Origin of the sequence: Mesorhizobium prunaredense, assembly GCF_900156895.1 — a bacterium.
Taxonomy (GTDB): Bacteria; Pseudomonadota; Alphaproteobacteria; order Rhizobiales; family Rhizobiaceae; genus Mesorhizobium; species Mesorhizobium prunaredense.
In genome coordinates this window covers 1-56,472 of the sequence record NZ_FTPD01000078.1, presented here as the reverse complement: position 1 = coordinate 56,472, position 56,472 = coordinate 1, and the positions used below count along the sequence as shown (strand labels likewise).

General features: G+C 62.6%; 48 protein-coding genes, 1 tRNA gene, 3 pseudogenes and 1 riboswitch (1 of these 53 only partly in view). Of the genes and pseudogenes, 22 read left to right on the top strand and 30 right to left on the bottom strand.

Annotated features, from left to right (window positions below; translation table 11 throughout):
* On the top strand, positions 1 to 97 hold the final stretch of the coding sequence (locus tag BQ8794_RS32265; protein ID WP_425293609.1) for a GlxA family transcriptional regulator. Its footprint begins 842 nt before the window's first position; 97 of the gene's 939 nt are visible here — the last part of the coding sequence; its start codon lies beyond the left edge, outside the window; its stop codon occupies positions 95 to 97.
* A gap of 48 nt (positions 98 to 145) precedes the next feature.
* On the opposite strand, the gene BQ8794_RS32260 is transcribed toward BQ8794_RS32265, so the two are convergent.
* The 4 genes and pseudogenes from BQ8794_RS32260 to BQ8794_RS32245 all read right to left on the bottom strand — a co-directional run bounded on the left by BQ8794_RS32260 (position 146) and on the right by BQ8794_RS32245 (position 5,033).
* A complete protein-coding gene (locus BQ8794_RS32260; protein ID WP_077383669.1) occupies positions 146 to 994 on the bottom strand; it encodes a DUF1194 domain-containing protein in 849 nt (282 codons plus the stop codon).
* A 213-nt stretch (positions 995 to 1,207) separates the two neighbouring features.
* A complete protein-coding gene (locus tag BQ8794_RS32255; RefSeq protein WP_077383667.1) occupies positions 1,208 to 3,769 on the bottom strand; it encodes a GcvT family protein in 2,562 nt (853 codons plus the stop codon).
* Between the two features lie 235 nt (positions 3,770 to 4,004).
* Positions 4,005 to 4,703 (bottom strand): annotated as a pseudogene (locus BQ8794_RS32250) (hypothetical protein); the annotation flags it as partial.
* Positions 4,704 to 4,769: 66 nt separating this feature from the next.
* Positions 4,770 to 5,033 carry a hypothetical protein gene (locus BQ8794_RS32245; RefSeq protein WP_023798910.1) on the bottom strand — a complete coding sequence of 88 codons (264 nt, stop codon included), beginning with the start codon at positions 5,031 to 5,033 and terminating at the stop codon, positions 4,770 to 4,772.
* A 184-nt stretch (positions 5,034 to 5,217) separates the two neighbouring features.
* Here BQ8794_RS32245 and BQ8794_RS32240 point away from each other — a divergent pair, with 184 nt between their 5' ends.
* Complete coding sequence (locus BQ8794_RS32240) at positions 5,218 to 5,649, top strand: hypothetical protein (RefSeq protein WP_077383665.1); 432 nt, start codon at positions 5,218 to 5,220, stop codon at positions 5,647 to 5,649.
* 39 nt (positions 5,650 to 5,688) lie between these two features.
* Here the strand turns inward: BQ8794_RS32240 and BQ8794_RS32235 are convergent, their stop codons facing one another.
* Positions 5,689 to 8,178, bottom strand: a complete 2,490-nt coding sequence (locus tag BQ8794_RS32235; protein WP_077383663.1) for a mechanosensitive ion channel family protein — start codon at positions 8,176 to 8,178, stop codon at positions 5,689 to 5,691.
* A 219-nt stretch (positions 8,179 to 8,397) separates the two neighbouring features.
* Between BQ8794_RS32235 and BQ8794_RS32230 the strand changes: the two genes are divergently transcribed.
* The 4 genes from BQ8794_RS32230 (at position 8,398) to BQ8794_RS32215 (ending at position 13,641) form a co-directional block, all read left to right on the top strand.
* The gene (locus tag BQ8794_RS32230; RefSeq protein WP_077383661.1) at positions 8,398 to 9,657 is read left to right on the top strand and encodes a sarcosine oxidase subunit beta; all 1,260 of its coding nucleotides are present in this window, start codon (positions 8,398 to 8,400) and stop codon (positions 9,655 to 9,657) included.
* A gap of 87 nt (positions 9,658 to 9,744) precedes the next feature.
* Complete coding sequence (locus BQ8794_RS32225; protein WP_077383659.1) at positions 9,745 to 10,041, top strand: sarcosine oxidase subunit delta; 297 nt, start codon at positions 9,745 to 9,747, stop codon at positions 10,039 to 10,041.
* A complete protein-coding gene (locus BQ8794_RS32220; RefSeq protein WP_077383657.1) occupies positions 10,038 to 13,061 on the top strand; it encodes a sarcosine oxidase subunit alpha in 3,024 nt (1,007 codons plus the stop codon). The genes BQ8794_RS32225 and BQ8794_RS32220 overlap by 4 nt, the downstream gene beginning before the upstream one ends.
* Positions 13,054 to 13,641 carry a sarcosine oxidase subunit gamma gene (locus BQ8794_RS32215; protein WP_077383655.1) on the top strand — a complete coding sequence of 196 codons (588 nt, stop codon included), beginning with the start codon at positions 13,054 to 13,056 and terminating at the stop codon, positions 13,639 to 13,641. The genes BQ8794_RS32220 and BQ8794_RS32215 overlap by 8 nt, the downstream gene beginning before the upstream one ends.
* 36 nt (positions 13,642 to 13,677) lie before the next feature.
* Here BQ8794_RS32215 and BQ8794_RS32210 read toward each other — a convergent pair whose 3' ends face one another.
* Entirely contained in the window at positions 13,678 to 14,382 is a 705-nt protein-coding gene (locus tag BQ8794_RS32210; protein ID WP_143744807.1) for a nitroreductase, read from the bottom strand.
* 311 nt (positions 14,383 to 14,693) lie between these two features.
* On the opposite strand from BQ8794_RS32210, the gene BQ8794_RS32205 reads away from it, so the two are divergent.
* Genes BQ8794_RS32205 through BQ8794_RS32185 form a run of 5 tightly spaced genes read left to right on the top strand, consistent with a single transcriptional unit; the run spans position 14,694 to position 22,284 of the window.
* Positions 14,694 to 15,281, top strand: coding sequence for a helix-turn-helix domain-containing protein (locus BQ8794_RS32205; RefSeq protein ID WP_077383652.1), 588 nt, complete (start codon positions 14,694 to 14,696; stop codon positions 15,279 to 15,281).
* A 16-nt stretch (positions 15,282 to 15,297) separates the two neighbouring features.
* Positions 15,298 to 17,751, top strand: coding sequence for a GcvT family protein (locus BQ8794_RS32200; protein WP_077383650.1), 2,454 nt, complete (start codon positions 15,298 to 15,300; stop codon positions 17,749 to 17,751).
* The gene (locus BQ8794_RS32195; RefSeq protein WP_077383648.1) at positions 17,748 to 18,647 is read left to right on the top strand and encodes a homocysteine S-methyltransferase family protein; all 900 of its coding nucleotides are present in this window, start codon (positions 17,748 to 17,750) and stop codon (positions 18,645 to 18,647) included. The genes BQ8794_RS32200 and BQ8794_RS32195 overlap by 4 nt, the downstream gene beginning before the upstream one ends.
* Entirely contained in the window at positions 18,647 to 19,828 is a 1,182-nt protein-coding gene (locus BQ8794_RS32190) for a pyridoxal phosphate-dependent aminotransferase (protein ID WP_077383646.1), read from the top strand. The genes BQ8794_RS32195 and BQ8794_RS32190 overlap by 1 nt, the downstream gene beginning before the upstream one ends.
* The gene (locus BQ8794_RS32185; protein WP_077383644.1) at positions 19,825 to 22,284 is read left to right on the top strand and encodes a GcvT family protein; all 2,460 of its coding nucleotides are present in this window, start codon (positions 19,825 to 19,827) and stop codon (positions 22,282 to 22,284) included. The genes BQ8794_RS32190 and BQ8794_RS32185 overlap by 4 nt, the downstream gene beginning before the upstream one ends.
* A 1-nt stretch (position 22,285) precedes the next feature.
* Here the strand turns inward: BQ8794_RS32185 and BQ8794_RS32180 are convergent, their stop codons facing one another.
* The 7 genes from BQ8794_RS32180 to BQ8794_RS32150 all read right to left on the bottom strand — a co-directional run bounded on the left by BQ8794_RS32180 (position 22,286) and on the right by BQ8794_RS32150 (position 29,121).
* Positions 22,286 to 22,873: an NAD(P)H-dependent oxidoreductase gene (locus tag BQ8794_RS32180; RefSeq protein WP_077383642.1), complete on the bottom strand. Its 588-nt coding sequence runs from the start codon at positions 22,871 to 22,873 to the stop codon at positions 22,286 to 22,288.
* On the bottom strand, positions 22,873 to 23,454 hold the full coding sequence (locus BQ8794_RS32175) for an NAD(P)H-dependent oxidoreductase (RefSeq protein WP_077383641.1): 582 nt from the start codon (positions 23,452 to 23,454) through the stop codon (positions 22,873 to 22,875). The genes BQ8794_RS32180 and BQ8794_RS32175 overlap by 1 nt, the downstream gene beginning before the upstream one ends.
* 47 nt (positions 23,455 to 23,501) lie before the next feature.
* On the bottom strand, positions 23,502 to 24,902 hold the full coding sequence (locus BQ8794_RS32170; RefSeq protein WP_425293604.1) for an FAD-binding oxidoreductase: 1,401 nt from the start codon (positions 24,900 to 24,902) through the stop codon (positions 23,502 to 23,504).
* Positions 24,899 to 26,212 (bottom strand): cytosine deaminase, encoded by a 1,314-nt coding sequence (locus BQ8794_RS32165; protein WP_425293603.1) that lies wholly within the window; start codon positions 26,210 to 26,212, stop codon positions 24,899 to 24,901. Before BQ8794_RS32165 ends, BQ8794_RS32170 begins: the two co-directional genes overlap by 4 nt.
* A 226-nt stretch (positions 26,213 to 26,438) precedes the next feature.
* Positions 26,439 to 27,290 (bottom strand): ABC transporter permease, encoded by an 852-nt coding sequence (locus BQ8794_RS32160; protein WP_077383639.1) that lies wholly within the window; start codon positions 27,288 to 27,290, stop codon positions 26,439 to 26,441.
* Positions 27,277 to 28,107, bottom strand: coding sequence for an ABC transporter ATP-binding protein (locus BQ8794_RS32155; protein WP_077383637.1), 831 nt, complete (start codon positions 28,105 to 28,107; stop codon positions 27,277 to 27,279). The genes BQ8794_RS32160 and BQ8794_RS32155 overlap by 14 nt, the downstream gene beginning before the upstream one ends.
* 9 nt (positions 28,108 to 28,116) lie before the next feature.
* Entirely contained in the window at positions 28,117 to 29,121 is a 1,005-nt protein-coding gene (locus BQ8794_RS32150) for an ABC transporter substrate-binding protein (protein ID WP_077383635.1), read from the bottom strand.
* Positions 29,122 to 29,375: 254 nt separating this feature from the next.
* On the opposite strand from BQ8794_RS32150, the gene BQ8794_RS32145 reads away from it, so the two are divergent.
* Together BQ8794_RS32145 and BQ8794_RS32140 are read left to right on the top strand one after the other, a co-directional pair.
* Entirely contained in the window at positions 29,376 to 29,759 is a 384-nt protein-coding gene (locus BQ8794_RS32145) for a RidA family protein (protein WP_077383633.1), read from the top strand.
* Between the two features lie 211 nt (positions 29,760 to 29,970).
* Complete coding sequence (locus tag BQ8794_RS32140) at positions 29,971 to 30,774, top strand: creatininase family protein (protein WP_077383631.1); 804 nt, start codon at positions 29,971 to 29,973, stop codon at positions 30,772 to 30,774.
* Positions 30,775 to 30,939: 165 nt separating this feature from the next.
* Here BQ8794_RS32140 and BQ8794_RS32135 read toward each other — a convergent pair whose 3' ends face one another.
* The 3 genes from BQ8794_RS32135 to cobD form a co-directional block, all read right to left on the bottom strand.
* The gene (locus BQ8794_RS32135) at positions 30,940 to 32,154 is read right to left on the bottom strand and encodes a serine hydrolase domain-containing protein (protein WP_077383629.1); all 1,215 of its coding nucleotides are present in this window, start codon (positions 32,152 to 32,154) and stop codon (positions 30,940 to 30,942) included.
* 61 nt (positions 32,155 to 32,215) lie between these two features.
* Positions 32,216 to 32,719, bottom strand: a complete 504-nt coding sequence (locus tag BQ8794_RS32130) for a tyrosine phosphatase family protein (RefSeq protein ID WP_077383627.1) — start codon at positions 32,717 to 32,719, stop codon at positions 32,216 to 32,218.
* The gene (gene cobD / locus BQ8794_RS32125; RefSeq protein WP_077383625.1) at positions 32,716 to 33,771 is read right to left on the bottom strand and encodes a threonine-phosphate decarboxylase CobD; all 1,056 of its coding nucleotides are present in this window, start codon (positions 33,769 to 33,771) and stop codon (positions 32,716 to 32,718) included. The genes BQ8794_RS32130 and cobD overlap by 4 nt, the downstream gene beginning before the upstream one ends.
* On the opposite strand from cobD, the gene cbiB reads away from it, so the two are divergent.
* Positions 33,770 to 34,738 (top strand): adenosylcobinamide-phosphate synthase CbiB, encoded by a 969-nt coding sequence (gene cbiB, locus BQ8794_RS32120; protein ID WP_077383622.1) that lies wholly within the window; start codon positions 33,770 to 33,772, stop codon positions 34,736 to 34,738. The two genes, cobD and cbiB, sit on opposite strands and share 2 nt — an antisense overlap.
* Before the next feature lie 394 nt (positions 34,739 to 35,132).
* Here the strand turns inward: cbiB and cobO are convergent, their stop codons facing one another.
* The 5 genes from cobO to BQ8794_RS32095 form a co-directional block, all read right to left on the bottom strand.
* The gene (cobO, locus tag BQ8794_RS32115; RefSeq protein WP_077383620.1) at positions 35,133 to 35,747 is read right to left on the bottom strand and encodes a cob(I)yrinic acid a,c-diamide adenosyltransferase; all 615 of its coding nucleotides are present in this window, start codon (positions 35,745 to 35,747) and stop codon (positions 35,133 to 35,135) included.
* Position 35,748: 1 nt separating this feature from the next.
* On the bottom strand, positions 35,749 to 36,246 hold the full coding sequence (cobU, locus tag BQ8794_RS32110) for a bifunctional adenosylcobinamide kinase/adenosylcobinamide-phosphate guanylyltransferase (protein WP_143744815.1): 498 nt from the start codon (positions 36,244 to 36,246) through the stop codon (positions 35,749 to 35,751).
* Between the two features lie 22 nt (positions 36,247 to 36,268).
* Positions 36,269 to 37,033, bottom strand: a complete 765-nt coding sequence (locus BQ8794_RS32105) for a CbtA family protein (RefSeq protein WP_077383616.1) — start codon at positions 37,031 to 37,033, stop codon at positions 36,269 to 36,271.
* Positions 37,034 to 37,048: 15 nt separating this feature from the next.
* Positions 37,049 to 37,228, bottom strand: a complete 180-nt coding sequence (locus BQ8794_RS32100) for a CbtB domain-containing protein (protein ID WP_077383614.1) — start codon at positions 37,226 to 37,228, stop codon at positions 37,049 to 37,051.
* 37 nt (positions 37,229 to 37,265) lie between these two features.
* A riboswitch (cobalamin riboswitch) is annotated at positions 37,266 to 37,458 on the bottom strand.
* Positions 37,459 to 37,523: 65 nt separating this feature from the next.
* Positions 37,524 to 38,216 carry a gamma-glutamylcyclotransferase gene (locus BQ8794_RS32095; protein WP_077383612.1) on the bottom strand — a complete coding sequence of 231 codons (693 nt, stop codon included), beginning with the start codon at positions 38,214 to 38,216 and terminating at the stop codon, positions 37,524 to 37,526.
* A gap of 118 nt (positions 38,217 to 38,334) precedes the next feature.
* Here BQ8794_RS32095 and BQ8794_RS32090 point away from each other — a divergent pair, with 118 nt between their 5' ends.
* From BQ8794_RS32090 to BQ8794_RS32080, 3 genes are all read left to right on the top strand, one after another.
* Positions 38,335 to 39,516 (top strand): aromatic ring-hydroxylating oxygenase subunit alpha, encoded by a 1,182-nt coding sequence (locus BQ8794_RS32090; RefSeq protein WP_077383611.1) that lies wholly within the window; start codon positions 38,335 to 38,337, stop codon positions 39,514 to 39,516.
* 95 nt (positions 39,517 to 39,611) lie between these two features.
* Entirely contained in the window at positions 39,612 to 40,604 is a 993-nt protein-coding gene (locus BQ8794_RS32085; protein ID WP_077383610.1) for an acetyltransferase domain-containing protein, read from the top strand.
* The gene (locus BQ8794_RS32080; RefSeq protein WP_077383608.1) at positions 40,601 to 41,122 is read left to right on the top strand and encodes a methyltransferase family protein; all 522 of its coding nucleotides are present in this window, start codon (positions 40,601 to 40,603) and stop codon (positions 41,120 to 41,122) included. Before BQ8794_RS32085 ends, BQ8794_RS32080 begins: the two co-directional genes overlap by 4 nt.
* A gap of 44 nt (positions 41,123 to 41,166) precedes the next feature.
* Here BQ8794_RS32080 and BQ8794_RS32075 read toward each other — a convergent pair whose 3' ends face one another.
* A complete protein-coding gene (locus BQ8794_RS32075; RefSeq protein ID WP_023685221.1) occupies positions 41,167 to 41,553 on the bottom strand; it encodes a MerR family transcriptional regulator in 387 nt (128 codons plus the stop codon).
* A 148-nt stretch (positions 41,554 to 41,701) separates the two neighbouring features.
* The gene (gene mgtE, locus BQ8794_RS32070; protein WP_077383606.1) at positions 41,702 to 43,129 is read right to left on the bottom strand and encodes a magnesium transporter; all 1,428 of its coding nucleotides are present in this window, start codon (positions 43,127 to 43,129) and stop codon (positions 41,702 to 41,704) included.
* Between the two features lie 397 nt (positions 43,130 to 43,526).
* Between mgtE and BQ8794_RS32065 the strand changes: the two genes are divergently transcribed.
* Positions 43,527 to 44,858 (top strand): glycosyltransferase family 4 protein, encoded by a 1,332-nt coding sequence (locus tag BQ8794_RS32065; protein WP_077383850.1) that lies wholly within the window; start codon positions 43,527 to 43,529, stop codon positions 44,856 to 44,858.
* Positions 44,855 to 45,610: an HAD-IIB family hydrolase gene (locus BQ8794_RS32060; protein WP_077383604.1), complete on the top strand. Its 756-nt coding sequence runs from the start codon at positions 44,855 to 44,857 to the stop codon at positions 45,608 to 45,610. The genes BQ8794_RS32065 and BQ8794_RS32060 overlap by 4 nt, the downstream gene beginning before the upstream one ends.
* Before the next feature lie 59 nt (positions 45,611 to 45,669).
* Here the strand turns inward: BQ8794_RS32060 and BQ8794_RS32055 are convergent, their stop codons facing one another.
* Positions 45,670 to 47,382 (bottom strand): GH32 C-terminal domain-containing protein, encoded by a 1,713-nt coding sequence (locus tag BQ8794_RS32055; RefSeq protein WP_077383602.1) that lies wholly within the window; start codon positions 47,380 to 47,382, stop codon positions 45,670 to 45,672.
* A 356-nt stretch (positions 47,383 to 47,738) separates the two neighbouring features.
* Entirely contained in the window at positions 47,739 to 48,758 is a 1,020-nt protein-coding gene (locus tag BQ8794_RS32050) for a phosphatase PAP2 family protein (protein WP_077383600.1), read from the bottom strand.
* 115 nt (positions 48,759 to 48,873) lie between these two features.
* Here BQ8794_RS32050 and BQ8794_RS37530 point away from each other — a divergent pair.
* Together BQ8794_RS37530 and BQ8794_RS32040 are read left to right on the top strand one after the other, a co-directional pair.
* Positions 48,874 to 48,966, top strand: a pseudogene (locus BQ8794_RS37530) (cupin domain-containing protein); the annotation flags it as partial.
* Between the two features lie 152 nt (positions 48,967 to 49,118).
* On the top strand, positions 49,119 to 50,057 hold the full coding sequence (locus BQ8794_RS32040) for a dihydrodipicolinate synthase family protein (RefSeq protein WP_077383596.1): 939 nt from the start codon (positions 49,119 to 49,121) through the stop codon (positions 50,055 to 50,057).
* 281 nt (positions 50,058 to 50,338) lie between these two features.
* Here BQ8794_RS32040 and BQ8794_RS32035 read toward each other — a convergent pair.
* Positions 50,339 to 50,423 (bottom strand) — tRNA-Leu (locus BQ8794_RS32035).
* Between the two features lie 304 nt (positions 50,424 to 50,727).
* On the opposite strand from BQ8794_RS32035, the gene lipB reads away from it, so the two are divergent.
* Positions 50,728 to 51,471 (top strand): lipoyl(octanoyl) transferase LipB, encoded by a 744-nt coding sequence (gene lipB, locus BQ8794_RS32030; RefSeq protein WP_077383594.1) that lies wholly within the window; start codon positions 50,728 to 50,730, stop codon positions 51,469 to 51,471.
* 115 nt (positions 51,472 to 51,586) lie between these two features.
* Here the strand turns inward: lipB and BQ8794_RS32025 are convergent.
* The 4 genes and pseudogenes from BQ8794_RS32025 to proS form a co-directional block, all read right to left on the bottom strand.
* Positions 51,587 to 52,002 (bottom strand): annotated as a pseudogene (locus BQ8794_RS32025) (endonuclease domain-containing protein).
* A gap of 606 nt (positions 52,003 to 52,608) precedes the next feature.
* Positions 52,609 to 53,292, bottom strand: coding sequence for an ABC transporter ATP-binding protein (locus BQ8794_RS32020; RefSeq protein WP_174654574.1), 684 nt, complete (start codon positions 53,290 to 53,292; stop codon positions 52,609 to 52,611).
* Complete coding sequence (locus BQ8794_RS32015) at positions 53,289 to 54,575, bottom strand: lipoprotein-releasing ABC transporter permease subunit (RefSeq protein WP_077383592.1); 1,287 nt, start codon at positions 54,573 to 54,575, stop codon at positions 53,289 to 53,291. The genes BQ8794_RS32020 and BQ8794_RS32015 overlap by 4 nt, the downstream gene beginning before the upstream one ends.
* Positions 54,572 to 55,900, bottom strand: coding sequence for a proline--tRNA ligase (gene proS, locus BQ8794_RS32010; RefSeq protein ID WP_077383846.1), 1,329 nt, complete (start codon positions 55,898 to 55,900; stop codon positions 54,572 to 54,574). The genes BQ8794_RS32015 and proS overlap by 4 nt, the downstream gene beginning before the upstream one ends.
* Between the last annotated feature and the right edge of the window lie 572 nt (positions 55,901 to 56,472).

Below are 56,472 nucleotides of genomic sequence, written 5' to 3'. Positions count from 1 at the left end.
CGTCTCCGCCTCGCATTTCTCCAAATGCTACCGCGAGCTCTATGCGCGCTCGCCGCAGCAGGAGCGCGTCGATCGCAAGCAGTTGCTGGCCGCGTAAACAAGGCAACATCTAGCACGCATACCTCTGGCGGGGAGCGCTTGAAATCTAGCGGCTGTCGAACATCCAGCTTCGGTCGCGCCACATTTTCTCGCCGACCTGGCAGTCTGTTGCCGGCTTGTCTTGCGCCAGCACCACCGGCGGATGTGCCGCTTCTTCCACCGCCCATTGCGGTGACGCAGGCCCGGCAAGCTCAAGCACCAGCTTGCGGCGGATCGCTTCGGGAAACTGCGTCCACTCATTGACCGGGATCATGAACGCGCCGGGCCCGCCGATGACGCAGTCGGTGTAATAGCGGTCGAGATAGTTGACGTCGTAGACGCTGGTGAAGCCGCCCCGGGTCATCAGCGGCAGGCCGTTGATGGTGATGCCTTGCCTGACCAGTTCGTCACGGATGACATCGACGGGGGCACCTTGATTGTTGGGGCCATCGCCTGAAATGTCGATGACGCGCTTGACGCCCTGAAAGCCGCTTTCGGCGAAGAGATCGCTGCTGAATTGCAAGGCTCCGGAAATCGAGGTGCGCCGTGCGCTGTTGGGCGCATGGGCGGAGAGCTGTTCGACCACCCGCTCGGCGTCGCCACGATTGGCAATCACCGTCCACGGCACGATGACGTGCTGCCATGTCGTGCCGGCCCATTCGACATAGGTGACGGCAATCTTGCCGTAGGCGCCGTCGGCGATGGCCTGCAGTACCGTGTCATGCATCAGCGCCGCGACATAGCCGCGACGCTGGATTTCAAGTTCGGCCGGCGACATCGACAGCGAAACGTCGACGGCAAGCACCAGTTCAACATCGACCGGTTCGGCGGCGCGGGATTCCGGCGCCTGGACGAACGTCAGCGCCAGCACGGCGGCGCATGAGAGGAGATGTCCTGCGCGGGGAAAAGCAGACATGCCGCAAGGTAAGCGAAAATCGTCGCCCCACAAAGCGAAAAGCCCGGCGCCGGACTAATGCATGTCGCCCAAAGGCGCAGCGGGGTTGGGTAACGACACGCATAGAAACAAGAACTTAAAGCGCGTCGCATGACTCCCGTCAGGCGCGACTCGCTTTAAGTCCTTGCATTCACGTTTTTGCGAGCCCGCCGTTCACCCTCTATAGTGGGAGGCTCAGCTGCGTGGATTGAGGTTCTCCGGGTCGTAGAGCGGCCTGTAGCCGACGGCGGCCACTTCGACCGGGTATGTCTCGCCGAAATATTCGACATCCAGCTTGCGGCCCTCCTGGCAATACGCCCACGGCAGATAGGCGAGCGCAATGTTCTTGCCGATGGTCGGGCCGTAGGCGACCGAGGTCGTGAAGGATCGGCGGCCGAGTTCGTCGACCAGCGTCTCGCCCGTTTGCGGGTCCATCACCGGCATCGCGCCGACGGGATAACGGGCAACGCCGTTGGAATCGACATTATCCGTCATGACAAGCGTGCAAAGCATGGCCGGCTGATGCGCGCGGGCGCGATAGTCCAGATGCCTTGCCTTGCCGCTGAAATCGGCCTCCTTGACCTTTGGGCGGGCGAGATCGGCCTCCAGCAAATTGTACTCGGTCAAAAGATCCGCATTCTGCAGGCGCAGGCTCTTCTCCATGCGGCGGCTGTTGGCATAGGTCTCGACGCCAAAAGCCATCACGCCGGTCGAACGCAAAGCATCCCATACGGCCAGGCCGTCTTCGTATCGCATATGCAGTTCCCAGCCCTGCTCGCCGACATAGGAGATGCGGAAAGCGGTCACGTCCTTGCCGGCGATCCTGACAGGCTTGATTGCGGCAAAGGGGAAATTCTCCGGCTTCAGGCCGTCCGGGTCTTCCACGACCTTGCTCAATGTTGCCCGGGCGTTTGGGCCCCAGATGCCGACGGTCACGTAGTTATCGGTCACATCGGTGATGGCGACATCGAACCCTTTGTCTTCTGCCGTCCGCCGCATGTAGTGGAAGTCGCGCGGGCCGGCATCGGCGCCGTCGATGACGCGGCAGCGGTCGGCCATGCGGATGACGGTCAGGTCCGCCCGCACCATGCCCTCATCGTCGAGGAAGTGGGTATAAATGCCTTTGCCGATATTGCCGTCGCCGCCGATCCTGGCCGCGCACAGCCATTCCATCAGCGCGACATGATCCGGGCCTTCCACGTCATACATCGCGAAATGCGACAGGTTGACGATGCCGCAATCCTCGCTCATGGCGAGATGCTCGGCATTGGAGACGCGCCAGAAATGGCGGTTGTCCCACTCGTTTTCGCGCACCGGCACCCGGTTGCCGTATTTCTCGAGCAGGTGCTCGTTGGCGGCATAGCCATGGGCGCGCTCCCAGCCGCCGAGTTCCATGAAATAGCCACCGAGTTCCTTCTCACGCTCCCAGAAGGGCGAGCGGCGCACGTCGCGAGCCTTGGAGAACGGCTCGCGCGGATGGACGGCCGGATTGTAGACCTTCATCGCGGTTTCGGTGCAGCGGTCCCAGATGAACTGCTCTTGCGTCTGGTGCGGATAGAAGCGCGAATAGTCGATGGCGTGGTGGTCGATCGACGTCCTGCCGTCCGTCATCCAGTCGGCGATGAGCTTGCCCATGCCGGGGCCGTCCTTGACCCAGATCGCGACGGCATACCAGAGGCCCCGCACCTTTTGGCTCTCGCCCATGGAGGGGCCGCCGTCTGCCGTCACCTGCAGAAGCCCGTTGAAGGAATGGCTCTCATTGTAGCCCAGTTCGCCCAGGATCGGCGTCAACTCCATGGCGCGCTCGAGCGGGGCCAGGATCTGTTCCATGTCGAGGTCGCGCTGCGAGGGCGAAAGACGGGCCTGGTCCTTCTCCAGAAGGTCGCGCGGATGGCAAAGGCGCGGATTGGTCTCTTCGTAATAGCCCCACTCGATCTGCCCGCCTTCGGCGGTCTTGGGATCGCCGGTGTCGCGCATGTAAGCCGAGTTGCCCTGATCACGCAGCAGCGGCCAGCCGATCTCCTTGCCGGTGCCGGCGAACTCGGTATAGGGCCCGAAGAAGGTGAGCGGATGATCGATCGGCATGACCGGCAAGTCCTCGCCCACCATCTCCGCGATCAACCGGCCCCAGATACCTGCGCAAACGATCACATAGTCGGCTTCGATGGTGCCGCGATCGGTCACCACGCCCTTGATGCGACCGTTCTCGACGATAAGCGACCTGGCCGGCGTGTTGGCGAAGGATTTAAGTTTTCCGGAGGCTTCCGCCTGGTCGACCAGCTTGCCGGCGACCGTTTGCGAGCGCGGGATGACGAGACCGGCATCGGGATCCCACAGGCCGCCCTGCACCATCTCTTCTTCGATCAGCGGGAATCTCTGCTTGATCTCGGCCGGTTCGATCAGGCGGGCACGCGTGCCGAAAGCCTTTGCCGAGGCGATCTTGCGCTTGATCTCCGCCATGCGGGCGTCATCGCCGACGCGGGCAACCTCAAGGCCGCCGATGCGGGCGTAATGACCCATCTTTTCGTAGAAATCGATGGAGTAGAGCGTCGTCCAGCAGGACAGGAAATCATGGCTGGTGGTGTAGCAGAAGTCGGAAGCATGCGCTGTCGAGCCGATATCGGTCGGGATCCCTGACTTGTCGATGCCGACGATGTCGTCCCATCCGCGCTCGATCAGGTGATGGGCGACCGATGCGCCGACAATACCGCCCAGCCCGACGATGACGACCTTCGCCTTTTCCGGAAACCCTGCCATTGCCCGCGACTCCAAAAGTGCTGCTGCCGGCGCCAGGCGCCCGCTTGATCGGCGCACAATATGCAGCCGACGGCCATCGTGCTACCGCCTGTTTGCGACACACTGCAGGTGCGGCGCGACCCCGGCGCATGACCCCGAAAAATCGGAACCGATTTTCGCTAGGATCATGCGCAGAAACTGGTCTGAGACCAGCTGCCTCAAGGGAAAATGATGCGCGCCAGGCTGGAGACGGAACTTATGGTTTATCTCCTGGAACGAAGTGCAACACTGCGGGGCGACGCCCTTTGATGCTCGCCCACAGCGCCATGAACGGGCCGGCGAGCAGCAGGTACGGCGGGATCAGATTGGGAAAATAGATGCGGGTGTCGCGGATCGGGAAGACGGTAAACTTCGCCAGCACGCCGAACACCAATGCCGCAAACAGGATGCCGGCACGGCGGTCGAGCTTGAAGCCGGCGCGGCTGGCCGCATACCACCCGCCAGCGCCAGCACCGAAATGCCCACCCAGCTGTTCAGGCTGACGGCGCGGACCAGGAAGACGGCAAAAGCCCGGAGATAGGCGGCAGCCGAGAACGGCGGATCGAAGCCGTCCATATTGTGGTGCTGCTCGACGCTGGAGAACCACAGATGCGGCCACCAGCCCGGGATGCTGCGCCCAGTGCGAGCTGGCGAAATAGGCGACCAAGGAAGCGGCAAAGCCGGCCAGCGCGCCCCACGCCTTCTGCCGGTAGCCGACCAGCAGCACGGCGAAGATGGCGAGGAAGACGATGCTGTCGGGCCGCGCCATGAAGGCGAGAAAGAGCAGGATCGCCGCCGCCACCTCGCGACCGCGCACATACGCAAAAAGCCCGCCGAGGAACAGCACCGAGCACAGCAGATCCGGCGTCGCGGCCCGCGTCGCGTCGCCGAATTCGGCCACCATCAGCACCGCGCCGGCGAACCATAAAAGGCCGGGCATTTGCCCGGCCTTCGAAAAACAGTCGTTAACGTTTTGACGCGGTTACTTGATACGGGCGACGCCGCCTGAGATTTCGATCGTTTCCGAACCGGTCAGCGCCTCGAGGTCGCCATTCGGCATGGTAACGAAACAGCCGGTCGGGCAGAATTCCGCGGTTTCGCCGGCGGCCAGCGCCAGCTCCGTCTTGCCACCGCCTTCGGTCACGACGAGTGTGCGGGTCTCGGCGTCCTTGTTGGTCGCGCTGGCGGCGAAGGCTGAACCGCCCACGGCAAGAAAAGCGATGGCGGCGACGAGAGACTTCCACATTTGCAGTATCGGTGTTTCCACCGCCTCTGTTGCATTTCGCAAGGCATTCTCGCCCTTTGCACGTGAGCTTATATGAGATGCCAGCTGAACGGCAACTGAATGCCGCATTCATGCCGCAATTGGTTTTCGGAACGTTCAGCCGAAGCGCCGTGTCGTTCCACAGCAGTGTTGGGAATTGAAATAGATGAATGGCAAAAAGCCTTATCCATACCCGCCGCACACCAACCGTGAACTGGAGATGATGCTTGCGGGGGCCAAGCCCTTTGCGATGTTCGCCCACGAGCGCGTGGACGGCTTTGAAAAATCCGATGCATTGGCCAATCAGGACTTCGCGACCCATGTTGCAAATGGAACGCTGTCCGAGCATCTCCGAACTTTCGAAGCAAAAGGACCGGGAGGAACCCGGCTCAACATCGACTATTATTTCTACGCCCACGAGGGCGAAGCATGGAGAGTGGAAGCCTTTTCGCTGCTTCTCGAGCTTCTACACCGCGGCGCCTGGTGCCCGCAGTTGGAATGGCTATCGGGAAAGCTCCTCGGATACACTGACGAGCAGAACCGGCATCACCTCTCAAGAACCTATCCGTCAGATCAACTCGATCACATAAACTTCTAGGGTGATCCGCCTTCCACGCTCTTGCTTGGATCTCAGCCTTCAATCGGGATCCGGCTTGCGGGTCTTGCGCCCGGATCTAGCCAGGCGTTTCGTCTCGGCCGCGGCTTCAGCCGCCGCGCGCTCCTGCTCGGCGAAATCGACTTCGATCTTGTCGTCATCGATCGGCCACGCCTCATGCTTCTTGGTCTCGACGACGGCGCGCGGCGCCGATGGAATTTCGATATGCTGATCGGCGAACTCATCGAGGACGGCAAACCGGATGTCGTTCTGCACGATGTTGCCGTTCATCACGTCGGCCAGGAACACGCGGATTTCGAATTCGAGAGCGGCCGGCCCGAAATTGGTGAACAGCACGAAGGGTTCCGGATTTTTCAGCACCAGCGGATGGCCGCGCGCAATCTCCAAAAGGACAGCATGGGCCTGCTTGACGTCGCTGCCGTAGGCGACGCCGACCTTAATGTCGATGCGACCGAGCTTGTTGCGGTGCGTCCAGTTGCCGACGGCATTGTTGATCAGGTTTGAATTGGGCAGGATCACCGACTGCCGCTGGAACGTCTCGATCTCGGTAGCGCGCACGCTGATCTTCTTGACCGTGCCGCTGATCTCACCGGCGACGATCCAGTCGCCGACCTTGAACGGCCGCTCGGCCAAAAGGATCAGACCGGAGACGAAGTTGGAGACGACATTTTGCAGGCCAAAGCCGATACCGAGCGACAGGGCGCCCGCGACAAGCGCCAGATTGGAGAGATCGATCCCCGCCGCCGAGACGCCGACGAGTGCTGCGAGCGCCACGCCGGCATAGCCGACCGCCAGCCGGATCGAGTTGCGCACGCCGGTATCGACCTTGCCGCGCGCCATCACCGAGCCGTCGAGCCAGCCCTGGAACCAGCGCGTCAGGAAATAGCCGATAATGAAGACAATGATGCCGGTCAGGATGCCGGTCACCGAGATCGTCACCGAGCCGATGGTGAGGTCCGTCGCCAGCTTGTAGCCCCAGGCCTGGATGTCGCCAGGCTGGAAGCCCCACATCAACAGAATCAGCGGCAGGAACACCAGCACGATCATCAGGTTGATGGCGACGCTGACGACCAGGCCGAGTTGGTCGAGCGCCGACTCCTCATAACTGGAATTGGTCGATAGCCAGCGCCCGATCGATGTGTTGGCAAAACCGCCTTCCTCGCTGATCGCCCGCGCCGACAGGAAGCCGATATAGGCAGTGACCAGAATGGTGCCGGTGACCACGACTTGCAGCGAGACGAAGATGGCAAGGCCGATATAGCCGAGCAGCGCAGTGGCAATGGTGAAAAGGCCGATCGCGACTGCCGTGTAGCGCAGCCACGCCGGCCAGGGGCGCCAGCTTCCGTCGGTGGCCTTGAACGGCTTCAGCAGCCCCATCAGGATCAGGATGACGCCGACGATGATGGTGGCGACAAAACTTCTGGCGATGGTCAGCGACAGCGGCGAGCCCATCTTGTCGTTGACGACCGACAGGAAATTGTTGACGCCGATCACCACAGCCATGGCGGTCGTCAGCCGCACCAGCCAGCGCGCCGGACCCGATTCAACGGGGATGAGCCGCCAGTTCGGCAGCCGCGGCTCCAGCGCCGCATTGGCCAGTCGGTTGACACAGAACACCACCGCGATGACCCCAACCAGCGCATTCAGGAAAACGCCAATGTCACCGCGCAACACGTTGTAATAGTTGAAAAAGAACACGGTCGAGACCAGGAAGACGCCGACCGCCAGCGTCGGCAGCAACGTCGACCAGAACGCCACCGACAACCGGCTGAGATAGGACGGATCTTCGACCGAAGGGTCCGCTTCGAAGACACGCCCGAACAGACGCCGCCCACCGACAAAAAGCACCGCCGCCAGGGAGAGCGCCGTCAAGGTCGCGGCCAGCACGGCCTGGAACTTGAACTTGAAGACGAAGGCCAGCCACGATGACACCGCCTTGTAGAAGCCGGTAAATTCACCGTTGGCGTCGGAAATGACCTCGGGGCTCAACGCGTCGGACAGCACGTAGCGCTTGGTGAGCAGGTTGCGAAACAGCTCGCTGCGCATATTGCCGATTTTGGCAATGAGGCCGCTGATGCGGATCGACAGGTTTTGCGCCGCGGCGATGACAGCATTGATCTCAGCCTTTTCGGACGCCAGCACCTGGCGTTCGCTGGTCACGATCTCGGGTTCGGGCGGCTGGCCCGCGGCCGGCGGCGCCCCGATCTGATCGAGCCTTGCGTTGATCTCCGAAAGGCGCGGGCGGAAGGCAAGCGCGCTGTTCAGCGCACCTCGCGACATTTCCTCGAGCTGCAGGCGGATATCGACAAGACTGGCGTCGTCGTCGCCGTCCTCCTGGATTTTCTTTTCGAGATTGTCGGTCCTTGTCGTCAGGTCCTGCAGGATTTTCTGCTGGTCGGCGACCACTCCAGAGGCAGCCTGCTCAAGCCCCTGCGCCGCAGCATCAAGCGACAGCGGCGCCGAGGCGACGATCGCCAGGACCAGAACGAAGCGGAGTAGTCGGAAAAGCATGATCGTTTGGCGACTCACAGGTGGTAAGGCGTTCTAAAGCTCGCCCTTGATAAAGACGCTCATACCGGGGAGCAAGCCGTCCCGCCCCTGCCCGCCGATTTCGGAGTCGGCCAGTCGAAAAGCGATGGCGCAATATTGGCTTTGCGGCAGCGGCCTGCTCTATAATGTGCCGCATCGCCCAAAACGGCTGACGAAAAGCCAGAACGGACAACAAAAAGAATGGCGGAATATTCGGCCTTCTCGCTTCTCAAAAATGCGCTGACCGGCAACAAGGACTGGAAACCGGCCTGGCGCAAGCCGGACCCGAAGGCGTCCTACGACGTGATCGTCATCGGCGGCGGCGGCCATGGCCTGTCGACCGCCTATTATCTCGCCAAGGAGCACGGCATCACCAACGTCGCGGTGCTGGAAAAGGGCTGGCTCGGCTCCGGCAATGTCGGCCGCAACACGACGGCCGTGCGCTCCAACTACCTGCTGCCTGCCAACACGCGCTTCTACGAACATTCGATGAAGCTGTGGGAGAACCTGTCGCACGATCTCAACTACAACGTCATGTTCTCGCAGCGCGGCTGCCTCAACCTCGCGCACACGCCCGCCCAGCTCGACGATTTTGCCCGCCGCGGCAACGCCATGCGCCATCTCGACGTCGACGCCGAGTTGATGACCACGGCCGAGATCGCGCGCCTGGTGCCGGCGCTGGACGTCTCCGCCACGGCGCGCTTCCCAATCGTCGGCGGCCTGATGCAGCGGCGCGCCGGCACCGCCCGCCACGATGCCGTCGCCTGGGGCTATGCGCGCGGCGCCGACCGTCGCGGCGTCGACATCATCGAGAATTGCGAGGTCACCGGCTTCCTGCGCGACGGCGACCGCATATCAGGCGTCTCGACGTCGCGCGGAGAGATCCGCGCCAGGAAGGTGGCGGTCGCGGTGGCCGGCAGCACCGGGCAAGTCATGCGGCTCGCCGGCATCGATACGATGCCGATCGAGAGCCACGTGCTGCAGGCCTTCGTGACGGAATCGCTGAAGCCGTTCATCAACACGGTCCTGACTTTCGGCATGGGCCATTTCTACATGTCGCAGTCGGACAAGGGCGGCCTTGTCTATGGCGGCGATCTCGACGGCTACAACAGCTACGCCCAGCGCGGCAGTTTGCCTGTTGTCGACGAGGTGATGAGCGAGATGCTGGCGCTTTTTCCCGGTCTCGCCCGCGTTCGTATGCTGCGCTCCTGGGGCGGCGTCTGCGACATGTCGATGGACGGTTCTCCCATCATCACCACCGGCCCGCTGCCGGGCATGTATCTCAACTGCGGCTGGTGCTACGGCGGCTTCAAGGCGACGCCGGCCTCCGGCTGGTGCTTTGCCTGGACCATCGCCAAGGATGAACCGCATGACATCAACGCGCCCTTCACGCTGGATCGCTTCCATCGCGGCCTGGTGATCGACGACAAGGGCCAGGGCGCAACGCCGCGGCTGCATTAGACCATGATCCCGAACCGTAGGCCGGCGTAACAAAGAGTGGAACCGGTTTTCGGCCAAAATCATGGTCAAACGAGAAGATACAATCGCATGCTGATTACCTGCCCCTATTGCGGCCCGCGCGACGTCATCGAGTTCACCTATCAGGGCGACGGCAACCGCGAGCGCCCTCAGCCTGCCTCGCAGGACCTCGATGCCTGGAACGCCTATGTCTATGACCGGTTGAACCTGGCGGGTGACCACAACGAGATCTGGCAGCATTCCGGCGGCTGCCGCGCCCATCTCAGGGTCGTGCGCAACACGCTGACACACGAGATCTCCAGCGTCGCGTTCACGCGCGGCGACCACAAAGTCGCTGCTCGGCACAAGGCGGAGGGCAAGATATGAGCCCGCGCCGCACCGATGCCGGTGGCCGGATCGACCGGCTGCGAACCATCCGGTTCACCTTCGACGGCGCGCCTTGCACCGGCCATGCCGGCGACACGCTTGCCTCAGCGCTGCTGGCCAATGGCGTCACCCTGTTCGGGCGCTCGTTCAAGTACCACCGTCCCCGCGGCGTGCTGACATCAGGCGTCGAGGAACCGAACGCCCTGGTGACGGTGTTGCGGGGCGAGGTTCGCGAGCCGAACATCGCCGCGACCATGGTCGAGATCTATGATGGGCTGACCGCCGTCAGCCAGAACCGCTTTCCATCCCTGGCCTGGGACGTCAGCGCCGCCAACCAGCTCGGCGGCAAGCTTCTGTCCGCCGGCTTCTATTACAAGACCTTCATGGGACCCGCGATCGGCCCGCTAAAGAGCACGCGTTTCTGGATGCTGTGCGAGCATTTCATCCGCCGCGCCGCCGGTCTCGGCCGCGCCGGGATCGCTGCCGACACGGCGCGTTACGAGCGCATGAACGCCTTCTGCGATGTGCTGGTGGTCGGTTCCGGTCCGGCCGGGCTGATGGCCGCCAGGGCAGCAGCCGATCAGGGCGCGCGTGTCATCCTCAGCGAGCTCGAACCGCATCTCGGCGGCTCGGCCAACTGGTCGGGCGAGACGATCGACGGCATGCCCGGGGCCGACTGGGCAGCGCGAGCCGCCGGCCAGCTCGAAGGCTATGACAATGTCCGCCTGCTGCCGCGCACCACGGTCTGGGGCTATTACGACGGCAACGTGCTTGCCGCGCTCGAACGGGTTACCGACCACAAGGAGAAACCCGGCAAGGGCGAACCGCGGCATCGCTACTGGACCATTCGCGCCAAGTCGGTGGTGCTGGCCACCGGCTCGTTGGAGCGGCCCCTGGTGTTTCCAGGCAACGATCGGCCGGGTGTGATGCTGGCCCATGCCGCCGAGCGCTACGCCAACGAGTACGGCGTGCTGCCGGGCCACAGGATCGCGCTGTTCACCAACAATGACAGCGCGTATCGCTCCGCCCTGGCGCTGAAGAAGGCCGGTGCGGCGATTGTCGCCATCGTCGACGTGCGGCCGGAGCTTTCGAGCGAGATGCGCGAGCTCGGCGATGAAGCGGAAGCCAAGATCCTTTTCGGTCACGCCGTGGTCGCCACCGAAGGCGGCAAGGCGCTGTCCGGCATCAAGGTGCAGCGCTTCGACATGGTCAACGGCGCGCTTGCCGGCGAGGCGCGCAGCATTCAAGCCGACTGCCTGCTGATGTCGGGAGGCTGGTCGCCGACCATCCATCTGGCCAGCCAGGCCGGCGCCAAGGCGGAATGGAATGCCGCCAGACAGGCCTTCCTGCCACCGAAGCCAACCCAGCAATCGCCAACCCAGCGATGGCCAACCCAGCGATGGATTGGCGCCGGCGCTTTCACCGGCAGCTTTTCCACCGCCGAGGCAATCGCCGAAGGCCGCGCCGCCGGCCTTTCCGCGGCGGGTGGAACGGGTACGCCAGCGGCCCTGCCAGTCGTCGAAGCCGCACCCGGCGATCCCGATCCGGCGCCGGTGTTCGAGATCAGGGCTGATGGAAAAAGCTTCGTCGATTTCCAGCACGACGTAACGGCGGAGGATGTGCGGCTTGCGCATCGCGAAGGCTTCGTCTCGGTCGAGCACCTGAAGCGCTACACCACGCTCGGCATGGCGACCGACCAGGGCAAGAGCTCCAACATACCCGGCCTCGCCATCATGGCAGAGGCGCTGGGCAAGCCGATTCCCGAAGTCGGCACGACACGCTTTCGCCCACCTTTTTCGGCCGTGTCGATCGGCTCACTCGCCGCGGAGCGTTTCGGCGACCTGAGGCCCGAACGGCTGACGCCGATGCATGACTGGCATGTCGCCAACGGCGCGACCATGTATTCAGCCGGCCTCTGGTATCGCCCGATGATCTATGGCCATCCCGGCGAGACGATCGAGCAGGCCTATGTGCGCGAAGCCAGGGCGACGCGCGAGAGCGCCGGCATCGTCGATGTCTCGACGCTGGGCAAGATCGCCGTGCAGGGCCCGGACGCGGCGGAATTCCTCGACCGGGTTTACACCAACATGTTCTCGACATTGGCCGTCGGCAAGGCCCGCTACGGGCTGATGCTGCGCGAGGACGGCCTCGCCTTCGACGACGGCACGACGTGGCGGCTCGGCGAACAGGACTTCCTGATGACCACCACCACCGCCAATGCCGGCAAGGTGATGCAGCATCTGGAGTATTTCCTCGACGTCATCTGGCCGGAGCTGAAGGTCCATGTCACCTCGGTGACCGACGAATGGGCGGGTGCGGCGATCGGCGGGCCAAAGGCGCGAGCCATTCTTGCTGCTTGCGTCACCGGTACCGCCGTCGACAACGCAACCCTGCCTTTCATGGGCATCGTGCACGGCAAGATATCAGGCGTGCCGGTGATGATCTGCCGGCTTTCCTTCTCCGGCGAAATGGCCTTCGAAGTCTACTCCGGCGCAGGCTACGCCGCCCATGTCTGGGAAGCCTTGATCGAAGCCGGCAAGCCGTTCGGACTGGTGACTTACGGGCTTGAGGCGCTTGGCACGTTGCGCATCGAGAAAGGCCACGTCACCGGCGCCGAGATCGACGGCCGCACCACCGCACGAGACCTGCATCTCGACTGGATGCTGTCCAGGAAGAAGCCCTTCATCGGCTCGGCGATGATGGACCGCGAGGGCCCGATCGCGCCCGGCCGGCTGGAACTCGTCGGCCTGGTTTCGCTGGACAACCAGCCGCTCAACGGCGGTGCGCACATCGTCGAAGCGCTTGACGAAGCCAATCCGCACGATTCCATCGGCCACATCACCGCTTGCTGTTATTCGCCGGCGCTCGGCAGGTATATCGCGCTCGCTTTGGTCAAGGATGGCAAGGCACGGCGCGGCACGCGCGCCCATATCTCCGATCCCCTGCGCAACCGGTTCGGCCCGGTCGAGATCGTCTCCAACCACTTCTTTGATCCGGACGGGAGCCGCATGCATGGTTGAGCGCCAATCACCGCTTGAACTGGAGCTGCGCGCCGGCTCGCATGGCGATTTCGAACACGGCATCGAAGTCATCCTCTCCGAAACCAGGCCGGGATCGATCCTGCAACTCGCTGCCTGGCCGGGCCAGGAGAAGGCGTTGATAGCAGGCATTCGCGCCGTTACCGGCCTTGCTTTGCCCGATGGCGCCGGCGCCGGCAGCACCGGCGGTGTGAGGTCGGTGTTCGGTTTTGCGCCGGGCAAATTCACCGTGGTCGACGAGGCCGAGGGCCTGGCATCGGCCTTTGCCAATGTCGTCACCCCGGCGATCGGCACGGTGACCGACCTGTCGCACGGCCGCACCGCGATCCGCATCGCCGGACCGAAGGCCGAATGGGTGCTGGCAAAGTTCTTCGCCATCGACTTCGCGCTGCCGGCCTTCCCGGTCGGTGCCGGCCGCTCGACCATGCATCATGACGTCTTCGCCCAGATCCAGCGCACCGGCGCCGACCAGTTCGACATCTATGTATTCCGCTCGTTTGCGCGCTCGTTCTGGAAGGCGCTCTGTCACGCCAGCGAGGAAGTCGGCTACGAAGTGCAATAGACCGACGCCGCGCGTCGTCACCTCATTGGGCGCCCCTCATTTGGCGAACGTCACCCACTCTTCCAGCGGCGCGCGATCGGTGCGGAACGCGTTTTCGGGCTTGGATGTATCCTCACGGCCGAGTGCCATGCCGCAGACGACGATCTCCTCGTCGGGAATGTTGAGCACCGGCCTGATCTGCTTGTGATAGGGTGCAAAGGCCGCCTGCGGGCAGGTGTGCAGGCCCCTGCCCCGCGCCGCCACCATGATGTTCTGCAGGAACATGCCGTAATCGATCCACGACCCCTTGTTCAGCCGCCGGTCGACGGTGAAGATCATGCCGACCGGCGCGTCGAAGAAGACGAAGTTGCGGTCGTGCTGCGCGCGCATCCTGTCGACCTCACGCCGGCCGATGCCGAGCACGCTGTAGAGGCCGAAGCCGTTGGCCCGCCGCCGGGTCAGATAGGGTTCGAAGAACTGGTCGGGATAGTAGCGATACTCGTCCCACTCGGCCTTTTCGGCACGGATACCGGAGCTGAGGATGGCGTCGCTGATTCGTTGCTTGACCTCGCCCTTGGTCACGTAGACCCGCCAGGGCTGCATGTTGGTGCCCGAAGGCGCCCGCGCGGCAACGGCGAGGATGGCGCGGATCGTCTCATCGTCGACCATGTCGGGCAGAAAGGCCCGCACCGAACGGCGCGACGTGATCGCCTCGTCGACGATCGCCGCGCCATCCGTAATCTTAGTCCTGTTTTCCAGCATGGGCGTCCCTTTGCGCGTGACCCGAAAACCGGAATCGATTCCGGAAAGGATCATACGCCGTCTAGAAATGAGAGAGCACCATTGCGGTCCAATTTGACGCGTGGCGCTCTAACGCAGCCTCGACCGGGCGCCCTCACTCGCCGTTCGTGGCCGAGCCTTTGCCTGAACCGTCAAAATGGCGCAAGCAAATCTTGTGGCCTCATGAAAATTCTCTTGATTTTTTCACAAACCTGACCCCTGATGAAATTTGCCCTCAGTTTTTCACCAAGGGGGATTTTTCACCCAGAGAGATTTTCACCGAGAAAAAAGCTTTGTCCTCAACCGCTGTCAGATCGGATCAGGAAAATCTCGAACGGCTGCTGGCCGGCGACATCAGGGCGCTGCGCAGGGCGCGCGGGCTGACGCTTGCCGAGACCGGCCTGAAGCTCGGCCGCTCGGTCGGCTGGGTCAGTCAGGTCGAGCGCGGCCTGTCGATACCATCGCTTAGCGATCTCAGGGCCTTCGCGGAATTGTTCGGCGTGCCGGTCAGCCTGTTCTTCAGTCACGACGTGCCCGTCGAGAACGAGCGCGGCGTGGTCGTGCGCGCCGGCAGCCGCCGCACGCTTGGCACAAGCGATTCCGGCCTGGTGGAGGAGCTTCTTTCGCCCGATCTCGGCGGTAGCTTCGAGATGCTGCGTTCGGTCTTCGCGCCGGGTGCTGAACTGAAGACCGAAGCCCGCCGGCCGACGGAGGAAGCCGGATATGTCGCTTCCGGCAGCTTCGACATCGAGATATCAGGCGTCTGGCACCGGCTTGGCGAAGGCGACTCCTTTCGCTTCGACGGCAAGCCGTTCCGCTGGCGCAATCCCGGTGCGGAGCCGGCGGTGGTCATCTGGGTGGTTTCGCCACCTGTCTATTGAAGATCTGGAGAAGACTATGGCCGGTTTGCCGACCACGGCACGTGTGGTGATCATCGGAGGCGGTGTCGTCGGCGCCTCCTCGCTCTACCATCTCGCCAAGGCGGGCTGGACCGACTGCGTCCTCCTGGAAAAGAACGAGCTCACCTCCGGCTCGACCTGGCATGCGGCCGGCAACGTGCCGACCTTCTCCTCGTCATGGTCGCTGATGAACATGCAGCGCTATTCGACCGAGCTCTATCGCGGGCTGGCCGACGCGGTCGGCTACCCCATGAACTACCACGTCACCGGCTCGCTCAGGCTGGCCCATTCGGCCGAGCGCATGCAGGAGTTCCAGCGCGCCAAGGGCATGGGCCGCTACCAGGGCATGGACATCGATGTGGTCGGGCTCGACGAGATCAAGCGCCGTTATCCGTTCATCGAAACGCATGAGCTGAAGGGCGCCCTTTACGATCCGAGCGACGGCGACATCGACCCGGCGCAGCTGACCCAGGCCCTGGCCAAGGGCGCCCGCGACCTGGGTGCGAAGATCATTCGCTTCTGTCCGGTCACCGGCGTGCGCCGCGACAAGGACGAGTGGCTGGTCGAGACCGCGCAGGGCGAGATCCACTGCGAGATCGTCGTCAACGCCGCCGGCTACCGTGCAGCAGAAGTCGGCAGGATGTTCGGCCGCGACGTGCCGATGATGGTGATGAGCCATCAATATATCCTGTTCGAGGAAATCCCCGAACTGGCCGCGTGGTCGAAGGAGCAAGGCAAGAAACTGCCGCTGCTGCGCGACGTCGACACCTCCTACTATCTGCGCCAGGAAAAGAACGGCATGAATCTCGGCCCCTATGAGCGCAATTGCCGTGCCCATTGGGTCGGCCACAACGATCCGATGCCAGACGATTTTTCGTTCCAGCTGCTCCCCGACGATCTCGACCGGCTCGAGGACTATCTGGCCGATGCCGTCGCCCGCGTGCCGATTCTCGGCACCGCCGGCCTGTCCAAGGTCATCAACGGTCCGATCCCCTACGCGCCGGATGGCAACCCGCTGATCGGCCCGATGCCCGGCGTGCCGAACGCTTTCGAGGCCTGCGTCTTCACTTTCGGCATCGCCCAGGGCGGCGGCGCCGGCAAGGTGCTGGCCGAATGGGTGACTGAGGGCCAGACCGAATGGGACATGTGGTCCTGCGATCCGCGCCGTTTCACCAGCTTTGCCTCGGCCGCGGATTACTGCGTCGCCAAGGGCATGGAGATCTACGGCAACGAATATGCCATCCAGTTCCCGCGTCATGCCTGGCCGGCTGGGCGCGACCGCAAACTGTCGCCGATCCATGATCGCATCAAGGCGCTCGGCGCTTGCTTCGACGCCTATAATGGCTGGGAGCGCGCCACCTGGTACGCGCAAGCCGGCGACGATGTTTCGGAAGCCGCGACGCTGACCTTCCGCCGCGACGGGCCCTGGCAGCATCGCGTCCGCGAAGAATGCCTCGCCGTGCGCGACGCCGCAGGCATTTTGGATCTGCCCGGTTTTTCCCGCTTCAATCTCAATGGCCCTGGTGCTGCCGAATGGCTGAGCCAACAAGTCACCGGCCTGGTGCCGAAACCCGGCCGCATCGGCCTCGTCTATTTTGCCGACGACAAGGGCCGCATCGTCACCGAAATGTCTGTCGTTCGCCACGATGAGGATTTGATGACGCTGATCACCGCCGCGGTGGCGCAATGGCACGATTTCGAATGGCTGAAATGGCGCATGCCGAAGGACGCCTCGTTCAAGCTGGTCGACCGGACCGAAGAATTCTCAACGCAGATCCTCGCCGGGCCCAATTCGCGAAAAATCCTCGCCGATGTCTGCGCCGCCGACCTTGCTCTGCCCTGGCTGACGCACCAGGAGACGACAATTGCCGGCCGTTGGGCAAAGTTGGTGCGTGTGTCCTTCGCCGGCGAACTCGGCTGGGAAATCCACAGCAAGATCGACGACACCGCCGCCATCTTCGACGCCGTCTGGGCGGCCGGGCAAAAGCATGGCCTGAAGCCGTTCGGCATGTACGCGCTGGATTCACTGCGGCTTGAAAAATCCTATCGCGCCTGGAAAGGCGACCTGTCGACCGACTATTCGATCCTGCAGGGTGGGCTGGAGCGTTTCGTGAAATGGGACAAGCCGGATTTCCGTGGCAAGGCGGCGCTGCAAAACGAGAAGCAGCAGGGCGTCAAGAAGCGCTTTGTCACGCTGGTCGTCGAAAACCCCGGCGACTGCGACGCGCCAACCATGTCGACGCTGTGGCATGACGGCCGGATCGTCGGCGAGACGACGTCCGGCGGCTGGGGTCATCGCGTCGACAAGTCGATCGCGCTCGGCATGCTGCGCGCCGACCTGACTGAGCCGGGAACTGCGGTCGAGGTCGAGATCTTCGGCGAGCGCTTCAAGGCGGTCGTGCAGAAGGACGAACCGCTATGGGATCCCAACAACGAGAGGTTGCGCGCATGAATTCAGTCATTCTCACCGACGGCGGCATGGGCCAGGAACTGGTCCGCCGCAGCAGCTCCGATCCCACCCCGCTATGGTCGGCCAGGGTGCTGATCGACGAACCGGACCTGGTGCGCGACCTGCACGCGGAATTCATTCGGGCCGGCGCCCGTGTCATCACCATCAACACCTACTCCGCAACCCCCGAGCGGCTGGCGCGCGAAGGCGCGGAAGAGCTGTTCAAGCCGCTGCAGAAGCGCGGCATAGAACTGGCAAGGCAAGCTCGCGACCAGGCCGGCGACGCGGCGATCGCCGGCTGCCTGTCGCCCCTGTTCGGCAGCTACGCACCGGCACTGACGATATCCTTCGAGGATACGCTCGACATCTACCGCCGCATCGTTGCCGAGCAGGCCGACGGCGTCGATCTGTTCCTGTGCGAGACCATGGCGTCGGCCGAGGAAGCGCGCGCGGCGGTCACCGCCGCGTCGGAAAGCGGTAAGCCGGTGTGGGTGTCGTGGACGCTCGCCGATCACCGCGCACCACGGCTGCGCAGCGGCGAAACCATAGCGGCGGCGTCGAGCGCTCTCGACGGCCTGCCGGTCGCAGCCAGGCTGATCAATTGCTGCCGGCCCGAAGCGATCGCTGCAGCGCTGCCCGAAATGATCGCTCTCGGCGGGCCGGTTGGCGCCTATGCCAACGGCTTCACCTCGGTCGAGGCGCTCAAGCATGGCGGCACAGTGGAAGTGCTGCACGCCCGCCACGACCTCGATCCGGATGCCTATGCCGACCAGGCGGTCGGCTGGGTCGAGGCCGGCGCTGACATCGTCGGCGGCTGCTGCGAAGTCGGGCCGCCCCATATCGCCGCCCTGCGCGACCGGCTCGAACAGGCCGGCTACACAATTTCGGGAGTAGCATAATGCCCAGACCGTCATCGCGCATTTCCGGCATCGTGCCTTCCGGCAAGGACGGCTGGGAGGTCCATTTCGCCGCCTGGACGCGCAAGCAGGCTGGCGAGGACATCATCATGCTGTCGGTCGGCGACCATGATTTCGACACGCCGGCGCAGACGATCGAAGCCTGCGTCGCGGCGGTTCGCGCCAGCAATCACCACTATACCCCGCTTGCCGGCATTCCGCGCCTGCGCCAGGCCATGGCGGCGGCCTCGACCGCCTGCACCGGCGTTAGGACCAACCCCGACCAGGTCATCGCCACGGCGGGCGGCCAGGCAGCGCTGTATGCGGCGGTGCAGGCCGTTCTCGACCAGGGCGACCATGCCATCGTGGTCGCGCCCTATTACGCGACCTACCCCAACACCTTCAGTGCAGCGGGCGCCGATTTCACCGTGGTCGAGACACCGGCCGAGGATGGTTTTCAGCCGCGCGCCGCCGACATTCGCGCAGCACTTCGGCCGAACACCCGCGCCATCCTCATCAACACGCCGAACAACCCGACGGGTGCTGTCTATTCGCGCCAGCGGCTGGAAGAGCTGGCGCAGATCTGCCGGGAACATGACCTCTGGCTGCTGTCGGACGAGGTCTATTGGACGCTGGGCGGCGGCGAGCACGTCTCGCCGCGTTCGCTGCCCGGCATGGCGGAACGCACGCTGGTCATCAATTCCATGTCGAAGAGCCACGGCATGACCGGCTGGCGCATGGGCTGGCTGACCGGGCCCGGACAGATGATCTCGCTGCTGACCAACCTCAATCTGGTGACCACCTACGGCCTGCCGGCGTTCATCAGCCTCGCTTGCGCCGAGGCGCTCGAAAACGGCTACGGCGTCAAGCAGATCGCCGAACGCTATGCGGCACGGCGCAGCGTTGTCCTCGATGCCATGCGCGGCATGAACAACGTCACCGTGCGCGGCTCCGAAGGCGGCATGTATGTCATGCTAGACATCTCGGCTCTCGAGCCCGACGACGAGAAATTCGCCTGGGCTCTGCTCGACAAGGAAAAGGTCGGCGTGATGCCCGGCTCGAGCTTCGGCGAGGCCGCCGCCGGCCATATTCGCGTCAGCCTCTGCCAGCCAGAGGCGGTGCTTCTGGAAGCAACCCTTCGGCTGCGCCGCTTCGCGTCCAGCTACCGCCGCGTGGCCGCATGACCGCCCCGTCTCCCAAAACCATTCCTCCCAAGGCAAGGGCCGTTATCATCGGCGGCGGTGTTTCAGGCTGCTCGGTCGCTTACCATCTGGCCAAGCTCGGCTGGACCGACATCGTGCTGCTCGAGCGCAAGCAGCTGACATCGGGCACGACATGGCATGCCGCCGGTCTGATCGGCCAGTTGCGCGGTTCGCAGAACATGACACGGCTGGCGAAATATTCGGCCGACCTCTACGTCAAGCTGGAGGCCGAGACCGATGTCGGGACCGGCATGCGCCAGGTCGGTTCGATCACCGTGGCGCTGACCGAGGAACGCAAGCACGAGATTTATAGGCAGGCGTCGCTCGCCCGCGCGCTCGATATCGACGTGCGCGAGATTTCGCCAAACGAAGTCAAGCAGATGTACCCGCATCTTAATGTTTCCGATGTGGTCGGCGCCGTGCATCTGCCGCTCGACGGCCAATGCGACCCGGCCAATATCGCCATGGCGCTGGCCAAGGGTGCGCGCCAGCGCGGTGCGACGATCGTCGAGAATGCAAAGGTCACCAAGGTTCACACCAGGGATGGCCGCGTCACCGGCGTTTCCTGGGCGCAGGGCGACGAGCAAGGCATGATCGAGGCCGATGTCGTCGTCAATTGCGCCGGCATGTGGGCACGCGAGTTTGGCGCCCAGAACGGCGTCAGCATCCCGCTACATGCCTGCGAGCATTTTTATCTCGTCACCGAACCGATCCCCGGCCTGACCCGGCTGCCGGTGCTGCGCGTGCCGGACGAGTGCGCCTACTATAAGGAAGATGCGGGCAAGATGATGCTCGGCGCCTTCGAGCCGGTGGCCAAGCCGTGGGGGATGGACGGCATAAGCGAAGATTTCTGCTTCGACCAGTTGCCCGAGGATTTCGAACATTTCGAGCCGATCCTCGAAATGGGCGTCAACCGCATGCCAATGCTGGCCAGCGCCGGCATCCACACCTTCTTCAACGGCCCCGAGAGTTTTACGCCTGATGACCGCTACTATCTCGGCGAGGCGCCGGAGCTGTCCGGCTACTGGATGGCGACCGGCTATAACTCCATCGGCATCGTCTCCTCAGGCGGCGCCGGCATGGCCCTGGCGCAATGGATCAATGATGGCGAAGCACCCTTCGATCTTTGGGAGGTCGACATCCGCCGCGCCCAGCCGTTCCAAAAGAACCGCCGCTATCTCAGAGAGCGCGTCTCCGAGACGCTCGGCCTGCTCTATGCCGACCATTTTCCCTACCGGCAGATGGCGACCTCTCGGAACATCAGGCGCTCCCCGCTCCATGAACATCTGAAGGCACGCGGCGCGGTGTTCGGCGAGGTTGCCGGCTGGGAGCGGGCCAACTGGTTCGCGCGTGAGGACCAGGAGCGCGAGTATCGCTATTCCTGGAAACGGCAGAACTGGTTCGACAACCAGCGCGATGAACATCTGGCGGTCCGCAACGGCGTAGGCCTGTTCGACATGACCTCGTTCGGCAAGATCCGTGTCGAGGGCCGCGATGCCTGCGCCTTCCTGCAGAGGCTTTGCGCCAACGACATGGACGTGGCGCCGGGCAAGATCGTCTACACCCAGATGCTCAACCGGCGCGGTGGCATCGAGAGCGACCTTACCGTCTCGCGGCTGTCTGAAACCACCTTTTTCCTCGTCGTACCGGGCGCCACGCTGCAGCGTGATCTCGCCTGGTTAAGAAAACACCTCGCCGATGAATTCGTCGTCATCACCGAGGTGACCGCTACTGAGGCCGTGCTCTGCCTGATGGGCCCGGATTCGAGGAAGCTCATTCAAAAGCTGAGCCCGAACGATTTCTCCAACGCAACCAATCCGTTCGGGACGTTTCAGGAGATTGAAATCGGCATGGGGCTGGCCCGCGCCCATCGCGTCACCTATGTCGGCGAACTGGGCTGGGAGCTTTATGTCTCGTCCGACCAGGCCGCACACGTGTTCGAGGCGATCGAGGATGCCGGCGCCGATGTCGGCCTGAAGCTTTGCGGCCTGCACACGCTGGATTCCTGCCGCATCGAAAAGGCCTTCCGGCATTTCGGCCACGACATCACCGACGAGGACAATGTGCTGGAGGCAGGCCTGGGCTTCGCAGTAAAGACTGCCAAGGGCGATTTCCTTGGCCGCGATGCCGTGCTGAGAAAAAAAGAAACCGGATTGAACCGGCGGCTGGTGCAGTTCCGCCTGAAAGACACGCAACCTCTGCTCTTCCACAATGAGGCGGTCCTGCGCGACGGCAAGATTGTCGGCCCGATCACCTCGGGCAATTACGGCCATCATCTCGGCGGCGCCGTCGGCCTCGGCTATGTGCCTTGCCAAGGCGAGAGCGAGGCGGATGTGCTGTCGTCTTCCTACGAGATCGAGATCGCCGGCGAGCGCTTCGCCGCGGAAGTGTCGCTGAAGCCGATGTATGATCCGAAGGCGGAACGGGTGCGGATGTAGCTCAAAACCGCTCCAGCTTCGTTCGCACTTTCTCCAGAAACGCCGCCCTCGTCTTCGCTGTCGACGCATCCATCAGGTAGTGCGCCAGAAAGAACGTCCTGCAGCGGGTGGCGCAAAGCGCCCGCATGCCGCGCAGGATCGTCTTGCGTCCCGGCTGGCCGACGACAACGCTCCACCAGGTCGGTGCGCCGCATGTCGTGATCACCCCGATCTTCGTCACATGCCTCACCAGCGACTGGATCCGGCCGTTGCCCACCGGTAGCCGGAAGGCGACATCGGTCGCCCAGACCCGGTCGAGCCAGCCCTTCAGCATCGCCGGCAGCCCATACCACCATGTCGGATAGATGAAGAGGATTGCCTGGGCCCAGTTGAGATTTTCGATATGCGACTTGAGCGCCGGATCCTGCGGGGCGTGCTCATTGTAGGAGCGTCGCTCGTCGCAGCCCATGACCGGATCGAAATTCTCCGCATAGAGGTCGAGCAGCCGCACCTCCCAGCCTCTCGCCTTCAGCACCTCGGTGGCACTATCGCGGATCGCGGCGCAAAAGCTTTCCGGGACCGGATGGCAATAAACCACCAGGACCCGCATCAGAAGGCATCCATGCTGGCGGCGACTTTCGCCGAAAATCTCTTCCGCGTTTCATCGGTCGACAGGTTCATCGAATAATGCGCGAGATAGGACACGGAGGCACCTGGCTTGACCGTAGCGCGCAACACACGCTTGACCAGCTTGCGCGGCGGGTCGCCCATCAGCATGGCGTGGAGCCGGCTGCCGCCATAGGTGGTGACCGCCGCCAGCTTGCGGATGTTGTGCAGCGACGGCTGCACCTTGCCATTGACCAGCTTGAACGAGACGCCGGGCAGGAAGACGCGGTCGAAAAAGCCTTTCAGGATCGCCGGATAGCCGTAGTTCCACACCGGAAACGACAGCACCAGCGCCTCTACCCGCAGCAGGCGCTCGACATAGGGCGCTGCCGGATCACCGGCGCCGCGCTCGTCGTGATAACCGAGCCGCTCGGTCCGTGTCAGCCGCGGGTCGAAATCCTCGGCATAGAGATCGCAGTCGTCGACGGCGTGACCGGCGGCCGTCAGCCGCTCGACGATCGTCCGGTGCAAACCGGCGTTGAAGCTGGTTTCGACCGGGTGAGCGTAGAGCACGAGGATGTTCACCGAAGTCCTCGCAGGTCAGCGCGACAGCACCGTACGCTCGTCATCGTTCATTCCGCCTTCTGCAACCCCTTGAACAGGAACGACTTGCCAGAGCGATAGTCGTACTCAGGGTTTTCCCAGGCGATCATCTTGCCGGGATTGAGCAGCCCTTGCGGATCGGTCTCGCGCTTGAAGGCGAGCTGCACCTCGTCCGTCTGCTTCATGCCGCCCTCTTCCAGCGTGTAGCGGTGCGGATTGAAGACCCAGCAGCCATTGTCCTCATGGATGCGGATGATCTCGTCGAGCCGCTCGGCTGTGGTGAAGCGGACCAACGGCAGTCCGGCGACGCCGATCGCGCCGTCGAAGCGAATGAATTCGAGATGAACCGGCACCTCGTCGCCGAAGCGGTCGATCATCGCCTTGACGTAAGCGAGGTGATCCGGCGAGGGATAGCGGGTCTGCAGATAGGTAATCGTCGGGTCGACCCTGATGGCGCGCAGCGTCGTGTGGTTCCAGGTCAGCTCATAGGCCGGCGGCAAACCCCTAAGATCGGCCTCCTTGTCGGCGCGAAAGACGATCTCGCCCCTGCTGCGCGCCGTGAGGGCGACAAAGGCGTCCATCGCATGCGGCGCGATCATGCAGACGACGATGCTTTGCTCGCGCCGGAAGAATTTCTGGTGCCGCTTGAAATAGTCGTAAGGGATCGGCGCGGCGATCGGCGTGATCAGCTTCGCCAGGATGCCGTCCTGAATGGCGAGATCGTTGCCGAAGCCGGCCGCATCCATGAAATCGTCGAAGCCGACGATGACGTCGATCCAGTCGTAGGACGCGGTCAACGGCATCTCGACCTCGGTGATGATGCCGTTGGTGCCGTAGGCATGCATCACCTTCAGCACCTCCTCGCCGGTAAGACCCATGATGCGAGGCTCCGCCTCCATGGTCACGGTCTTGAGCCGGATGACATTGCCGAGGTCGCGCAGCCCGCCCCAGCGAATCGAGCCGATGCCGCCCGAGCCGCCGGCAACGAATCCGCCGATCGAAGCGGTGTTGTAGGTCGATGGCGACATCCGAAGCTCCTGGCCGGAATGGGCGCGCGTCGCCCTGTCGATGTCGGCGAGGACGGCACCGGGACCGGTCACGACACGGCCGGGCGCGATCGTCTTGACTGCGTTCATCTCGGCGAGATTGAGCACGACGCCGCCGGACAAGGGCATCGCCTGACCGTAATTGCCGGTGCCGCTGCCGCGTGGCGTCACCGGAATGCCATGCCGGTGGCAAGCGGCAAGCACGCGGATCACCTCTTCTTCGGTCTTTGGCGTCACGATCAGGTCGCCGGTGACATGGTCGAGCTGTTGCTTCAGCACCGGGCTGTACCAGTAGAAATCGCGGCTCTTCTGCTGAATGATCGCCGGATGATCGTCGATCTTCAGACCGTCGAGGTCGCGCTTCAGTGCCGAAATGTCCATCATCGCACCATCAGATCGTCGAGTTCGGCATAGTCGGGCAATTGGCGTTCGATGGCGCGACCATCACGCACCACGATGCGATCCGATTCGGGCCGCGACAGCAATTCCGTCCAGCTCCGTCCCCTAAAGACGACGAAATCGGCAGCGCCGCCGGCGGCAAGCGTGCCAAAACCGTCGAGCCGCATCACCTTGGCCGGCGTCGAAGTCACCGCTTGCGGCCAGTCGCCGACCGGGTGATCGAAATGCAGGATACGCGTTGCCATGCGATAGACCTCCAGCATGTCGAGATCGCCATAGGCGTAGAACGGATCGCGGGTGTTGTCGGAGGCGACGGCGACTGGAATGCCGCGCGCCTTCATCTCGTGCAGCAGCGTCACGCCACGCCAGCGCGGCGTGGTCTTGTCGCCGCGCCGGTCCTGCAGATAGAGATTGCACATCGGCAGCGACACCACGGCGAGCCCCGCCTTCGCCACCTTGTCCAGCGTGTCGAGCACGTCGAGATCGGGCTGGCGTGCCAGCGAGCAGCAGTGGCCGACGAGGATGTTTCCCTCAAACCCGTTCCACAGGGCCGCCTCGGCGATCTTCTTCAGCGAGATCGCCGAGGTATCGTCGGTCTCGTCGGCATGAAAATCCAGGTCGAGGCCATGCTTGATCGCCTGCGCGAAAACCCGATCGAGAAGCTCTTCCAGGTCCGGCAGCATATAGGTGACGACGCCGAGCACACCGTTGGCCGCGGCGACGCGTTTGGCCAGTCCCTCGAACCATTTCTTGTCGCGCACGCCTTCGATGCCGAGCAGGCAAGCGGCCTGCAGCTCGATGCGGCCACGCCATTTTTCCCGCACCGTCTCGAACACCGGCCAGGAGATCTCCTCCTGCGGTGCGACGCTGTCGAGGTGGGTGCGCAAAGCCCTTGTGCCGTGCGCGTAGGCGCAACGCAGCGAAAAATCCATGCGGCGAGCGACGTCCTCGGCGCTCCAGCGGGCAACGCGGTCGGCGCCGGTGGCGTTCAGCGCGCCCATGAAGGTGCCGTCCGGATTGGGTTTTCGAGGCCAGATATGGCCTTTGTCGATATGGGAGTGGCAGTCGACGAAGCATGGCACGACGATACGGCCGCCGAGGTCGAGGGCGCCGGCGGGCGAATTGGAACGGCCGCGCGCGGTAATGCTGGAGATTTTGCCGTCGACGACGGCGATGTCGGCGAGCGCGAAGCCGTCTGCATCGAAGGCTACGGAGAGTCCCGGCGTAAGTGATGCGTGAAGCCGGACGTTGGAAAGTACGAATTGGCCGGTTTCGGGGATAATTTCTGAGGTCATCGCTGCCCCCCATCTGCCTGCCGGCATCTTCTCCCCGTGAACTGGGAGAAGGGGGCTGACGGCAGCCTTGGCGCTCGTTCTGCGACGCTGGTGGTTGGCGAAACCGTCGATGAAAGCGCCCTTCTCCCCGTCTCTATACGGGGAGAAGTGCCCGGCAGGGCGATGAGGGGCAGCGCCAACGCCGGAAAGGATAACAGGCAGTTTTTGCCTTGAACACGACCCACCATCATCGCTCCTGCTTCAGCGCACTCTCGTGCCAGCGTCGCAGGATCAGATGTGAGATCAGCGACAGCACCAGGAAGATCAGAATGCCGGTGAACGAGATCAGGATCAGCGCCGCGAACAGCCGCGGTGCGTTGAGCCGGTAGCCGGCCTCGATGATGCGCGAGGCCAGCCCCGACGACTGTCCCTGGGCCCCGGCGACGAACTCCGCCACCACCGCGCCGATCAGCGACAGGCCGCCGGCGATCTTCAGCCCGCCGAGGAAATAGGGCATCGCCGCCGGAAGGCGCAGGTAGCGCAATTGCTGCCAGCGGGTCGCGCCGTTAAGTCTGAACATGTCGCGCAGATTGCGGTCGACCGAGTTGAGGCCGAGCGTCGTATTGGACAGGATCGGGAAGAAAGCGACGATCCAGGCACACAGCAGAAGCTTGGTCGTCTGGTTGTCGACATAGATGTTGATCAGCGGGAAGATCGCGACGATCGGCGTCACCTGCAGCACGATGGCAAACGGGAAGAACGACATCTCCACCCATTTCGATTGCGTAAACAGCACCGCCAGCCCGACACCGCCGATGACCGCCAGAAGCAGGCTGAGAAAGGTGATCCTGAGCGTCACCAGCAGCGAGGAGAACAGCAGCCCGGCATCGTCGAACAGCGTTTGCAGCACCACACCGGGGCGCGGCAGGATATATTTCGGGATGTCGTTCCAGATGCAGAGGCGGTCCCACAGCCAGATGGCCAGGACCATGATCGCCAGCGGCAGCAGCCATCGGCCGATCCGCTCGAGCCGCTCCTGGCGCACGCGACGCGCCTCCTCTGGATCGAGCGTCAGTGCGTGTTCTTCAATGGCCGTCATGATGAGGTCCGGCGGTTGAGTTGATGGCGCCGATCAGCACATCGGACGCCTGGCGGCAGAGCGCGGCATAGGCGGGCGAAGTGCGGAAGGCTTCGTTGCGCGGATAGGACGCATCGATGGCGAGCTCTTTGAACACCCTGCCCGGTCGCGCCGCCATGACGACGACTCGGTTGGAGAGGAAAACGCTTTCGAAGACGCTGTGGGTCACGAAGACGACGGTAAAACGCTCGTCCTGCCACAGTTCCAGAAGATCGTTGTTGAGCTTGAAGCGGGTGATCTCGTCCAATGCCGCAAATGGCTCGTCCATCAGCAGAATACGCGGCTTGGTCACCATGGCGCGGGCGATCGAGACGCGCATCTTCATGCCGCCGGACAATTCGCGCGGCACGGCCTTCTCGAAGCCGGTCAGATGAACCCGCGCCAGCATCTCCATCACGACAGGTGCAGCCTTGGCCCGCGACACGCCCCTCAGCCTGAGCGGCAGCCAGACATTGTCGAAGACGTCGGCCCAGGGCAGCAGCGTCGGTTCCTGGAAGACGAAGCCGATGTCAGAGCGATCGGCAGCGCTGCTGCCGCGCCAGTCGAGCAGGCCGGAGGTCGGCGTCGCAAGACCGGCGATGAGGCGCAAGGCCGTCGACTTGCCACAGCCGGACGGGCCGAGAAGGCTGACGAAGTCGCCTTCCCGGATCGTCAGGTCGACGTCTCTGAGCGCTGTCACGCCGTTTGAAAAGACTTTGCCGACGCCGCGCAGCGCCAGCAGCATCGGACCTTTGCCCGATGCGCTTGCCGGCGCTTGCGCCACTTTCTCCTGCATCATGCCCGGGTGCTATTTCTTCAGGTCGATCCCGACGCCCTTGTTGACGAAGGCCAGCGTGTAGGACTTCTTGATGTCGACGTCGGCCGGCACGACCTTGGCCTTGACCATCTTGTCGTAGAAGCTCTGGATGCGCGCGTCGGTCATCGCGCCGATGCCGAGTTTCTCCGTGTCGCCGGAATCGACGATGCCGAATTTCTTCATCTGCTCGATCGAAAACGCGATCTGCTCGTCGCTGATATCGGGGTTGTCCTTCTTGATCGCCGCGTTGGCGGCAGCGTTGTCGCCGTAGAGATAGTTGTACCAACCCTTGGCCGAGCCATCGACGAAGCACTGAACCACCTCCGGCCGCTTGTCGATCGTCGCCTGCATGGTCTCGATCGTCGTCGCATAAGTGTCGAAGCCGTAGTCGGCGAGCAGGAACACATTGGGCTGGAAGCCGCCTTCCTTGGCGACGGCGAAGGGCTCCGAGGTCACGTAACCCTGCTGGATCGACTTCGGATTGGCGATGAAGGGTGCGGGGTTGAACGTATAGGGCACGCGCTTGGCCGGATCGAAGCCGAACTCCGTGATCATCCACTGGAAGTAGCTCTGTGCACCTTCGTCAGCGATGATGTACTGGTCCGCGTTCTTCAGATCCTCCCATCTGTCGAGCCCCTGACCCGGATGGCTCATGATCACCTGCGGCTCTTTCTGGAACGAGGCGGCGACGACGCGCAGCGGAATCTCCTGCTGCACGGCGTCGAAGGCCTGCAGCATGTTGCCGCCCATGTAGAAGTCGATCTTGCCGGCGAGCAACAGCGGCCGACCGCTGACCTGCGGGCCACCTTGCATGATGGTTACGTCGAGCCCGCAAGCGGCATAGGTGCCATCAGCGGCCGCCTGATAGTAGCCGCCGTGCTCGGCCTGGGCGAGCCAGTTGGTGCCGAACGTGACTTTTTCATTTGCTGCCGCGCTCAGCGTGCTTGCGGCAAGCAGCACGATCGCGCGCACCGAAATCTTGAGTTTTCCGTCCATCCACACCACCCTCTGTTGGCTCCGGCGCGCCACGCACCGGGCTCGACACCATCGATTCAAGAAGCAAGACACATGCCATCGCCGAGACCGCCCGCCTGCGCAACGGTGGTGGGCGAAGGCCGGACGGGTCATGCTGTACCGAAGGCATCGTGCCTATTTTTTGAACGCCTGTCCACAATCGCCCTGATAACATGCACCGCATCTTGAAGGCTCGCCCAATCCGGCCTTAGGCTGGCGGCAGACTGGAGATTTTCATGTTCAAATTCCTGACGCCGAAGTCGATCAAGCCGCCCTTTGCCCGCTACAGCCATGGCGTCGAGGTGCCGCCCGGCAAGCGGCTGGTGCTGTGTTCTGGCCAGGTCGCCATCACGCCGGACGGTCAGATCCCGGAGGATGCCGGCGCGCAGGCCGATCTCTGTTTTCAAAACATCGCAGCGATTCTCGGCGACGCCGGGCTTGGACTTTCCGACATCGTCCGCATCAACGCCTATGTCACCGACCGCGCCTTCCTGAAACCCTATATGGACGTTCGCGATCGCCTGTTCACCAGCCCGGCGCCGGCTTCGACGCTGATGATCGTATCCGGTTTCGCGCGGCCGGAATTCAAGGTCGAGATCGAGGTCATCGCGGCAGGGTGAGGAGCCGGCTGGAATCGACAGGCCGTTGATCTCAAGTTACACGACAAATGCTGGTGCTGCCCCTCATCCGCCTGCCGGCACCTTCTCCGCGTTAGTGATTGGGAGAAGAGGCTGGCCGAAACACTGGCGATCCCCTCTCCCCGTCCTTTACGGGGAGAGGGCAAGGGCGAGGGGCAGCGCAGACGCGTATTCAGTCTCTTCGAGGTTCAAAATGGCCGGAACAAAAAAACGCGTGTGGTGGGGCGATTACCGGACCACCGAATACGCCACCGTCGATCCGGAGGCGACGATCGCCGTCCTGCCGGTGGCGGCGATCGAACAGCACGGGCCGCATCTGCCGGTTTCGACCGACACCTCGATCATGAACGGCATGCTGGAAACGGTGATCGCTCGCCTGCCCGGCGATCTCGACATCCGCATCCTGCCGGTCCAGGCGGTGGGCAAGTCGAACGAGCATCTGCATGCACCGGGAACGCTCACTTTGCCGGCGGCGACCTTGATCGAAGCCTGGACCGAGCTTGGCCTGTCGATTGCGCGGGCCGGCGTCAGGAAACTGATCGTCGTCAACTCGCATGGCGGTAACGAGGAGATCATGGGCATCATCACGCGCGAATTGCGCGTGCGCGCCAAAATGCTGGCGGTGAAGACGAGCTGGCAGCGCTTTGGCCGGCCGGCCGGCATGTTCACCGAGCTCGAGGACCGTCACGGCATCCATGGCGGCGACGTCGAGACCTCGTTGATGCTGCATTTCCGGCCGGAACTCGTCGACATGGCCAAGGCCGACAATTTCATTTCCAACGTCGCTCGCGCCGAAAAGGAGTTTTCGCTGCTGCGCCACACCGGAACGCATGCCTTTGCCTGGATTGCCACCGACCTCAATCCGAATGGCGTGGTCGGCGACGCCGGCATTGCAGCAGCCGAAAAGGGCCGGCTGACCGCCGAGCATCAGGCCGACGGTTTCATCGGCCTGATCAGAGATGTGAGAAAGGCCAAGCTCGCCGACTGGCTGACCTAGAGCAATTCCAGGAAAAGTGTGAAACGGTTTTCCGTCCGGAATTGCGTCAAACAAAGAGTTAGAGCGGTTCATCGTTTCCGTGAAACGATGAACCGCTCTAGGTGTTTGATCCCAACAGCTCAGGCCTCGCTCACGAGGGGCGATTCCATTCGCGCGCGAGTGTCCTCACTTCACCTCTTGAAGCGGCGACACCGTGTAGATTTCGTCCAGTATCTTCACCATCAAGGTGTTGGCGGTCGCCTGGCCGTCGAGCGCGAGCGTCAGGTTGGTCCATATGACCAGGGTGACGTCATTAGCCGGATCGTAGCCCATGAAGGACTGGTAACCGGGCATCTCGCCTTCGTGATAGTAGATTTCGTTAGGCCCGAAGGTCAGCGTGAGGATGCCATAGCCGTATTTTTGCATGGCAGGTTCGCCCGGCTCCGGCGCCTCAGGGCTTGCTAGCCACTGCCGCTGGAAGTCGGCATTGAAGAGCTTGCCCCCGACCAGCGCGCGCACCCAGGTCGCGAGGTCATCCGCGGTGGAGATGACTCCGCCAGCCGCAAAATAGGCGGACGGATTCTGCCATGTATCGTCGTTGGGTTTGAGCGTTCCCGCCCTGGCCGCAGCCTGGAGGTCGTCCGGATAGGGCGAATCAGCCAGGGCGTACGAGGTACTGCCGTAGAGGTAGCCGTTTGAGTATGGCTCGGGGATGTCGTTCGACGTGGCCGGCGGCAACGCCGTGTTCTTCATGCCGAGCGGCCCGAACAGACGGTCCCGGAAGATGGTCGAGAGCGGCTTGCCGTCGATCTTCTCGGCAACAAGGCCGAGCAGATAGTAGTTGGTGTTGTTGTACTCGAATTCGGCACCCGGCGCGAAGTCCGGCGGCCGTTTGAACGCCATGCCGAGTACTTCGTCAGCGGTCCATACCCTGTAAGGTTCCTTGTCCAGGCTTTCGGCAAGTTCCGCCGCATTGGTGAAGTTAGGGAGGCCGCTCCGCATTGTTATGAGCTGCCGAATGGTGATCTCGTCGCCGTTGGGAACGCCCTGGACGTATTTCGAGATCGGATCAGCGAAGCTCAGTTTCCCTTCCTGCACCAGTTGCACGATGACAGCGGCGGTCATCGTCTTGGTGTTCGAGGCCGCACGGAAGTGGGTATCGGCGCGCGGCGGGTTCGTGGCACCCAGTTCAGTCGTACCGTAGCCGAAGACGAGGTTGCCCCGCGGAGTCGTGAGCAAAACCATGGCACCGGGCAGCATAAGTTCCTTGGCCAAACCTTCGACGGTGGCTTGGAGCGCTGCCGGGTCGATCGACTTGAGAGCCGGCATGGACGCGGCCGTGGCGCTGCCTGTCGCGCAGACCACGCTAACAAAGATGGCCAAAATTCTCCCGATCATCATTCGCCCCCTTTGGCCGCGTCCTAGAACTCCTACGCACTTTTCCTGAAATTTGTTTTTAGGCTCAGATTCTCAATTCGAACGGCGTGCCTTCGAAAGCATCCGCGCCGCGCCCGATCGCCTGGATCGCTTCGATCATCCGGCCGTTGCGATCAAGCAGCGTGTCGGCCACCGAAATCAATCGCGGATTAGGTGTTGCCGAGGGCGACAGCGCGCGCAAAGTCTCAGCCAATTCGAACTCGTCGCGCTTCGGCGCCAGTGCTGCCGCAATGATGTAGGCCGAGGCGGTCGACCGGCTGATGCCGGCATAGCAATGCACGACCAGCGGCCTTGCACGATCCCATCGGCGCGCGAAATCGAGCAGGTTGCGGACATGCTCCTCGCCCGGCATGGTCATGCCCTCTTGCGCCACGGCAATGTCGTGCATGACCAGATGCAGATGGTTTTCCCGGGAGATCGAGGCCGGGCGCGTCACTTCGGTACCGGCGGCCAGCAGAGAAAGCAGCCACTCGGCGCCGGTCTTCGCGACTGTTTCCTCGATTTTCGACAGCGAACAGACATGGATCATTGTTTGATCTCCTTGGCGTCATCGTCGCGCTGTTGCGCCCAGTCGGCAAGAGCCGATTCGAGCCGCTGCCATTCCTCGTCGCCGCCCGGCAGCCCGGCGCGCAGCACATGCGGACGGTCGGAGAAATGGCGAAGCAGGATGCCGCGCTCGCCAAGCACCGAAAACAGACCGGCGGCGTCCGACAGCCTGATATAGCGGAACAGCGTGGTGCCGCCGGCAACAGCAACGCCGAAGCGGCCGAACAGCGCATCGACCCGCGCGGCATCCTCTGCCAGACGGCGCCGCATTTCGGCCTGCCAGCCGCTGTCGGCAAGCGCGCGGAGCCCATATTCGAGCGCCGGTCCGGCAACCGCCCACGGCCCGAACTGCGCCTCCAGCCGTTCGACCGTCAGCGCGTCGGCCAGTGCAAAGCCAAGCCGCAGGCCGGCAAGACCAAAGAACTTGCCGAAGGACCGCAGCACGACAACGCCACCCTGGCCGACATCGCCGGCTAGGCTTTCCGCGCGCGGGCCGACATCCATGAACGCCTCGTCGACGACCAGCAGACCGCCTCTGGCGCGCAATTTTCCGGCAAGCTCAAGCAGCCTCTTGCGTGCAATGACGCGCCCGTCCGGATTGTTGGGGTTGACGACGATGGCGAGGTCGGCTCCTGCCAGGGCCTCGAAATCGTCGACCTCCATCACCGCATGACCGACGATCGCCGCCGCCCGCTGATGTTCAGCATAGGTCGGCCCGAGCACCAGCGCCTTGCCGGGGCTCGCCAGCGAGGCGACGCGCGGCAACAGGATCTGCGTGCCCGGCGCGGCCACCACATTCGCTGCCGATGGCGCACCGTAGGCGCTTGCCGCAACGTCGGCCAGATCACGGACCCGCGCAGCTTCCGGCAATCTTGACAGAGCGGTGGCGGGCAACTCAAAAAACGGGTAGGAGTGCGGATTGATACCGGTCGAGAGGTCGACAAAGGGCTGCGGCGCATTGGAAAAAAGCGCCATCGCCCGGCCAAGGCTTCCGCCGTGATCCACCACTGCCGCCGCTCCATCAAGAGACTTCATGTCGATCCTGATCGCTTTCCTGTCACTGCTTGTTGAATTCGCTGTCGGCTATCCCAGCTGGCTGCTCGGCGCCATCGGCCATCCCGTCACCTGGTTCGGCAGGCTGATATCCTTTCTCGACCGCAGGCTCAACCGCGATACTGATTCCGACGCCCTGCGTCGCCGGCGCGGTGTTCATGCGCTGCTGATCATCGTGCTGGTGCCGGCCACCATCGCTTTCGCGGTGGAAACCATGCTCGCGGGCATTCCAGCCGGATTGATCCTCACCGCGCTCCTGGCGACATCGCTGCTGTCGCAGAAGAGCCTGGCCGAGCATGTCGAGGCGGTGGCCGACGGACTCGACAATGGCGGACTCGACATCGGTCGTGTTGCCGTCTCGCAGATCGTCGGCCGCGATCCGGAAAAGCTCGACAGAGCCGGCGTCTGCCGCGCGGCGATCGAGAGCCTCGCCGAAAATTTTTCCGACGGCGTCGTCGCGCCGGTCTTCTGGATCGGCGTCGGCGGGCTGGCCGGCGGCGTCGCCTACAAGGCCGCCAACACCGCCGATTCGATGATCGGCCACCGCACGCCGCGCCACGAGGCTTTTGGCCGGGCGGCGGCGCGCTTCGACGATCTGATCAACCTGCCGGCGTCGCGGCTGACCGCGCTGCTCATCGTGCTGGCCGCCTTCCTGGTCAAAGACGCCGATGCCGGCAACGCCTGGCGCACCGTGCGGCGCGACGCGAAAAAGCACCGCTCGCCCAATGCCGGCTGGCCTGAGGCGGCGATGGCCGGCGCGCTCGGCCTGGCGTTGGCCGGGCCGCGCTCCTACGACGGCGTCATGGTCGACGACGCGTTCATGGGCGAAGGCGGCCGCCGCGATGTCGAGAGCATGGACATCAGGCGAGCGCTGAGACTCTATCGGGCTGCCGACTTGCTGCTGATAGCACTGTTCGGCTTGCTGTCGGTGATCGTCATCGTTGCGTGATGTCCAGACCTGCGCCGGTCGAGATCCGCTAAAATAAAAGAACCCGCCTCAAGGGGCGGGTCGCGGGCGCAAATCAGCACCATACAACACAACTGCCGGCACAAAGCAAGAACGCCAATCGCTTCAGGCTGGCGCTGCCCCTCATCCGCCTGCCGGCACCTCCTCCCCGTGTAGTGACGGGGAGAAGGGGGCTTGTCGCGACCCTCGGCACCCTTTCCGCAACGCTGGAGATTGGCGAAATCCTCTGCGAAGTCGTCCTTTCTCCCCGTCACTACACGGGGAGAAATGCCCGGCAGGGCAATGAGGGGCGGCGCTGAGATCGACAAATTAGCCATTTCAACATGAGTTGGATGCATCGTCTGCCCGAAGCATTGCCCCTCGCGCGGGCAAAACCTCAGAACTCTATGCCTTGCTGCGCCTTCACGCCGGCGGAAAAGTGATGCTTGGTCACGCCCATCTCGGTGACCAGATCGGCGGCATCGACCAGCGCCGGCTTGGCGTTGCGGCCGGTGACGACGACATGCAGGTTTTCGCGCCGGCCTTTCAGCGCCGTCACCACCGTGTCGAGATCGAGATAGTCGTAGCGCAGCGCGATATTCAACTCGTCGAGCACCAGCAGGCTGATCGATGGATCGGCCATCAGCTCGAGCACCTGGGCCCAGGCAGCCTCGGCGGCGGCGATGTCGCGCTTCAGATCCTGCGTTTCCCAGGTAAAACCCTCGCCCATCGTGTGCCAGACGACCCGGTCGCCAAAGGCGGCAAAGGCGTCCTTCTCGCCGGTGTGCCATTTGCCCTTGATGAACTGGACGACGCCGACACGCCTGCCGTAGCCGAGCATCCTCAGCGCCAGTCCGAAGGCGGCAGTGGTCTTGCCCTTGCCGGGGCCGGTGTTGACGATCAGCAGTCCCTTCTCGACGGTCTTGGCCGCGACCTCGGCGTCCTGCACCGCCTTGCGCTTGGCCATCTTGGCGCGGTGGCGTTCCTCGTCCCTGTCGTCGATATCGGTCATATCACTTCACCTTGAGCGGCAGTCCCGCCACCATCAGCAGCACCGTGCCGGCGACGGCGGCGACCTGCTGGTTGAGCCGGCCGGCGGCATCGCGAAACCGGCGGGCAAACGCATTGTCGGGCACGATGCCCTGGCCGACCTCGTTGGAAACCACGAACCACGGCCCGCGCGACCGCGACAGCACATCCGCCAGCCCTCGGCATTCGGCCTCAATGTCGCGTTCGGCCAGCATATGGTTGGACAGCCACAGCGTCAGGCAGTCGATCAGGACGGGCCGGCCGTCAGGCAGCGCCCCGATCGCGCCGACGAGATCGAGCGGTGCGTCGATGGTCGTCCAGCCGTCGCCGCGCCGCGTCCGGTGCAGCGCGATGCGTTCGCGCATCTCGTCGTCATAGGCTTGCGCCGTGGCGATATAGGTCCACGGCGCCGGACAGGCCGCCACCAGGCTTTCGGCATGCGCGCTCTTGCCCGAGCGTGCACCGCCGATGACCAGGGTCAGCTTGCTGCCTGGAGCAGCGCGATCAGGCAAAGCTGTCGCGCAGGCCGGTTGCGGTGCCAGTCAAGCGTCCGCGCACCAAGCCGGCGACAGCGCCGAGCACCAGCCAGAACACCAGATTGGTCAGCGTCACCGCCACCACGAACTGGTGGTGCAGGCCGTCCGGGATCGGCGATTCGAAACTGTCGGGCTGCGGCGCGCCGACAATATGCGGCGCCACGATCAGCCCCACGGCAATCACCGCCAGCGGCAATGACTTGCGAAAGGCGAGCAGGCCGAGACCGGCCGCGGTCGCCACCACCGTCGCCGTCCACCAGATCTGGCGCTGGGCGAGATCGGCCGCCGGCATCGCCGGCAGTTCGGGCGGCAAGCCGAGGTTCGGAGCCAGCGTGAACACGGCGAAGCCGGCAAAGCCCCAGAACAGGCCCTGACGCCAGTTGCCGATGCCGCCGGCGAACTCCGAAGCGGCGACCAGGATCAGCGCAAAGCCGATGCCGGTGACGACATTGGCAACGACGTTGAAGGCGAAGCGTTCAAAACCATCGGCCGGCGCCCAGCCTTCCTCTTCCGCGGTGGCTGCTTCAGCCGGCATGGCGCTGCTCATGGCATTGCTGTCTGTCGCGGCCGGCGCCAAACCATGGTCATGCGTGTGACCACCGCCGGCCTGTTCGTAGACTTCCGCCTTGAGGATGAGCGGCACCGTGGCGTAGGCCTGCATGCAGGCGAGAACGACGCCGGCCACAAGCCCTGCGATCGCCGCGATGAACACGACGTTGCGAAACAGTGTCATGGTGTCAGCCCCTCGTCAGTGGCAGGGAAAGCCCATCGAATGGCGATAGTCGTGGGCGGCATTGTGGACCGCATCGATATGCGAGAAGCCGACAAAACCCATGACGAAAATGCCGAGAAATGCAGCAAGCGCCAACTGCACGAAGCGCGACTGCGAGGAGACGGAAGCGCCGAGCGAGACGGAAGCGGTATTCATGTCTTGTCCTTTCGCCCTCCACCCGAGGGCATAGAAGTCAGTTCTCCTGTCGCCGGCAGGTCTCCTGGCTCGCGGATCAGCGCCCTTCCCCACCTTCCCGAAGAAACCCTTCAGTGGCATATGGAGAGGACTACCGCACACAGTTGCGGGGGCAGCCACGGCATTGGGCAAATTCTGCCCTCACCGCATTCCCTCTTGGTTCCAAAGGAACCGACGACGGCAGCGACTATAGGCAGAATCGTCGCGCCCGGCAAACCAAATTCCGCCCGCTACCAGCGTGAATGCGCCACGCGCCTCAAGGCTTCGACGCAGTGATCCGCTCGGCAACAAGCCGCTGGAGTCGCCATAGATGGCGATCGTGAATGCCGCGCTCCTCCAGATTTTTCACCGTGTTGTAGAGATAGTCGGCACCTGACCCCCAGTGTCCGCAGGACGTGGCCAGTCTTCCGACGACCTCATGATCATCAAGCGGTCCGGCATAGGTGAGGCCCTTGCGGTTGATGACGAAAGCCAGGGCCTTCAGCGGGCCGACGTCGCTCGCCAGCCCGAGCAGCCGAGGCTTGTAGCTTGTCGGCTTCAGCGTCATCTCGCGCCTGAAAAGCTTGTCCAGCTGTTGCCGCCGATCACCGTCGGCCAGCCGAAAGGCGACGCCCATGCATTGTCCGCCACGGTCGAGAGCCATCATCAAACCGGGACTATCCTTGGTGCCGCGCCAGCGCGTCATGTTCATGCAAAAGGACCGGTGCCAGCCGCGCGCCACGGCGACCCGTTCCTCGACATGATCGATTTCGGGTTTCCAGATCAGCGAGCCGTAGCCGAACAGCCAAAGCGGCTCGGCGACGGGGAGTTCAGGCCGCAATTCGTCCAGCATTGCGCCATAGTCGCTGTCGTCCAGATGCGTTGCGTCCGGATCGGGCCCAGCGTCCTCGACCTCGCGCCAGCAGCGCGCGACCAGTTCCGGCGTAAGAGACATCCGTCGTGCGGCCACGTTCCACCCCCTTATCCAGCCACATGATTATGCGCTACGATCGAAACCGGCAATGCCGGCGCCGCGATTGACAATTTTCGCCGCCGGGTGTCGGCTGGGGCACCACAGGAAGCCGGTCATGCAACCCAGCCCGAGCGAGCACGATCGCTATAACGGTTTGACGCGACTTGAACCGACGCTGCCGTCGTCAGCCTACTGGGACATCGACGCCCATCAGCGCGATCTCGACGCGATCTGGTATCGAGGTTGGCTGCTCGTCTGCCGCGAGGCCGACCTTGCCCAGCCGCTGGCGTTCAGAACGTTCCGTGTCGGCACCCAGGAGATCGTCGTGCTGCGCGACGAGACCGGCGCGCTTCGCGCCTTCCACAACACCTGCCGGCACCGCGGCTCGCAGCTCTGCCGGGAGAGCGAAGGACGGCTGAAGGCGCGGCTCATCATCTGCCCCTATCACGCCTGGTCCTATTCGCTGCGCGGCGATCTCGTACGCGTGCCGTCGAAATCGCTGCCTGAAGGCTTCGACAAGGCCGATCATCCACTCTACCGCGTCGCGCTGTCGGTGTGGCGCGGCTTTGTCTTCGTCAATCTGGCGGAAGATGCCGCCGGCACGGCAGAAACATCCTTCGATCCCGCATCCGGCAATCTCGCCAACTGGCCGCTGGAAACGCTGGTGTCCGGCCATCTGCTGCGCAAGGTGATGAACTGCAACTGGAAGATTTTTTGGGAGAACTTCAACGAGTGCCTGCATTGCCCTGGTGTCCACAAGGACCTGTCGCGGCTGGTGCCGATCTATGGCCGCGGCCTGATGGGGCGGCACGACGACCCCGAATGGGCGCGTCAGGCCGATAACGATGCGCCGGAGTTTTCCGGCGGCCTGCGGGCCGGAGCCGAGACGTGGTCGCGCGACGGCCGCGTCCACGGCCCGGTCTTTCCCAAGCTGACTTCGCCTGAGCGTAGCGCCGGACAGACTTATGCCACCAACCTGCCGTCGATGTTCATCGTCGGCCATGTCGACTATGTCAGGACCGTGCGGCTGGTGCCGCTCGGCCCGGAGCAGACCGAACTGACCGCCGAATGGCTTTTTTCGCCGGAGGCGCTCGCCGACCCGACGGCGGACATCGACAACATTGTCGCCTTCGGCCGCCAGGTTCTCGAGGAGGACGCTGAAATCTGCGCAGTCAACCAGAAGGGCCTGCGCTCGATGCGCCATAGGGCGGGCGTGCTGATGCCCGAGGAATATGAATTGCACCGCTTCCACAACTGGCTGCGTCAGCGCCACGAAACGCTTCAGCCAAAGCCCTGAACGACGAAGGGAATGGGCCCTGTCTTCTTTTGGCCCATCTTCTTTTGGGGCAACCATGATAGTCGTCTTGCAGTGCTGAATCAGATTGCGAGACCATGAGCATTCCTACGGCGGCCGTTCAGGACCGATCCGGGCGTATCATCGCCATCGACGTCGCCCGCGGCATCGCCTTGCTTGCCATGGCGAGCTACCATTTCACCTGGGATCTCGAATTCTTCGGCTACGCCGATCCCGGCCTGACCGCCTTCGGCTGGTGGAAGTTCTACGCGCGCTGCATCGCTTCGACCTTCCTGTTCCTGGTCGGCGTCAGCCTGTTCCTCGCCCATGGCAAACAAATCCGCTGGAACGGCTTCTGGAAACGCTTCGCCATGGTCGCCGGGGCGGCGCTCGCCATATCGGCCGCTACAAGGTTTTTCACACCCGACAGCTTCATCTTCTTCGGCATCCTGCACGAGATCGCGCTCGCCAGCCTGCTCGGCCTGGCGTTTCTGCGGCTGCCGGCGCTGCCGACGCTGGTTGTCGCAGCTTTCGTCATCACCGCGCCGCTCTACCTCAGGTCCGAGACCTTCGATCATCCGGCCCTGTGGTGGGTTGGCCTGTCGGCGACCAACCCGCGCTCCAACGATTATGTCCCGCTGTTTCCATGGTTCGGCGCTGTGCTTGCCGGCATGGCAGCGGCAAAACTCGCCTTCGCCTCCGGCGTGCTGACGCGGCTGGCGGGCCTGACGCCCGGCCGCTGGACCAATCCGCTGGTCTTTATCGGCCGGCACAGCCTCGCCTTCTATCTGATCCACCAGCCGGTGCTGATCGGCTCTGTCTGGCTGCTTTCGCAAGTGGCGCCGGCAGCGGTCGAAACCAGGCAGGTCACCTTCCTGAAAGAGTGTCAGACTTCTTGCGAGCAATCGCGCGACACTGAGTTCTGCTCCAGCTATTGTGTTTGCATGCTCGATACGCTCGAGGGCGAGGCCACGCTTGATCGGCTCTACCGCAACGACCAGGCTGCGGAATGGAAGGCGCATCTCGACGAGCTCGCCGGCATCTGCACTGCCAAAGCCGACAGCACTTTGATGGAGGGAGGAGCACAATGACCGACCATCAACAGAAACCGGGCCAACAGAAGCCGGGCCAACTGAAACCGGGACAGCCGAAATCAGGGCTCATACCGTGGCCGCCGCTGATCTATGTCGCGGCCATCGCCGTCAGCATCGCACTTGGCTTGCTTTATCCGCTGCCATGGATCGGCGGCCTTTTGGGCGACATCCTGTTCGCGGCCGGCTGGGTGGCATTGTTCGGCGTCGTCGCACTCTGGTTCACGGCGGTCCGCACCATGATCCGGGCAAAGACGACGCTCCACCCAAACGCCATGCCGGACCATCTGGTGACGACGGGTCCCTTCGCCGTCAGCCGCAATCCGATCTATCTCGCCAACACGCTGCTGATGATCGGCGTCGCCCTTATCTCGGGGATCGTATGGTTCCTGCTCCTGGCGATCATCGCCGCCTTCGCAACGCAGAAAATGGCGATCGAGGGCGAGGAAAAAGTTTTGGCAACGAAATTCGGCAAGAGATACCGGGATTACGCGAAAAAGGTGCGGCGCTGGATTTGAGGCGGCAAGGCCTTTTTTCAGAGTAGAATTATCAAAAAGGCCGATCAGGTGTTGACGCCAAGCTCCACCAGCCGCTCGACGCAGGATTCCTCGGCCTGGTCGAGCTCGGCCAGGGTCTCTTCGAGGTCGCGGCGCTTCTGGCGCAGATCCTCGCGCTTTTCCTCGATGCGCTTGATCATCAGGTTGAGCTGACCGACCTCGCCGGGCGGCTCCTTGTACATCTGGATGATTTCGCGGATTTCGTTGATCGAAAAGCCGAGCCTTTTGCCGCGCATGATCTGGCGGATGAGATGCCGGTCCGACGGGCGAAACAGCCGCGTGCGGCCGCGCCGTACCGGCTGCACCAGCCCTTCGTCCTCGTAGAAGCGCAGCGTCCGCGTCGAAACATCGAATTCGCGGGTCAGTTCGGTTATCGAATAATATTCCCGCATCATCACTCCAAAATGCCTGGAGCGCGGCGATCACCCGTCATGCGGCGATGCCCTTCATTCACAAAAGGGCTCATCCCGCACCGGAATCGACCGGTAGCTCTCCATCGAAACCTCGCACGCAACTTACGTAAAAGTCAATTGAAACGCCCTATCCGGCTCCCGTGCCCAGATGCAGCCACCAGGTGGCAAGGCTAAGGAAGGCGAGAAAACCAATAACGTCAGTAATCATCGTCGTGAAGATTGATGATGAAATCGCCGGATCGGCGCCGAGCCTGTCGAGGAACAGCGGAAGCAGAATGCCACCGAGTGCCGCAGCCAGCATGTTGACGATCATCGCCGCGGCAATGACGAAACCGAGATCGGGATTGTGAAACCAGAAGCCTGCGACCAGCCCGAGAATCGTTGCAATGACCATGCCATTCAGCAGGCCGACCACAACCTCGCGGCGAATGACGCGACCGGCATTGTAGATATCGAGGTCGCGTGTGGCGAGCGCTCGCACGGTCACTGTCATCGTCTGTGTGCCGGCATTGCCGCCCAGCGAGGCGACGATCGGCATCAGTGCGGCAAGTGCGACCATTTCCTCGATCGTCGCACCAAACATACTGATCACCGAGGCCGAGATGAAGGCCGTACCGAGATTGACCAGCAGCCATGGAACGCGCGAGCGCGAGGTCGAAAGGATGCTGTCCGACAATTCTTCGTCGCCGACACCGCCCATGCGCAGCAGATCCTCCTCGGCTTCCTGCTGGATGACGTCGACCACGTCGTCGATGGTCAGTACGCCGACCAGCCGCTCGTTCTCGTCGACGACGGCAGCGGAGAGAAGGTCGTATTGTTCGAATTCGCGCGCCGCCTCCTCCTGGTCCATCGTAGCCGGAATGGCGTGCCTGGTTTCATGCATCACCTCTTCGACCTTGATCGAGCGCTTGGTGCGCAGGATCTGGTCGAGGTCGATGGCGCCGAGCAGCTTGAAGCTCGGATCGATGACGAAAATCTGGCTGAAGCGGTCGGGAAGGTTATTGTCCTCGCGCATGTAGTCGATGGTCTGGCCGATCGTCCAGAATGGCGGCACCGCGACGAACTCGGTCTGCATCCGGCGGCCGGCGGTCTCTTCGGGATAGTCGAGCGAGCGGCGCAGCCTGATCCGCTCGGTGAACGGCAGTTGCGACAGGATCTCGTCCTGGTCTTCCTTTTCGAGATCCTCGAGAATGTAGACTGCGTCGTCGGAATCGAGGTCCTGCACCCCCTGGGCAATCTGTGCGTTGGGCAGGCTGTCGACGATGTCGCGGCGGATCGCCTCGTCGACCTCGGTCAGCGCGGAAAAATCGAAGTCGGCGCCCAACAATTCGACCAGCGCGCGGCGCTGTTCGGGATGGAGTGCCTCCAGCAGGTCGCCGAGTTCCGATTGGTGCAGGTCGTCGACTTCACGCTTCAGCGTCAGCGTGTCGCGATCGGCGATCGCGGCGCCGATCTGGGCAAGGAACGACGACAGAATGGCGCCGTCCTCGCCATAGATGTCGGCACTGTCCTCAGCGGTCCTGGCGCCGGTCGTCTGTTCGTCCTGGCCTTCCACCAGCGCCTCCCGCCATCAGAATTCCGGAAAAGGTGCGTGTTAGGTCTAGCGCATGACCATGAAAATCGGAATCGATTTCCAGAAAGGATCATGGGCAGCGTTAAATTGCTACAGCGTCCGTCAGATTTCAAAGTCGATGTCAGCGGGCGCAATCATCGACCAATCGCACAACGACTTGTCCGGCTCCCATAATCGTCGCGCCGAGGTTCCTCCGTATGTTCCTTATCGGCGGCTTTGGGGGTCTACCAATGCGGGCCGCGTCAATATCCTCACCGACGTGCCACCAGCCTGGCGGCCACCTGCGCTTTCGACATTTGCGGATGGCGGCTGGAAACCTTATATAATCGAACTTGTGCATGCTGCGGCGTGCGCAGATCAATCGAAGAGAAGGATACAGATGCCGGACTCGGATGCGGCGATACCTCGAATTGCACTTATATCAACCCACGGCTACGTAGCAGCCAACCCACCACTCGGCGCGGCCGATACCGGCGGACAGGTGGTCTACGTCCTGGAACTTGCCAAAAAGCTGGCCCAGCTGGGCTATGCCGTCGATATCTGGACGCGACGATTTGAAGACCAGCCGCCTATCGATGAAGTGGCCGACGGGGTTCGCGTCCTGCGTGTCGCCTGTGGCGGACCCGATTTTATTCCGAAGGAATATCTCCACCGCCATCTTCTCGAGTGGTGTGAAAACGCGCTGCGCCTGATTCGCCGGGAAAACCTCTCCTACGACTTCATCAACAGTCACTACTGGGATGCGGGCGTGGCGGGGCAGCGACTGTCGGAAGCGCTCAATATCCCGCACATCCATACGCCGCATTCGCTTGGCATCTGGAAGCAGCGCCAGATGAAGACGGACTACCCTGACAAGGCCGATACATTCGAGGCCGAGTTCAATTTCACCGAGCGCATCAAGCACGAGACGATCATCTATCGAAGCTGCGCCATGGTGATCGCAACAACGCCGCCGCAGGTCGACATGCTGGTCGAGGACTACAGTCTCGAGCGCGACCGCGTGCACATGATCCCACCCGGTTATGACGACAACCGGTTCTTCCCGGTCAGCGAGGCGTCTCGCCGGTTGATCCGCCATCGGCTCGGCTTCGAAGGGCGAACGGTCCTCGCGCTCGGCCGGCTCGCCACCAACAAAGGCTATGACCTGCTGATCGATGCGTTTTCCGTGGTGGCGCCGCGTGTGCCGGATGCGGTCCTGAGGCTTGCTGTCGGCGGCGAGAACATGGACGAGCAGGAACAGAAGATCCTGAACCAGCTCAAGCAACAGGTCGAACAGTTAGGCTTGCAGGATCGTGTCGTCTTCTCAGGCTATGTTGCCGATGAGGACCTGGCCGACACCTATCGGGCGGCGGACATGTTCGTCCTCTCGAGCCGCTACGAGCCGTTCGGCATGACCGCGATCGAGGCAATGGCCTGCGGAACGCCGACCGTTGTTACGATCCATGGCGGCCTCTATCGCGGGATCAGCTATGGCCGGCACGCGCTTTTTGGCGATCCGTTCGACAAGGAAGATCTCGGCATCACCATCGTCAAGCCGATGAAGCACCAGCGCCTCTACGGCCGCCTGGGCCGCATGGGCGCGCACAAGGCGCGCAGCCTGTTCACCTGGACAGGCATCGCGCAGCAGCTGGTCAGCCTTGTCGAAGGCCGTCCGGTGCTGAAGGCGGTCGACGATCATGACTGGGACGAGCCGTGGAACGACGGCGATTGAAACCGATCTCGCTTTTGTCGAGTGATCTCGACGGGACCCTGGCGGGCGATGCGCCGGCGACGTCACGCTTTCGGTTGAAATGGGAAGCGCTCGATCCCGAGCACCGACCGGTTCTCGTCTACAACAGCGGTCGCCTGGCCGACGATATCTTGAACTTCGTCGACGAAGTCGGCCTGCCAGCGCCGGACTACGTGATCGGCGGTGTCGGCACGATGCTCGCCGGTCCGCGGCACACCTCGCGCCTCGGGCATTTTACCCAAAGATTTTCGGAAGGCTGGTCGCTTGAAAAGATCGATGCGGTGCTCGGGTCGCTCAAAGACACCGTCCGCCAACCCGACGGCTATCAACACGCCTTCAAATCGAGCTGGTACCTGCTCGACGCAAGTCCGGAAGCCCTTGCCAGCATCGAGCATGCTCTGGCCGAGGCCGGGCTGTCGGTGACGATGATCTATTCGAGCGGACGCGATCTCGACATCCTGCCGCGCTCAGCAGACAAGGGCCAGGCGCTGGCCTGGCTCTGCAATGAACTCGGCATCGGCCTGGATGAGGTGGTCGTCGCCGGCGATACCAACAACGATCGCAGCATGTTCGAGCTGCCGGGGGCGCGCGGGATTGTCGTCGCCAATGCCCTTCCCGAACTGCTTGACATGGCGCGGGACAACCCGCTGATCTACAGCGCGAAAACGCCGTTTGCCCTTGGCGTCGTCGACGGCCTCGTTCATTGGTCGGTGTTTGCGGACGCCAAATCCTGAACTGGAAATACATCCTGAAACTGGAAATCCAATCCTGAACTGGAAACAGGATTTCCTTCTCAAGGTTTGAGGGCCCATACCGTCGCGTGTAGAACGGCGCCCGTTTCGGCGATGAGACGTGCCGATTGCACCGGCTCAAACCCGCTGATCCGTTTGGTGCCAGCCCAACGACCGCGATCCGCAAAAACCTCGATCGATCCGTAGTCGAGGAATATCCGCAGCCGTTTCGGACGGGCTCCCTTGGCAATATAGTGAGGGGATGCCGCTGCGTCGTCTCCATGACAAATGGCAAGTCCCTCGTCGTCGACGACAACCTCGAGCCGGACAGTTGGATGTTGCAGCTTCAAGTGGAAATGGGCACCCGGCTTTTCGAGCTCGAACAGGATTTCGACGGCGCCGTTGATAAAGCTTACCTGCTCTCCGGCTGCGAGGCGTGTCCGGTCCAGAATATGGCTCCGCAGGCTCTCGGCAGCGCCGATGGGCGGGGTATGCAACTCGCCTGCAGATAGATGGATATTGCGAGGCAACGTCATGGCTGTGGGGAAATCGATCGCCGGCCCGGTGTCGGCCCAGTTGGCAAGCCAGCCTATGCCGACAATGGCATCACCGTCGACGAAGGCCTGGAAGGCGTAATTATCCGTCCCGAAGTCCAGTTCCTGTTCGAATTCCTTGGCAAAGGTCCGACCATCGAACCAGCCGACAATGGCCATTGTCAGGTTCTTGCGCCGGGTCGACTGGTCCTCACTGTTCATCAGCCCGAGGATCAGAACCCAGCGCGTCGCAGGATCGGTCGCGGGCCCGTCGAGCGGCAGCAGGCAGGGACATTCGATCGCCGTCGTCCGATAGTGTTTCTCGACCAGAAGCTTGCCGATATACGTCCAGCCGGTGGCGGCCGTATGGTCACGGGTTTCGTAGAGCAGGACAACGCCGCCTTCATCGCTCTGGCTGCCCAGCAGCATTTTCCAAAGGCCATCCGGTCCCTTGAATACGTATGGGTCCCGAAAATCCGCTGTCAATCCCTGGTCAAGCGGGCGGTATGGCAGAATGACGTACGCATCTCCCGCCATGATGAGGTCGCTGGAAGTGGCCGTGAGTTGGATCTGCTGTTCCGGGATACGGTCCTGTACCTGCTCGGTGAAAAAGACGCGAATGCCCGGACCATCGGCGAGCGGGATGGCCGAGCCGGAATAGGCGCCGCCCCGTTTGTCGGGCCTGGCGGTGAGATCTTCCGACGGAAACAGGAAGATAGGCATGTGACGCCACCGCAAATAATCCGAAGATACGGCGTGCCCCCAATGCATCGTGTTCCACCGAAGCCCATGCGAATAATGCTGATAGAACAGATGTGGGCGGCCGCCAAACCGGCCAAATCCGTTCGGATCGTTCATCCAGCCGAACGGCGGACGAAAATGATAGCTGTCAGGGATGTTCGGCGGGGCATTTCCCGGATTGGTGTGGAGAACTGTAATGCCTGTCTCCAGCACGTCGGCCAGTGCGAACCAGTAGGCAACCGATACCGAGGTTCGATCCGTGTCGTAATCCAGTTCGACACTGCCACCGCCGAAGACGTGGAAAATTCTGAACTCATGCTCTTCGGCGTTCGTGACGCTCACCTCGCCGAACTTGCCCCGGACATTGGAAAACGACAGCGAGCCCGGAACGTCCGCCTTGGTCGCCTTGAGCCAGAGATGGAAGGTAGCGTTGACTGGCAGCTCGGCATGCAGGCTTCGAATGGTGTTCCCGGCCGCAATCCTTACCTGGCTGTCACTCATAAATATGGCTCCGTTGCGTGCGGCTTTCCCGGACAGATCGAGTATCAACCCGGGTTCTCGACCTGGTGTTGCAGAAGGTTAAGGCTGGATTTTGACTTTGGCAAAGTCATTCCCCGGGTCGACGCCCTTGACGTCAATCGCCGCACGGATCGCCGCCTGCAGCTGCTGAACTCGCGGCGGAAGAAGGTTGACGGCTCGGAGAGCATGATTGCATTGGCCGACAGCGCAAGACTTCTCTTTTTCGCGAGTTTCGACTCTTTTCCGCGGGTTTCGACCTCGCGGATTTTTCCTCCCTTATGCAGAGGGCGACGCCCAGTTAACCAGCGCTGTTGCCCGTGGCTGACATTGCCAGGCACCTAACCTTCTATGGCTTGGCGTATCGCAAACTGTGTCTTGATCTGCGCTGGCTGGCGTCCGGTCGCCCACCAGATCACCGACACCACGATAATGGAGACGTAGCCGTCAACTGCGTAGTGCCATCCGGTATATACCGAACCGTACATTATCAGCGCTGCGAACATCCAACCGAGAACACCGAGCCAGAGATTGAGGGATGAAAGCAGATAGGCATTCAGTGTGGCAAAGGCGACGTGCATGCTTGGCATGGCCGAGATGCCACCGCCAAGGTCTGGCCGGCCGCTCTGGTAAGCCGTCAGGAGATATGCAGCGGGCTCCCGCACCATGTGGCTATAGTCGAGACCGTCCATGGCGGCGTTGAGTCCGTTGAAGCGGTCCTCGCCAACAAACTGGTGGTAGTAGATCGGCCCGACCGATGCCAGCGCCAAGGCCAGGACAGTGCCGAGGATGGATAACGACAGCGCGGCTGCCCAGAGGTAGCGCACGCGGCCAATCTTGTCCGACCAGAGAGACACGAATAGCATGCTGCCGAACCACTGGAAAAACCAAATGACCTCATAGCTGTTGAAGACGACGATCGACCAAGTGTTGCTGTCGAGCTTGTGGGTGAGTTCCCACGGCGCTATCCCGTGCAACCATTCATCCAGATCGGCTAACCAGTTGTCCGCATAGAATGGAACGACGGACGGGATGGCCATCTTGTAGGTAGAGAACGCGGTCAAGCTGGCGAAGAAGAACAGCAGCACCAGCAAACAGCCACGCCAGCGTGCTCGGACCAAATCTACGGCGTAGCGAGTTGGTTTTCCTCGTCCATAAATAAGCGCAGCGGAACAAACACCAGCAACAAACAAGATCGGAATACCGGTGGCGAACTTCTGCGCATAAACCAGCGTTAGGTGGAAGAAAGACTGTGGGCTTATTGCAGACGCGCACACCACGTAGATTGCTAAAAAGAACGCAAGGCGCAATGACCATTTTGTCGATGGACTGTAGTCCCCCGCCTCTGCAATTAAGAGCATACTAATTTACCAAGGTTCAAATGCCGACATCGGTAGCATTATGAATGTGATAGCGAAGCAAGCTTACCATGCGGTTACTTCAATGCCTGGCTAAGTTGGCTCCGTTCCGCACTGGCACGACAACGAGCAGATCCTTGTCATGGCATCGGGCATGTGTAAGCTCACCATTGACGGCAAGATTTTCGACGCACATCCGGGCGACGTTCTTTCTTTCCCGCCGGCCCCCGCCATTGCCCGATCGGCACGGGACCCGGAAGGCTGCATCCATTACAAAATCTTCGCGCCCGACCGTCCGGCTGCCGGGTTGGATCGGACCATCGGTCCTGCGCTACGACTGAAAGCTGAATTTAGGAGGATTTCATGGCCATCGGCCCTGACACCAAAGGTGTCTACACCATTGCCCCGACGCCGTTCGAGGCGGACGGCAAGATCGACTGGGCATCACTTGATTCGATGGTCGATTTCTACGAGCGCTGCGGCGTCGATGGGATGACAATCCTCGGCATCATGGGTGAGGCCCCGAAGCTCGACGCCGGCGAATCGCTCGAGATCGTCAAACGTATCGTGGCGCGCACCAGGCTGCCGGTCATCGTCGGCGTCTCTGCCCCAGGCTTCGCCGCCATGCGCAGCCTTGCGCGCGCCTCGATGGAGGTTGGCGCGCAGGGCGTGATGATTGCGCCGCCGCCGGCGCTGCGCACCGACGACCAGATCGTCACCTATTTCCGCAACGCATCCGAAGCGGTTGGCGAGGATGTTCCTTTCGTCCTGCAGGATTATCCACTGACCCTCTCGGTAGTCATGACGCCGGCCGTCATCCGCCGCATTGTCACCGACAACCCGGCCTGCATCATGCTCAAGCACGAGGACTGGCCGGGCCTGGAGAAGATCAGCGCGCTGCGCGGCTTTCAGAAGGACGGCTTGCTGCGGCCGCTGTCCATCCTCACCGGTAATGGCGGCCTCTTCCTCGACTTCGAGATGGGGCGCGGCGCCGATGGCGCGATGACCGGCTACGCCTTCCCCGATATGCTGGTCGAAATGGTGAAACTGTCTGCCGCCGGCGAGCGCGACAAGGCGCACGATCTTTTCGACGCCCACCTGCCCTATCTGCGCTATGAGCAGCAACCCGGTGTGGGACTTGCGGTACGCAAATATGTGATGATGAAGCGCGGTGCCATCGCGTCCGACGCCCAGCGCAAGCCGGGCAGTGCGTTGTCGGCGGCGGCCAGACAAGAGGTCGACTATTTGCTTATGCGGCTGGAAAGTCGCGTCCGCGATCAAGCCTCAAGACAACGCAACTAGCGGGTAATCTGTCGCGCAATCACATCAATATATAGCCGCGGAGCGCATGCGTGAAAAAGCGCATCTTTTTGCCGAGGGTTCCCGATGGTCCGCATCGCGGCACAATTCGGTCTATGAAGCAGCTGGCATATGATGGCGGGTCAAACCACGCGGTTAGTGCGCGGCATCCGCACCCAACCAGCAGCGGGTTCGTGCAGGTTTCAGCTTGCACAAACAGTCCTTGAAAGAACTGCAGTAAAACACAAAATCGCACAATAAAATAACGGCTTATTGGATAGAGCTGGTGCGGTCGAGAAGACTCGAACTTCCACGGGTTGCCCCACAGCGACCTCAACGCTGCGCGTCTACCAATTCCGCCACGACCGCACGTGGTAGGAGCCGGAACGAACCGGCTCGCGGCGTGTAGCAAATCGTTTCCGGCGAAACAAGGGCGCGTCGCGCAATAATTGCCCGGGCTTCGGCATAACCCTCCAAAGAGCTGAAACGCGCTCGCAACTGGACGTTTCAGCCGATTGCCGCCATATGTGAGGCGAATGCATGTCGCCCAAAAACATGCCCTCGGGCTTGAACCGAGGGTGCGCAGCGGTTTTGGGGCAGCATGCCTAAAACAGAAATCTAAGGCGTGCCCACGGTTCCTTTCAAACGCGGCGCGCTTTAGACGAGACATGCCATGACAGAACGCAGCCAGATCGCCACGTCGTTCCTGCCCCTGCCCGGTTCGGCGCCGGTCGAATGGCGGATCGAACCCGGCCTCACCGCCTATCCGGATGCGCTTGCCGTGATGGAGGCGCGTGCCGAAGCGATCCGAGGCGGCGCCGCCGGCGAGATGGTCTGGCTGGTCGAGCACCCGCCGCTCTACACCGCCGGCACCAGCGCCCGCATCGAGGACCTGATCGAGCCCGACCGCTTTCCGGTGTTCGCCGCGGGACGCGGCGGCGAATACACCTATCATGGGCCAGGCCAGCGGGTCGCTTATGTGATGCTCGACCTGAAGCGGCGGCGCGAGGATGTCCGCGCCTTCGTCGCGGCACTTGAACAATGGATCATCGGCACGCTCGCCGCCTTCAACGTGCGCGGCGAACGGCGCGAGAACCGCGTCGGCGTCTGGGTGGTGCGGCCGGATCGCCCCGCCCTGCCCGACGGATCGCTCGCCGAGGACAAGATCGCCGCCATCGGCATCAGGCTGAGGCGCTGGGTGAGCTTTCACGGCATCGCCATCAATGTCGAGCCGGATCTCAGCCACTTCAGCGGCATCGTGCCGTGCGGCGTGCAGGACCACGGCGTCACCAGCCTCGTCGACCTCGGCCTTCCCCTGGGAATGGCCGATCTCGATCTCGCGCTGAAATCCGCCTTCGAGGATGTCTTCGGACCCGCCGCAGCTCTGCTTGCCGAAACGGCCCGCAAGGCCGGCTGAAGCATTGCCCAACGCCTGTGCCAGCTCAGAGTCAGGGCGAATCTGGCTCAACGCTGACGCCCCCTCTCCCCGTTCTTCACGGGGAGAGGGTAAGGGTGAGGGGCGGCGCGAACGATCAAGGATATGTCTCTCCATAGCCTTTGGCGGCAACAAATCGAAGATCATGCGTTTCGATACGGCGTTCGAGGCGTCCTTCGATCGCAGCCAATATTGTTTCAAGAACTTCTTCGCAGTCCTTCAGTACGTCGACGTTCCAAAAGCGCAGCATGGACCAGCCATTCGAGACGATGAAGCGATCCCGGATTCGATCATGATTGCTGCCGACATGCTGACTCGCGTCAACTTCGACGACAAGCTGGCACTCCCTGCAGGCGAAGTCGGCGAAATAGGAGCCTATCGGAAACTGCCGCACGAATTTATGGCCGTTCAGCCTGCGGTCACGCAGTTCCATCCAGAGCGCGTTTTCGGCATCATTGTCCGATTGACGCAGCGTCTCGCTCGGCTCGTCGTCTCGATTTCTGGTCCACGCATGCGCTGCCCCTCACCCCTACCCTCTCCCCGTGAAAAACGGGGGGCGTCGAGCCACATCTTCAGCCTCACATCGCTCCGATCCAGATCGCCATGGAAATGAGAAACGTGCTCATGCACACCAGTGACACGACATCCTGAACAAGACCGGTCATAACGCTCTCCTGTTTTCAGTATGTTCCTATTTTGTTCTAATTTTGTTCGGATGTCAACGGCCGCAGTCAGTGCGTGTCGCGAAATTCGGGCGCTCAGTTCGGCAGGGTTAAGGAAAGGTTGAGAACGGATTTCGCTGTTTCCGCGCTGGCTGCGCGCGGGAAAACGCGGCCGCTGGTGATCAGCCCGTTAGGTGTGTCGAGATTCAGGTCAGGCCGCGCCGGAGTCGAAGACGGGCGCGAAGCGACCAGACTGGGTGGCTTCCGAGAACCGGAGCGGAGCGTACTTAAGTACGTGAGTACCGCATGACCCCGAAATCGAGATCGATTTCGGAAAGGTCATGCGCGAAATCAAAGTTCTACAGCGTCCTTTGCGCGCCCAAGAGGGCGCGCGGCGCTGTAGGGAAGCGCAGGAAACCGCCGTTCGCAGGCCGGCATCACCTGAATATCGATACACCTAAAGCGGAACAACCTTGCCGTCGGCGAGCGTGACGCGACGGTCCATGCGCGAGGCAAGCTCGTGATTGTGGGTGGCGATCAGCGCCGCCAGGCCCGATTGCCGGACCAGCGCCCCCAGTGCCTCGAACACATAGGAGGCCGTGACCGGGTCGAGGTTGCCGGTCGGCTCGTCGGCCAGCAGCACCAGCGGCGCATTGGCAACGGCGCGCGCGATGGCGACGCGCTGTTGCTCGCCGCCGGACAGTTCGGACGGCCGGTGCTGCGCGCGTTTGCCGATCTGCATGTAGTCGAGCAGTTGCGCCGACCGCTCGGCAGCCTCCTTGCGCGTCAGCCCTTTTATCAGTTGCGGCATCATGATGTTTTCCAGCGCCGTGAACTCCGGCAGCAGGTGATGGAACTGATAGACGAAGCCGACATCGTTGCGGCGGATCGCCGTGCGCTCGTCGTCGGAAAGCCGCCCGCAGGCGCGGCCGGCCAGAATGACATCGCCGGCGTCCGGCCGCTCCAGCAGTCCGGCGGTGTGCAACAGCGTCGATTTGCCGGTGCCCGAAGGCGCCACCAGCGCCACGATCTCACCGCGCTTCAAGGAAAAATCGGCGCCGTTGAGGATGGTCAGCTTGCGCGGCCCCTGGACATAATGCCGCTCGACGCTCTTCAGCTCGATAATGGCCTCGGCCATCATTCGTACCTCAGCGCTTCGACCGGATCGAGCCTGGCCGCGCGCCATGCCGGAAACAGCGTCGCCAGGAACGACAGCACCAGCGCCATCAGCACCACCGAGATCGTCTCGCTGGCGTCCATGCGGGCAGGCAACTGGCTCAGGAAATAGAGCTCGGGATTGAACAGCCTTTCGCCGGCCAGCCAGGAGAAGAACTGGCGAATGCGCTCGACGTTCAGGCAGATAATGACGCCGAGGAGGACGCCGGCAAGGGTGCCCACCACGCCGATCGCCGCCCCCGTCATCAGGAATATGCGCAGGATCGCGCCGCGCGTCGCGCCCATGGTGCGCAGGATGGCGATATCGTGGCCCTTGTCCTTCACCAGCATGATCAGCCCCGAAATGATGTTGAGCGCCGCGACCAGCACGATCAGCGTCAGGATCATGAACATGACGTTGCGCTCCACTTGCAGCGCATCGAAGAATGTCCGGTTGCGTTCTCGCCAGTCGACCATGGTGATCGGCCGCTGCGACGCCTCCTCGACCTTCGGCTTCAGCGCATCGACATTGTCGGGATTGTCGACATAGATCTCGATCGCCTGGGCCCGGCCATCCATGTTGAAATAGAGCTGCGCTTCCGAGAACGGCATGTAGACGATGGAGCTGTCATATTCCGACATGCCGACCTCGAAGATCGCCGTGACCGGATAGCCTTTCATGCGCGGTGTCGTGCCGAGCGGCGTCACATCGCCGTCGGGGGCGATAAGCGTGATGGTGTCGCCGAGCACAAGACCGAGATTGTCGGCCATGCGGCTGCCGATGGCGACGCCCTCGCCTGTGTCGAAGCCGGCGATCGAGCCCTGCTTGATATTGTTGGCGACGATTGAAATCTTGCCCAGATCCTCGCCGCGTATGCCGCGCACCAGCGCCCCCGACCCACCGCCGACATTGCCTTGCGCCAGCACCTGCCCGTCGATCAGCGGAATGGCGTATTGGACGCCGGGCACGCCGTTGATGCGGCCGGCGACCTGCGCATAGTCCTCCAGCGGCATGTCGAGCGGCTGCACGATCAGATGGCCGTTGACGCCGAGGATGCGCGTCAGGAGTTCGGCGCGAAAGCCGTTCATGACAGCCATCACCACGATCAGCGTGGCGACGCCCAGCATGATGCCGAGGAAGGAGATCGACGCGATGACGGAGATCACCGTCTCCTTGCGGCGCGAGCGCAGATAGCGCCACGCGACCATGCGTTCGAAGACGGAAAACGGTCCGGCGGCCATGGGTTTAGCTGCTGCCGCTCCACTCATCCGGCAAAACCGAAGCGTTTCTTCACGTCCTCGACCGGCAGCGTCTCACGCTCGCCGTTCCTGCGGTTCTTGATCTCGACCTCGCCGGCGGCCACGCCGCGTGGCCCGACGATCACCTGCCACGGCAGTCCGATCAGGTCGGCTGTGGCGAACTTGCCGCCCGGCCGCTGATCGGTGTCGTCGTACAGCACGTCCTTGCCGACGGCGACAAACGCCGCATAGAGTTCATCGCAGACGCGGTCGCAGTCGGCGTCGCCGGCTTTCATATTGATCAGGCCGATGTCGAAAGGCGCCACCGCCTCCGGCCAGATGATGCCGTTGTCGTCGTGGCTGGCCTCGATGATCGCCGCGACCAGCCGCGACGGGCCGATGCCGTAGGAACCTCCGGAGACAAAATGGTCCTTGCCGTCCGGCCCGGTCACCTTGGCGCCCATCGGCTTCGAATATTTGTCGCCGAAATGGAAGATGTGGCCGACCTCGATGCCGCGGGCCGAGACCCGGTCGCTTGTCGCGACCTTCTCCCACGCCGCCTCGTCGTGCATCTCGTCGGTCGCCGCATAGGGCGTCGTCCATTTCTTGACGATGTCGCCGATCTCGGCATCGTTGGAGAAGTCCGTGTCCGCCCCCGGCACATCAAGTGCGAGATAGTCGCGATGGCAATAGACCTGGCTCTCGCCGGTGTCGGCCAGGATGATGAATTCGTGGCTGAGGTCGCCGCCGATCGGCCCGGTGTCGGCACGCATCGGGATTGCCTGCAGCCCCATGCGCGTGAACGTCCTGAGATAGGACACGAACATCCTGTTATAGGCCGCCCTGGCGCCTTCGAAATCGAGATCGAAGGAATAGGCGTCCTTCATCAGGAACTCTCTGCTGCGCATGACGCCGAAGCGCGGCCGCACCTCGTCGCGGAATTTCCACTGGATGTGATAGAGATTGAGCGGCAGATCCTTATAGGACTTCACATAGGCGCGGAAAATCTCGGTGACCACCTCCTCGTTGGTCGGCCCATAGAGCATGTCCCGATCCTGCCGGTCCTTGATGCGCAGCATCTCCTTGCCATAGTCGTCATAGCGGCCGCTTTCGCGCCACAGCTCGGCCGACTGGATGGTCGGCATCAGGATCTCGAGCGCGCCTGCCCGGTCCTGCTCCTCGCGAACGATCCGGCAGACCTTATCCAGCACCCTCTTGCCGAGCGGCAGCCAGGAAAAACTGCCTTGCCCCTGCTGGCGGATCATGCCGGCGCGCAGCATCAGCCGGTGCGAGACGATTTCGGCCTCGCGCGGATTTTCTTTAAGGATAGGCAGGAAATAGCGCGACAAACGCATGGACTGGTCCGTGAGAGAGAGGATTGCCGCACCGGAATCGGCGCAGCGCAGGCTTGCTTGCCCCGGCTTCATAGCCATTTCATGACGGAATGGAAACCCGCCCCCCAAGCCAACTGGCAGCCAACTGGGCGCCCACTGGGGCGTCGCAAAGGCGCCGCAGTGCCGCGTTCGCCTTGCTGGTCGTTTCGCAAGCAACGCCTGCCATTCTATTGTGCAGTGCAGCACGAGATTGCTCATTTCCGGGCAAAATTCTGCGTGACATTTTCACCCGGCTTGGTCTAATGTGCGCCGATAAACGAGAGGGCGGAAAGAAATCTGCTCTCCTGCGCGGTCAAAGTCTTGGGAGGATGCGATCTAGGCGCGGTTACCCGCTGCCGCCGAATACCGGAAACAGATCGGACGCGTTTAAATTGCAAGGCCTCGCGCCTTGCATTTTTTTTGTGCAATCATTTGGTTAGCACGACAAATTGCTAAGTCACTTACGCAACGTCAGCCTAAAGCGCCAATTCCGGACGGAAAACCGCTACGCACTTTTCCTGGAATTGCTCTGGCTAGTGTCCGTCCATAAACGG

What these genes read in the sequence shown, in the direction of transcription:
- BQ8794_RS32190 (WP_077383646.1), top strand. Translation starts at nt 18,647, where the DNA reads ATGCCCAGACCGTCATCGCGCATTTCCGGCATCGTGCCTTCCGGCAAG.
- BQ8794_RS32100 (WP_077383614.1), bottom strand. Translation starts at nt 37,228, where the DNA reads ATGAATACCGCTTCCGTCTCGCTCGGCGCTTCCGTCTCCTCGCAGTCG.
- BQ8794_RS32135 (WP_077383629.1), bottom strand. Translation starts at nt 32,154, where the DNA reads ATGATGATCGGGAGAATTTTGGCCATCTTTGTTAGCGTGGTCTGCGCG.
- BQ8794_RS32180 (WP_077383642.1), bottom strand. Translation starts at nt 22,873, where the DNA reads ATGCGGGTCCTGGTGGTTTATTGCCATCCGGTCCCGGAAAGCTTTTGC.
- BQ8794_RS32130 (WP_077383627.1), bottom strand. Translation starts at nt 32,719, where the DNA reads ATGATCCATGTCTGTTCGCTGTCGAAAATCGAGGAAACAGTCGCGAAG.
- cbiB (WP_077383622.1), top strand. Translation starts at nt 33,770, where the DNA reads ATGTCGATCCTGATCGCTTTCCTGTCACTGCTTGTTGAATTCGCTGTC.
- BQ8794_RS32245 (WP_023798910.1), bottom strand. Translation starts at nt 5,033, where the DNA reads ATGTGGAAGTCTCTCGTCGCCGCCATCGCTTTTCTTGCCGTGGGCGGT.
- BQ8794_RS32225 (WP_077383659.1), top strand. Translation starts at nt 9,745, where the DNA reads ATGCTGATTACCTGCCCCTATTGCGGCCCGCGCGACGTCATCGAGTTC.
- BQ8794_RS32040 (WP_077383596.1), top strand. Translation starts at nt 49,119, where the DNA reads ATGGCCATCGGCCCTGACACCAAAGGTGTCTACACCATTGCCCCGACG.
- BQ8794_RS32085 (WP_077383610.1), top strand. Translation starts at nt 39,612, where the DNA reads ATGAGCATTCCTACGGCGGCCGTTCAGGACCGATCCGGGCGTATCATC.
- BQ8794_RS32260 (WP_077383669.1), bottom strand. Translation starts at nt 994, where the DNA reads ATGTCTGCTTTTCCCCGCGCAGGACATCTCCTCTCATGCGCCGCCGTG.
- BQ8794_RS32255 (WP_077383667.1), bottom strand. Translation starts at nt 3,769, where the DNA reads ATGGCAGGGTTTCCGGAAAAGGCGAAGGTCGTCATCGTCGGGCTGGGC.
- BQ8794_RS32075 (WP_023685221.1), bottom strand. Translation starts at nt 41,553, where the DNA reads ATGCGGGAATATTATTCGATAACCGAACTGACCCGCGAATTCGATGTT.
- cobD (WP_077383625.1), bottom strand. Translation starts at nt 33,771, where the DNA reads ATGAAGTCTCTTGATGGAGCGGCGGCAGTGGTGGATCACGGCGGAAGC.
- BQ8794_RS32080 (WP_077383608.1), top strand. Translation starts at nt 40,601, where the DNA reads ATGACCGACCATCAACAGAAACCGGGCCAACAGAAGCCGGGCCAACTG.
- cobO (WP_077383620.1), bottom strand. Translation starts at nt 35,747, where the DNA reads ATGACCGATATCGACGACAGGGACGAGGAACGCCACCGCGCCAAGATG.
- BQ8794_RS32200 (WP_077383650.1), top strand. Translation starts at nt 15,298, where the DNA reads ATGGCCGGTTTGCCGACCACGGCACGTGTGGTGATCATCGGAGGCGGT.
- BQ8794_RS32105 (WP_077383616.1), bottom strand. Translation starts at nt 37,033, where the DNA reads ATGACACTGTTTCGCAACGTCGTGTTCATCGCGGCGATCGCAGGGCTT.
- BQ8794_RS32050 (WP_077383600.1), bottom strand. Translation starts at nt 48,758, where the DNA reads ATGCTCTTAATTGCAGAGGCGGGGGACTACAGTCCATCGACAAAATGG.
- BQ8794_RS32065 (WP_077383850.1), top strand. Translation starts at nt 43,527, where the DNA reads ATGCCGGACTCGGATGCGGCGATACCTCGAATTGCACTTATATCAACC.
- BQ8794_RS32220 (WP_077383657.1), top strand. Translation starts at nt 10,038, where the DNA reads ATGAGCCCGCGCCGCACCGATGCCGGTGGCCGGATCGACCGGCTGCGA.
- BQ8794_RS32090 (WP_077383611.1), top strand. Translation starts at nt 38,335, where the DNA reads ATGCAACCCAGCCCGAGCGAGCACGATCGCTATAACGGTTTGACGCGA.
- BQ8794_RS32160 (WP_077383639.1), bottom strand. Translation starts at nt 27,290, where the DNA reads ATGACGGCCATTGAAGAACACGCACTGACGCTCGATCCAGAGGAGGCG.
- proS (WP_077383846.1), bottom strand. Translation starts at nt 55,900, where the DNA reads ATGCGTTTGTCGCGCTATTTCCTGCCTATCCTTAAAGAAAATCCGCGC.
- BQ8794_RS32235 (WP_077383663.1), bottom strand. Translation starts at nt 8,178, where the DNA reads ATGCTTTTCCGACTACTCCGCTTCGTTCTGGTCCTGGCGATCGTCGCC.
- BQ8794_RS32240 (WP_077383665.1), top strand. Translation starts at nt 5,218, where the DNA reads ATGAATGGCAAAAAGCCTTATCCATACCCGCCGCACACCAACCGTGAA.
- BQ8794_RS32155 (WP_077383637.1), bottom strand. Translation starts at nt 28,107, where the DNA reads ATGATGCAGGAGAAAGTGGCGCAAGCGCCGGCAAGCGCATCGGGCAAA.
- BQ8794_RS32015 (WP_077383592.1), bottom strand. Translation starts at nt 54,575, where the DNA reads ATGAGTGGAGCGGCAGCAGCTAAACCCATGGCCGCCGGACCGTTTTCC.
- BQ8794_RS32055 (WP_077383602.1), bottom strand. Translation starts at nt 47,382, where the DNA reads ATGAGTGACAGCCAGGTAAGGATTGCGGCCGGGAACACCATTCGAAGC.
- lipB (WP_077383594.1), top strand. Translation starts at nt 50,728, where the DNA reads ATGACAGAACGCAGCCAGATCGCCACGTCGTTCCTGCCCCTGCCCGGT.
- BQ8794_RS32210 (WP_143744807.1), bottom strand. Translation starts at nt 14,382, where the DNA reads ATGCTGGAAAACAGGACTAAGATTACGGATGGCGCGGCGATCGTCGAC.
- BQ8794_RS32230 (WP_077383661.1), top strand. Translation starts at nt 8,398, where the DNA reads ATGGCGGAATATTCGGCCTTCTCGCTTCTCAAAAATGCGCTGACCGGC.
- BQ8794_RS32165 (WP_425293603.1), bottom strand. Translation starts at nt 26,212, where the DNA reads ATGACCTCAGAAATTATCCCCGAAACCGGCCAATTCGTACTTTCCAAC.
- BQ8794_RS32215 (WP_077383655.1), top strand. Translation starts at nt 13,054, where the DNA reads ATGGTTGAGCGCCAATCACCGCTTGAACTGGAGCTGCGCGCCGGCTCG.
- BQ8794_RS32150 (WP_077383635.1), bottom strand. Translation starts at nt 29,121, where the DNA reads ATGGACGGAAAACTCAAGATTTCGGTGCGCGCGATCGTGCTGCTTGCC.
- BQ8794_RS32195 (WP_077383648.1), top strand. Translation starts at nt 17,748, where the DNA reads ATGAATTCAGTCATTCTCACCGACGGCGGCATGGGCCAGGAACTGGTC.
- BQ8794_RS32170 (WP_425293604.1), bottom strand. Translation starts at nt 24,902, where the DNA reads ATGATGGACATTTCGGCACTGAAGCGCGACCTCGACGGTCTGAAGATC.
- BQ8794_RS32185 (WP_077383644.1), top strand. Translation starts at nt 19,825, where the DNA reads ATGACCGCCCCGTCTCCCAAAACCATTCCTCCCAAGGCAAGGGCCGTT.
- BQ8794_RS32145 (WP_077383633.1), top strand. Translation starts at nt 29,376, where the DNA reads ATGTTCAAATTCCTGACGCCGAAGTCGATCAAGCCGCCCTTTGCCCGC.
- BQ8794_RS32020 (WP_174654574.1), bottom strand. Translation starts at nt 53,292, where the DNA reads ATGATGGCCGAGGCCATTATCGAGCTGAAGAGCGTCGAGCGGCATTAT.
- BQ8794_RS32140 (WP_077383631.1), top strand. Translation starts at nt 29,971, where the DNA reads ATGGCCGGAACAAAAAAACGCGTGTGGTGGGGCGATTACCGGACCACC.